59 protein-coding genes (2 of these 59 running past the window's edge) are annotated in these 56198 nt (G+C 72.8%); 34 read left to right on the forward strand and 25 right to left on the reverse strand.

Annotation, left to right across the window (positions count from 1 at the left end; genetic code table 11):
- Together PIJ49_RS04035 and PIJ49_RS04040 are read left to right on the forward strand one after the other, a co-directional pair.
- On the forward strand, window positions 1–96 hold the end of the coding sequence (locus tag PIJ49_RS04035; RefSeq protein WP_209684726.1) for a phenolic acid decarboxylase. Its footprint begins 432 nt before the window's first position; 96 of the gene's 528 nt are visible here — the last part of the coding sequence; its start codon lies off the left edge, out of view; it ends in the stop codon at window positions 94–96.
- Window positions 96–887 carry an alpha/beta hydrolase gene (locus PIJ49_RS04040; RefSeq protein WP_271825913.1) on the forward strand — a complete coding sequence of 264 codons (792 nt, stop codon included), beginning with the start codon at window positions 96–98 and terminating at the stop codon, window positions 885–887. The genes PIJ49_RS04035 and PIJ49_RS04040 overlap by 1 nt, the downstream gene beginning before the upstream one ends.
- A gap of 135 nt (window positions 888–1022) precedes the next feature.
- Here the strand turns inward: PIJ49_RS04040 and mgrA are convergent, their stop codons facing one another.
- Entirely contained in the window at window positions 1023–2066 is a 1044-nt protein-coding gene (mgrA, locus tag PIJ49_RS04045; protein ID WP_066651210.1) for an L-glyceraldehyde 3-phosphate reductase, read from the reverse strand.
- Between the two features lie 141 nt (window positions 2067–2207).
- Here mgrA and PIJ49_RS04050 point away from each other — a divergent pair, with 141 nt between their 5' ends.
- Genes PIJ49_RS04050 through PIJ49_RS04060 form a run of 3 tightly spaced genes read left to right on the forward strand, consistent with a single transcriptional unit; the run spans window position 2208 to window position 3661 of the window.
- The gene (locus PIJ49_RS04050) at window positions 2208–2390 is read left to right on the forward strand and encodes a hypothetical protein (RefSeq protein ID WP_271825914.1); all 183 of its coding nucleotides are present in this window, start codon (window positions 2208–2210) and stop codon (window positions 2388–2390) included.
- 47 nt (window positions 2391–2437) lie between these two features.
- Window positions 2438–2995, forward strand: coding sequence for a MarR family winged helix-turn-helix transcriptional regulator (locus tag PIJ49_RS04055; RefSeq protein WP_271825915.1), 558 nt, complete (start codon window positions 2438–2440; stop codon window positions 2993–2995).
- 48 nt (window positions 2996–3043) lie between these two features.
- On the forward strand, window positions 3044–3661 hold the full coding sequence (locus tag PIJ49_RS04060; RefSeq protein ID WP_066651220.1) for a TetR/AcrR family transcriptional regulator: 618 nt from the start codon (window positions 3044–3046) through the stop codon (window positions 3659–3661).
- Between the two features lie 102 nt (window positions 3662–3763).
- Here PIJ49_RS04060 and PIJ49_RS04065 read toward each other — a convergent pair whose 3' ends face one another.
- The 3 genes from PIJ49_RS04065 to PIJ49_RS04075 form a co-directional block, all read right to left on the reverse strand.
- A complete protein-coding gene (locus PIJ49_RS04065) occupies window positions 3764–5467 on the reverse strand; it encodes a beta-N-acetylhexosaminidase (protein ID WP_271825916.1) in 1704 nt (567 codons plus the stop codon).
- A gap of 43 nt (window positions 5468–5510) precedes the next feature.
- Entirely contained in the window at window positions 5511–6833 is a 1323-nt protein-coding gene (locus tag PIJ49_RS04070; protein WP_271825917.1) for an AGE family epimerase/isomerase, read from the reverse strand.
- A gap of 111 nt (window positions 6834–6944) precedes the next feature.
- Entirely contained in the window at window positions 6945–7850 is a 906-nt protein-coding gene (locus PIJ49_RS04075) for an ROK family protein (protein WP_251161094.1), read from the reverse strand.
- A gap of 216 nt (window positions 7851–8066) precedes the next feature.
- Here PIJ49_RS04075 and PIJ49_RS04080 point away from each other — a divergent pair, with 216 nt between their 5' ends.
- From PIJ49_RS04080 to PIJ49_RS04095, 4 genes are all read left to right on the forward strand, one after another.
- Complete coding sequence (locus PIJ49_RS04080; RefSeq protein WP_251154378.1) at window positions 8067–9215, forward strand: ROK family transcriptional regulator; 1149 nt, start codon at window positions 8067–8069, stop codon at window positions 9213–9215.
- A 34-nt stretch (window positions 9216–9249) separates the two neighbouring features.
- The gene (locus tag PIJ49_RS04085) at window positions 9250–10578 is read left to right on the forward strand and encodes a sugar ABC transporter substrate-binding protein (RefSeq protein ID WP_066651228.1); all 1329 of its coding nucleotides are present in this window, start codon (window positions 9250–9252) and stop codon (window positions 10576–10578) included.
- Window positions 10579–10657: 79 nt separating this feature from the next.
- Window positions 10658–11641 carry a carbohydrate ABC transporter permease gene (locus PIJ49_RS04090; RefSeq protein WP_066651231.1) on the forward strand — a complete coding sequence of 328 codons (984 nt, stop codon included), beginning with the start codon at window positions 10658–10660 and terminating at the stop codon, window positions 11639–11641.
- Window positions 11638–12564 (forward strand): carbohydrate ABC transporter permease, encoded by a 927-nt coding sequence (locus PIJ49_RS04095; RefSeq protein WP_251154376.1) that lies wholly within the window; start codon window positions 11638–11640, stop codon window positions 12562–12564. Before PIJ49_RS04090 ends, PIJ49_RS04095 begins: the two co-directional genes overlap by 4 nt.
- 55 nt (window positions 12565–12619) lie before the next feature.
- On the opposite strand, the gene PIJ49_RS04100 is transcribed toward PIJ49_RS04095, so the two are convergent.
- A complete protein-coding gene (locus tag PIJ49_RS04100) occupies window positions 12620–13612 on the reverse strand; it encodes an alpha/beta hydrolase (protein WP_271825918.1) in 993 nt (330 codons plus the stop codon).
- Window positions 13605–15128, reverse strand: coding sequence for an MFS transporter (locus tag PIJ49_RS04105; RefSeq protein WP_271825919.1), 1524 nt, complete (start codon window positions 15126–15128; stop codon window positions 13605–13607). The genes PIJ49_RS04100 and PIJ49_RS04105 overlap by 8 nt, the downstream gene beginning before the upstream one ends.
- A 263-nt stretch (window positions 15129–15391) precedes the next feature.
- Here PIJ49_RS04105 and PIJ49_RS04110 point away from each other — a divergent pair, with 263 nt between their 5' ends.
- Together PIJ49_RS04110 and PIJ49_RS04115 are read left to right on the forward strand one after the other, a co-directional pair.
- Entirely contained in the window at window positions 15392–16066 is a 675-nt protein-coding gene (locus PIJ49_RS04110; protein ID WP_251161092.1) for a hypothetical protein, read from the forward strand.
- Between the two features lie 45 nt (window positions 16067–16111).
- Window positions 16112–16915 (forward strand): SDR family NAD(P)-dependent oxidoreductase, encoded by an 804-nt coding sequence (locus tag PIJ49_RS04115; protein ID WP_209684709.1) that lies wholly within the window; start codon window positions 16112–16114, stop codon window positions 16913–16915.
- Between the two features lie 34 nt (window positions 16916–16949).
- On the opposite strand, the gene PIJ49_RS04120 is transcribed toward PIJ49_RS04115, so the two are convergent.
- The 3 genes from PIJ49_RS04120 to PIJ49_RS04130 form a co-directional block, all read right to left on the reverse strand.
- Entirely contained in the window at window positions 16950–17504 is a 555-nt protein-coding gene (locus tag PIJ49_RS04120) for a hypothetical protein (protein ID WP_209684707.1), read from the reverse strand.
- Window positions 17505–17753: 249 nt separating this feature from the next.
- The gene (locus PIJ49_RS04125) at window positions 17754–18869 is read right to left on the reverse strand and encodes a Gfo/Idh/MocA family protein (RefSeq protein ID WP_209684705.1); all 1116 of its coding nucleotides are present in this window, start codon (window positions 18867–18869) and stop codon (window positions 17754–17756) included.
- Window positions 18866–19666: a sugar phosphate isomerase/epimerase family protein gene (locus PIJ49_RS04130; protein ID WP_209684703.1), complete on the reverse strand. Its 801-nt coding sequence runs from the start codon at window positions 19664–19666 to the stop codon at window positions 18866–18868. Before PIJ49_RS04130 ends, PIJ49_RS04125 begins: the two co-directional genes overlap by 4 nt.
- Before the next feature lie 239 nt (window positions 19667–19905).
- Between PIJ49_RS04130 and PIJ49_RS04135 the strand changes: the two genes are divergently transcribed.
- From PIJ49_RS04135 to PIJ49_RS04145, 3 genes are all read left to right on the forward strand, one after another.
- Complete coding sequence (locus PIJ49_RS04135) at window positions 19906–21201, forward strand: MFS transporter (RefSeq protein WP_209684702.1); 1296 nt, start codon at window positions 19906–19908, stop codon at window positions 21199–21201.
- Between the two features lie 110 nt (window positions 21202–21311).
- Complete coding sequence (locus PIJ49_RS04140; protein WP_271825920.1) at window positions 21312–22634, forward strand: carboxylesterase family protein; 1323 nt, start codon at window positions 21312–21314, stop codon at window positions 22632–22634.
- A gap of 119 nt (window positions 22635–22753) precedes the next feature.
- The gene (locus PIJ49_RS04145; RefSeq protein WP_251160074.1) at window positions 22754–23338 is read left to right on the forward strand and encodes a TetR/AcrR family transcriptional regulator; all 585 of its coding nucleotides are present in this window, start codon (window positions 22754–22756) and stop codon (window positions 23336–23338) included.
- 97 nt (window positions 23339–23435) lie between these two features.
- Here PIJ49_RS04145 and PIJ49_RS04150 read toward each other — a convergent pair whose 3' ends face one another.
- Both PIJ49_RS04150 and PIJ49_RS04155 read right to left on the reverse strand, forming a co-directional pair.
- On the reverse strand, window positions 23436–24197 hold the full coding sequence (locus tag PIJ49_RS04150; protein ID WP_271825921.1) for a DUF4184 family protein: 762 nt from the start codon (window positions 24195–24197) through the stop codon (window positions 23436–23438).
- Between the two features lie 13 nt (window positions 24198–24210).
- Window positions 24211–25512 carry an alpha/beta hydrolase gene (locus tag PIJ49_RS04155; protein WP_271825922.1) on the reverse strand — a complete coding sequence of 434 codons (1302 nt, stop codon included), beginning with the start codon at window positions 25510–25512 and terminating at the stop codon, window positions 24211–24213.
- A 305-nt stretch (window positions 25513–25817) separates the two neighbouring features.
- On the opposite strand from PIJ49_RS04155, the gene PIJ49_RS04160 reads away from it, so the two are divergent.
- Both PIJ49_RS04160 and PIJ49_RS04165 read left to right on the forward strand, forming a co-directional pair.
- Window positions 25818–26252 carry an NUDIX hydrolase gene (locus PIJ49_RS04160; RefSeq protein ID WP_066651264.1) on the forward strand — a complete coding sequence of 145 codons (435 nt, stop codon included), beginning with the start codon at window positions 25818–25820 and terminating at the stop codon, window positions 26250–26252.
- The gene (locus tag PIJ49_RS04165; protein WP_066651271.1) at window positions 26249–26599 is read left to right on the forward strand and encodes a hypothetical protein; all 351 of its coding nucleotides are present in this window, start codon (window positions 26249–26251) and stop codon (window positions 26597–26599) included. Before PIJ49_RS04160 ends, PIJ49_RS04165 begins: the two co-directional genes overlap by 4 nt.
- Here the strand turns inward: PIJ49_RS04165 and PIJ49_RS04170 are convergent.
- Window positions 26580–26948 carry a VOC family protein gene (locus PIJ49_RS04170; protein ID WP_209684698.1) on the reverse strand — a complete coding sequence of 123 codons (369 nt, stop codon included), beginning with the start codon at window positions 26946–26948 and terminating at the stop codon, window positions 26580–26582. The genes PIJ49_RS04165 and PIJ49_RS04170 overlap by 20 nt on opposite strands.
- A gap of 37 nt (window positions 26949–26985) precedes the next feature.
- Here PIJ49_RS04170 and PIJ49_RS04175 point away from each other — a divergent pair, with 37 nt between their 5' ends.
- Window positions 26986–27627 (forward strand): nucleoside/nucleotide kinase family protein, encoded by a 642-nt coding sequence (locus PIJ49_RS04175; RefSeq protein ID WP_271825923.1) that lies wholly within the window; start codon window positions 26986–26988, stop codon window positions 27625–27627.
- 70 nt (window positions 27628–27697) lie between these two features.
- Window positions 27698–28531, forward strand: coding sequence for an NmrA family NAD(P)-binding protein (locus tag PIJ49_RS04180; protein ID WP_271825924.1), 834 nt, complete (start codon window positions 27698–27700; stop codon window positions 28529–28531).
- Window positions 28532–28723: 192 nt separating this feature from the next.
- Here PIJ49_RS04180 and PIJ49_RS04185 read toward each other — a convergent pair whose 3' ends face one another.
- The 4 genes from PIJ49_RS04185 to PIJ49_RS04200 form a co-directional block, all read right to left on the reverse strand.
- A complete protein-coding gene (locus PIJ49_RS04185) occupies window positions 28724–29971 on the reverse strand; it encodes an MFS transporter (protein ID WP_271825925.1) in 1248 nt (415 codons plus the stop codon).
- A gap of 10 nt (window positions 29972–29981) precedes the next feature.
- On the reverse strand, window positions 29982–30650 hold the full coding sequence (locus PIJ49_RS04190) for an HAD hydrolase-like protein (protein WP_271825926.1): 669 nt from the start codon (window positions 30648–30650) through the stop codon (window positions 29982–29984).
- 166 nt (window positions 30651–30816) lie between these two features.
- Window positions 30817–31512, reverse strand: a complete 696-nt coding sequence (nucS, locus tag PIJ49_RS04195) for an endonuclease NucS (protein ID WP_066651293.1) — start codon at window positions 31510–31512, stop codon at window positions 30817–30819.
- Between the two features lie 9 nt (window positions 31513–31521).
- A complete protein-coding gene (locus PIJ49_RS04200; RefSeq protein WP_271825927.1) occupies window positions 31522–32913 on the reverse strand; it encodes an MFS transporter in 1392 nt (463 codons plus the stop codon).
- A gap of 126 nt (window positions 32914–33039) precedes the next feature.
- Here PIJ49_RS04200 and PIJ49_RS04205 point away from each other — a divergent pair, with 126 nt between their 5' ends.
- Window positions 33040–34194, forward strand: a complete 1155-nt coding sequence (locus tag PIJ49_RS04205; RefSeq protein WP_081984520.1) for a substrate-binding domain-containing protein — start codon at window positions 33040–33042, stop codon at window positions 34192–34194.
- A 46-nt stretch (window positions 34195–34240) separates the two neighbouring features.
- On the opposite strand, the gene PIJ49_RS04210 is transcribed toward PIJ49_RS04205, so the two are convergent.
- Window positions 34241–34609, reverse strand: coding sequence for a DUF4190 domain-containing protein (locus tag PIJ49_RS04210; RefSeq protein WP_251154357.1), 369 nt, complete (start codon window positions 34607–34609; stop codon window positions 34241–34243).
- A 150-nt stretch (window positions 34610–34759) separates the two neighbouring features.
- Between PIJ49_RS04210 and PIJ49_RS04215 the strand changes: the two genes are divergently transcribed.
- A complete protein-coding gene (locus tag PIJ49_RS04215) occupies window positions 34760–35839 on the forward strand; it encodes an alpha/beta hydrolase (RefSeq protein WP_271825928.1) in 1080 nt (359 codons plus the stop codon).
- A gap of 39 nt (window positions 35840–35878) precedes the next feature.
- Here PIJ49_RS04215 and PIJ49_RS04220 read toward each other — a convergent pair whose 3' ends face one another.
- From PIJ49_RS04220 to PIJ49_RS04230, 3 genes are read right to left on the reverse strand one after another with little or no spacing between them, the layout of a single operon-like run.
- Complete coding sequence (locus PIJ49_RS04220; RefSeq protein WP_271825929.1) at window positions 35879–37027, reverse strand: ATP-binding protein; 1149 nt, start codon at window positions 37025–37027, stop codon at window positions 35879–35881.
- Window positions 37028–37070: 43 nt separating this feature from the next.
- Window positions 37071–38315, reverse strand: a complete 1245-nt coding sequence (locus PIJ49_RS04225; protein ID WP_271825930.1) for a lipopolysaccharide biosynthesis protein — start codon at window positions 38313–38315, stop codon at window positions 37071–37073.
- Window positions 38312–39622, reverse strand: a complete 1311-nt coding sequence (locus PIJ49_RS04230) for an MATE family efflux transporter (protein WP_271825937.1) — start codon at window positions 39620–39622, stop codon at window positions 38312–38314. The genes PIJ49_RS04225 and PIJ49_RS04230 overlap by 4 nt, the downstream gene beginning before the upstream one ends.
- A gap of 85 nt (window positions 39623–39707) precedes the next feature.
- On the opposite strand from PIJ49_RS04230, the gene PIJ49_RS04235 reads away from it, so the two are divergent.
- Complete coding sequence (locus tag PIJ49_RS04235) at window positions 39708–40370, forward strand: GAP family protein (protein ID WP_271825931.1); 663 nt, start codon at window positions 39708–39710, stop codon at window positions 40368–40370.
- A 103-nt stretch (window positions 40371–40473) separates the two neighbouring features.
- On the opposite strand, the gene PIJ49_RS04240 is transcribed toward PIJ49_RS04235, so the two are convergent.
- Window positions 40474–41811 (reverse strand): uracil-xanthine permease family protein, encoded by a 1338-nt coding sequence (locus tag PIJ49_RS04240; protein ID WP_066651306.1) that lies wholly within the window; start codon window positions 41809–41811, stop codon window positions 40474–40476.
- A gap of 56 nt (window positions 41812–41867) precedes the next feature.
- Complete coding sequence (locus tag PIJ49_RS04245; protein WP_251160061.1) at window positions 41868–42431, reverse strand: hypothetical protein; 564 nt, start codon at window positions 42429–42431, stop codon at window positions 41868–41870.
- A 110-nt stretch (window positions 42432–42541) separates the two neighbouring features.
- Here PIJ49_RS04245 and PIJ49_RS04250 point away from each other — a divergent pair, with 110 nt between their 5' ends.
- Window positions 42542–44506, forward strand: a complete 1965-nt coding sequence (locus PIJ49_RS04250; RefSeq protein ID WP_066651308.1) for a M13 family metallopeptidase — start codon at window positions 42542–42544, stop codon at window positions 44504–44506.
- Window positions 44506–45525: a serine hydrolase gene (locus PIJ49_RS04255; RefSeq protein WP_081984526.1), complete on the forward strand. Its 1020-nt coding sequence runs from the start codon at window positions 44506–44508 to the stop codon at window positions 45523–45525. The genes PIJ49_RS04250 and PIJ49_RS04255 overlap by 1 nt, the downstream gene beginning before the upstream one ends.
- A gap of 76 nt (window positions 45526–45601) precedes the next feature.
- Here the strand turns inward: PIJ49_RS04255 and PIJ49_RS04260 are convergent, their stop codons facing one another.
- Window positions 45602–46276, reverse strand: a complete 675-nt coding sequence (locus PIJ49_RS04260; RefSeq protein WP_251154347.1) for a DUF4232 domain-containing protein — start codon at window positions 46274–46276, stop codon at window positions 45602–45604.
- 104 nt (window positions 46277–46380) lie between these two features.
- Here PIJ49_RS04260 and PIJ49_RS04265 point away from each other — a divergent pair, with 104 nt between their 5' ends.
- The gene (locus PIJ49_RS04265) at window positions 46381–46659 is read left to right on the forward strand and encodes a hypothetical protein (RefSeq protein ID WP_209684668.1); all 279 of its coding nucleotides are present in this window, start codon (window positions 46381–46383) and stop codon (window positions 46657–46659) included.
- A 51-nt stretch (window positions 46660–46710) separates the two neighbouring features.
- Here the strand turns inward: PIJ49_RS04265 and PIJ49_RS04270 are convergent, their stop codons facing one another.
- Together PIJ49_RS04270 and PIJ49_RS04275 are read right to left on the reverse strand one after the other, a co-directional pair.
- A complete protein-coding gene (locus PIJ49_RS04270; protein WP_251154346.1) occupies window positions 46711–47115 on the reverse strand; it encodes an NUDIX hydrolase in 405 nt (134 codons plus the stop codon).
- A 23-nt stretch (window positions 47116–47138) separates the two neighbouring features.
- Window positions 47139–48461: a glutamyl-tRNA reductase gene (locus tag PIJ49_RS04275; protein WP_066657578.1), complete on the reverse strand. Its 1323-nt coding sequence runs from the start codon at window positions 48459–48461 to the stop codon at window positions 47139–47141.
- Window positions 48462–48583: 122 nt separating this feature from the next.
- Between PIJ49_RS04275 and hemE the strand changes: the two genes are divergently transcribed.
- The 10 genes from hemE to hemB all read left to right on the forward strand — a co-directional run.
- Complete coding sequence (hemE, locus tag PIJ49_RS04280) at window positions 48584–49714, forward strand: uroporphyrinogen decarboxylase (RefSeq protein WP_271825932.1); 1131 nt, start codon at window positions 48584–48586, stop codon at window positions 49712–49714.
- Entirely contained in the window at window positions 49711–51039 is a 1329-nt protein-coding gene (locus PIJ49_RS04285; RefSeq protein ID WP_271825933.1) for a protoporphyrinogen/coproporphyrinogen oxidase, read from the forward strand. The genes hemE and PIJ49_RS04285 overlap by 4 nt, the downstream gene beginning before the upstream one ends.
- 98 nt (window positions 51040–51137) lie before the next feature.
- Window positions 51138–51392 (forward strand): hypothetical protein, encoded by a 255-nt coding sequence (locus PIJ49_RS04290; protein ID WP_066651317.1) that lies wholly within the window; start codon window positions 51138–51140, stop codon window positions 51390–51392.
- Window positions 51389–51823 carry a phage holin family protein gene (locus PIJ49_RS04295; RefSeq protein WP_066651323.1) on the forward strand — a complete coding sequence of 145 codons (435 nt, stop codon included), beginning with the start codon at window positions 51389–51391 and terminating at the stop codon, window positions 51821–51823. Before PIJ49_RS04290 ends, PIJ49_RS04295 begins: the two co-directional genes overlap by 4 nt.
- A gap of 34 nt (window positions 51824–51857) precedes the next feature.
- Window positions 51858–52088: a DUF3618 domain-containing protein gene (locus PIJ49_RS04300; protein WP_066651325.1), complete on the forward strand. Its 231-nt coding sequence runs from the start codon at window positions 51858–51860 to the stop codon at window positions 52086–52088.
- 72 nt (window positions 52089–52160) lie between these two features.
- Window positions 52161–52934, forward strand: a complete 774-nt coding sequence (gene hemQ / locus PIJ49_RS04305) for a hydrogen peroxide-dependent heme synthase (protein ID WP_066651327.1) — start codon at window positions 52161–52163, stop codon at window positions 52932–52934.
- Window positions 52931–54163 carry a ferrochelatase gene (locus tag PIJ49_RS04310; RefSeq protein WP_066651329.1) on the forward strand — a complete coding sequence of 411 codons (1233 nt, stop codon included), beginning with the start codon at window positions 52931–52933 and terminating at the stop codon, window positions 54161–54163. The genes hemQ and PIJ49_RS04310 overlap by 4 nt, the downstream gene beginning before the upstream one ends.
- Entirely contained in the window at window positions 54160–55236 is a 1077-nt protein-coding gene (gene hemC / locus PIJ49_RS04315; RefSeq protein WP_209684660.1) for a hydroxymethylbilane synthase, read from the forward strand. Before PIJ49_RS04310 ends, hemC begins: the two co-directional genes overlap by 4 nt.
- A 120-nt stretch (window positions 55237–55356) precedes the next feature.
- On the forward strand, window positions 55357–56127 hold the full coding sequence (locus PIJ49_RS04320; protein WP_209684658.1) for a uroporphyrinogen-III synthase: 771 nt from the start codon (window positions 55357–55359) through the stop codon (window positions 56125–56127).
- Window positions 56124–56198 carry the start of a porphobilinogen synthase gene (gene hemB, locus PIJ49_RS04325; protein WP_271825934.1) on the forward strand. 981 nt of this gene lie beyond the right edge of the window, so only the first 75 of its 1056 coding nucleotides appear in the window; the start codon lies at window positions 56124–56126; the stop codon falls past the right edge of the window. Before PIJ49_RS04320 ends, hemB begins: the two co-directional genes overlap by 4 nt.

Consider the following 56198-nt stretch of genomic DNA (forward strand, 5'->3'; position numbering starts at 1 on the left):
ATCACGCTGTTCGAGCACGTCGGCGCGGACGACGAGACCGTGATCGACACCGCTCCCGGTGACCTGCCGGCCGGCTGGGCGGACCGGACGAACTGATGTCCGTCGTGCCGCTGCGGGGCGCCGATCCCCGCACCACCCCGACCACGCTCGACCACCACGGTCGGACGGTCCGCGGATGGCAGTGGGAGCCGCAGGACGGTGCGGCCGCGGATGCGCCCGTCGTGCTGCTCGTGCACGGCTTCAGCGACAGTGCGCTCGGCGGGCACCAGCTCTTCGTGCAGACCGCACGACACCTGGTCGCCCGAGGCGCGGTCGTCCGCAGTCACGACCGACTCGGACAGGGCGCCAGTGACGGGGAGTTCGCGGACATCACCATGCGTGACGAGGTGGAGCAGGTCGTCACGATGATCCGCGCCGCCGACCGTGGGCAGGGCGTGCACGTCGTCGCGCACAGCCTGGGGGCGGTGGAGTCGGCGCTCGCCGCGGCGCAGGAGCCCTCGCTCGTCCGGACGCTCACGCTGTGGTCGCCCGCCGGCGTCGTCGTGGACGACATCACGGAGCACGACGTGATCCAGGGGCAGCCGCTCGCCCCGGTGCGCGAGCACGGATGGTTCGACTTCGGCGGGATGCCCCTCGGTGGCGCGTTCATCGCCGACGTGCAGGACGACCTCGACGTGTACGGGCCGGTGTCGGGCTACGGCGGACCGGCCGACGTGGTGCACGGCAGCGAGGACGCGATCGTGCCGGTGTCGTACGGTCGCCGGTACGCCGACCTCCTGCCGGGTGCGCGACTCACGGTCGTCGACGGTGCGGACCACGGCTGGTCCTCGGTGCCCTTCCGCGAGCGGCTCCTGGCGCTGCTGGACGAGCGGCTCGGCCTGCGCTGACGCCACCGTCCCGCACGACGCAACGTCGGCGGCAACTCGCAGCGGTACAGCGCTGCGAGCGACCGCCGACGTTGCGTTTCGCGATCTGCGCCAGGCCGGGCCGGGCCGGGCCGGGCGGACGGAGCCGGTCCGGGGTCAGCTCACCTGACCGGAACGGGCTCCCGACCACAGGTCGACGTCGAGCACGCCGACCGAGTGCTCGTCGATGCGGCGCAGCTCGTCGTCCGTGAAGGACAGGTTGCCGAGCGCCGCGACGTTCTGCTCGAGCTGCTCGACGCGCGACGCCCCGATGACGAGCGAGGTCACCCGCTCGTCGCGCAGTGCCCACGCGAGTGCGAGCTGCGCGAGGCTCTGCCCGCGGTCGGACGCGATGTCGTTCAACGCCCGCAGGTGTCCGACGACCTCGTCCGTCAGGGACCCGGCGTCGAGGGACTTCCCGGCGGCGGCGCGCGAGTCCTCCGGCACGCCGTCGAGGTACCGCCCGGTGAGCAGGCCCTGCGCGAGCGCGGTGAAGCCGATCACACCGAAGCCCAGGTCGCCCGCGGCGTCGAGCAGGCCCTCGTCCTCGATCCAGCGGTTGAGCATCGAGTACGAGGGCTGGTGGATGAGGAGCGGCGTGCCCAGGTCGCGGAGGATCTCGGCGGCCTGTCGGGAGCGCTCGGCGTCGTAGGACGAGATCCCGACGTAGAGCGCCTTGCCCTGCTGGACCGCGGTGTGGAGTGCGCCCATGGTCTCCTCGAGCGGGGTCGAGGCGTCGAGGCGGTGTGAGTAGAAGACGTCGACGTAGTCCAGGCCCATCCGCTCGAGCGACTGGTCGAGCGAGGCGAGCACGTACTTCCGCGAGCCGCCGCCCTGCCCGTACGGCCCGGGCCACATGTCCCAGCCCGCCTTCGTCGAGATCACCATCTCGTCGCGGTAGGGACGGAAGTCCTCGCGCATGAGCCGGCCGAAGTTCACCTCGGCGGCGCCGTAGGGCGGCCCGTAGTTGTTCGCGAGGTCGTGGTGCGTGATGCCGAGGTCGAACGCCCGACGGCTGATCGCCCGCTGCGTCTCGAAGGGCTTGTCGTCGCCGAAGTTGTGCCAGTAGCCCAGCGAGAGCAGTGGCAGGTCGAGGCCGGAGCGGCCGGTCCGGCGGTAGGGCATGGAGTCGTAGCGGTCGTCCGCGGCGATGTAGGACATGGGACCCATCCTGGCCCCGCCCCGTCGAGTGCCGCGCGAACCGTACAGAACGCGAAAGGTTCGTTGCACTGATCGTTCGCGTCGTGAAACAGTTCACTCGTCCGACCAGGACGGCAACGACGCAGGAAGGCGGGATCAGTCATGCACAGCACGTACTCCGGGATGCCGCGCACCACACGGATGTCCGCGACCCACACGCGGGTCGGCCTGACCGACCCCGCCGTGATCGACGCCTGGGTGTCCCGGCGCATCCAGGACCCGTCGCTCCTGTCGAGGCGCAGCGAACCGTCGTACGCTGACTTCTTCACGGCGCCCACCGCGTAGCCACCCGCTCCGACCGGATCCGCCCGACAGAGAGACCCCACCAGCCGATGCCCCTGACCGTCGTCCGCCGTGAGCACGTCCACCTCTACGCCAGGGAGCCGCGGTCGAAGGCCGCGAAGGTCGCCGTCGACGCACTCCTGCGCCTGCAGCACGTCGAGGAGCAGCAGCTCGAGCAGGCCCGCACCGAGAGCGGCCTGACGAAGAACGAGTTCCTCACCGTGCGGTACATGCTGCAGGCGCACCGGGACGGTCGGGCGATGGGGCCGAAGGACCTCGCCGTCATGCTCAACGTCTCGAACGCGTCGGTCACGAAGATCGTCGACGGGCTCGCGGCGAAGGGCGACATCGTCCGCGCACCGCACCCCACCGACCGTCGGGCACAGGTGCTCGAGCCCACGGTGCAGGCCGCCGAGAAGATCGACTCGTCGTACGCCCGGTTCCACGAGGCCGTGGTCGGCGTGATGGACCACCTGTCGAGCGAGGACAACGAGGTGCTCGCGCGCTGCCTGTCGCAGATCACCGACGCCCTCGCCGTCGGGACCCCGACACCCGTCGACGAGTACACGGTCGACCCCGACGGCGCTGCGGAGCCGAACGACTCCTAGCGGCGACCGCAGGGTGGCGCGAAAACCTTCCAGCGGTAAGTTGGGGGGATGACGCACGAGGTCGACGACGACGGCGCGACCCCGCCCCGACGCGGCGGGTACCGCAAGGGCGCCGAACGCCGTGCGCAGATCCTCGACGAGATGATCCGCATGGTCGCGGCGCAGGGCGTCGACGCGTCGTCGCTCCGCTCGGTCGCCGACGCGCTCGGGATCACCCACGCGGCGCTCCGGCACTACTTCCCGAGCCGTGACGAACTGCTGCTCGCCGTCTACCGCGAGCACGAGGTGCGTGAGCAGGACGCCCCGGACCGCCTGCGGTCCGCGATCGGCGACATGCGGGAGAGCGCGTCGCGGAACCGCGCGGTCCCCGGGCTCGTGCAGCTCTACACGACGCTCGCGGCCGACGCCGTGCAGGAGGGGCACCCCGCCACGCGCGACTTCATGCGCGAGCGCTTCACGCGGCTCCGCGCCGACCTCGCCGAGCTGATCGCCGCGGACCAGGCCGCCGGACGGATCCGGGCCGACCTGGACCCGGTCGACCTGGCCAGCCTCGGCATCGCCGCGTCCGACGGCCTGCAGGTGCAGTGGCTGCTCGACCCGGAGGCGGTCGACGGCGAGCGGGTGCTCCGCCTGCTCGAGTCGATCATCCCCGCCGCGGACGACTGAGGCGGCTCCGCGCGGCCGGACCCGTCGCCGGTGCGCCACCAGCGACGGACGGGAGGCGCGTGGCGGGGCCGCCACGCGCCTCCCGTCCGTCGGTCGCCCCGTTCAGGACGCCGGCGCACCGTCCGCGATGTTCGCCGTGATCGCGTCGACGTACGCCGCGCGTTCCTCGCGGCTGTGGGGGCGACCCGGCACACCGGGCCGTTCCTCCCACGGGCGCGGGCCGGACTCGTGCCGGTACGCGACGCCGAGCGCGTCGAGCCGGGCGAGGTGGTGCGTCAACCGCTGCCGGAACTCCTCGACGTCGCGAGGGCGGGCGACGTCCGCCGACCAGAGCGCCTCGGACAGGGCGACCACGCGCGGGAACAGCTGGTAGTCGAGTCGGCCGACGGTGTCGACGTGCTCGGTCCACATGTTCGCCTGCCCACCGATGACGTGTGCCCGCTCCGCCTCGGTGAGCTCCGCGGGCACCGGGTCGAAGGCGTACACGTCGTCGATGGTGAGCACGATCGACACCGGGATCGGCTCGTTCGGCAGGTCGCTCTGCCGGTAGTCGAGGTAGACCTGGTCGTCCGGTGTCGAGATGACGTCGTGCCCACGCCGTGCGGCGGTGATCGCTCCCTGCAACCCGCGCCACGAGACGACGGTCGCCGACGGGGACAGCGTGCCGCCCTCGAGGATCTCGTCCCACCCGAACGCACGGCGTCCGTGCGACTCGAGGTGCGCCGCGAGCTGTCCGACGATCCAGGCCTGCAGCTGCTCCTCGTCCGCGAGGCCGAGCTCCCGGATGCGCTCCTGGGTGCGGGGATCGTCCTCCCACTGGTCCTTCGGGCACTCGTCGCCGCCGAGGCCGATGTACTCGGAGGGGAAGAGCGCGACGACCTCGTCGAGCACGTCCGTGAAGAACCGCACCGTGCTGTCCTCGGCGTTCATCACGTCGTGCGCGATGCCCCACTCGGTCCACACGTCGAGCTGCCGCTCCGGGTGCACGCCGAGCTCCGGGTACGCGGCCAGCGCGGCGCGGACGTGTCCGGGGGTCTCGATCTCCGGCACGACCGTGACGAACCGGTCGGCCGCGTAGGCCACGATCTCGCGGATGTCGTCCTGGGTGTAGGAGCCGCCGTGCGGGCGTCCGTCCTTCCCCGCGACCCGGAGCGTGCCGTCCGCGTCCGGCACGTGTGCGCCGACCTGCGACTCGGTGCGCCACGACCCGACCTCGGTGAGCCGCGGGTACTTCGTGATCTCGATGCGCCAGCCCTGGTCCTCGGTCAGGTGGAAGTGCAGGCGGTTGAGCCGGTGCACGGCGAGCTGGTCGACGAGGCGCAGGACCTCGGCCTTCGTGCGGAAGTGCCGGGCGACGTCGAGCATCACGCCGCGCCAGGCGAAGGCCGGGGCGTCCTCGACGACCGTCACCGGGAGCGTCCACCCCTCGGTGCGCACCTGGCCGCGGCGGTACACGTCGGCGGGGAGCAGCTGGAGCAGTGCCTGGACGCCGTAGAAGACGCCGGCAGGGCCACCGCCGGTGACGACGACGCCCTCGGCGGTGACCTCCAGCCGGAAGGCCTCCGAGCGGTCACCGCCGGGGCCCTCCGGCAGGTCGCTCGGGTCGGCGGCGACCCGGAGGGCGACCAGGGGGACGTCGGTCGCGCCGGCGGCGCCGAACAGGGGGAGACGGGTGGAGGCGCGCAGGACCTGCTGCAGGTACTGCGCGACCGGCTCGGCCGCGGGGTCGGCGGTGACGCGGGTCCGCTCGTCGAGGGTGAACGAGCCGGCGCCGTCGACGCGGGAGCGGGGGCGGGGGATGAGCATGCGGTGCTGTCCTTCCGGGGTGGTCGGGGACGGATCGGGTTGGTCAGAGGCGGAACGGGTTCGTGCGGGTGACGGCGAGCAGGTACCAGGCCGTCGCACCGGTGTGCAGGCTCGAGTGGTAGAGGTCGCCGAACCCGGTGTCGAGTCCGTCGGACGACGCCGAGACGATGCCCTTCCCGTCGCCGTTCGCCTGCGTGCGCTGCGCGAGCTGGACGCTGTCGAGGACCGAGGCGGACCGGGTGCGGTCCGTTCGCGTGCCCCGCGCCTCCAGGGCGAGCGCCAGCTGACCGGACCCCTCGAACCAGACCTTGCTGACGTCCGTGTCCGAGAAGGACGGGCCGGTGTACGGACCGTCGTGGGCGATGAGGTGGTCGAGCACCCAGGTGACCGATGCGGAGTACCGGCGATCGAGCGTGGCGAGGTACGCCCAGACCTGCACGTCCTCGGGGATCGGCGTGCGGTTGATCGTCGTGCCGTCCGGGTCGGTGCCGGTCCAGAGGTGCCCGTCGGTCCGGTCCTGCATCGCGCGGACGAAGGTCTCCGCCAGGGTCGCTCGTCGGGACCAGGTGCGGTCGCCGGTGAGCCGGGCGAGCTGGGTGAAGAACGCCGTCACGTCGATGTTGTGCTCGGTCGACTTGTAGGTGATCGGCTGGTCGTCGGCGTTCCGTCCGCCCGTGTACCCGGCGGGCTGCCGTACGTCGTCGCGGGCGTTCGTCTCGATCCAGGCGCCGAGCCGGAGCGCGCCGTCGAGGAACCGACGTTCCCGGGTGACCACGAACAGGCGGCAGAACGCCATGCCGACCCACGACTGGTTCCCCGTGTAGGCGGCGGGGGAACCGATGTCGATCGGACGCGGGGGCGTCGCGACGGGGAAGGTGTCGGGTTGGTACGAGGCCCGGGTCCGACCGTCGCCGGTCGGGTCCGCAGCCTGCAGCGCCAGCAGGGTGTCCCCGAGCACCGTGGCCCGCTGGACGTCGCGGTGCCGGCCCCGGCCGAGCCAGGCCAGCACCATGAGGGCATCGTCGTAGGCGAACGACGACACGAACTCGGTGGGCAGCGACGCGAAGTACCCGCCGAAGTAGCTGCGGGGGAGGCGGAGCTCCGTACCGGAGCCGTACTCGTCCATGCGGAGGTCGAGGTACTCGTAGGCGAGGTCGCGGGAACGGGCGCGCGACACCGGACCGGTCGGGGGTCGAGCACCCCCGCGCGGTACGGCCGGCGGCGTCGCGGCGGCGATGCCCGGGGCGCCGAGCGTGACCGCGGCGGACGCGACGGTCGCCGCGGCGCCGAGCACGATCCCTCGGCGCGTCAGCGTGCCGCTCGCTCGGGGGCTGTCGTGGTCGGAGGGACGGGATGTTCCGGTCATGGCGTGCTCACTTCCGCTGCGTCGGGACGCGATCGGTGGGTTCGAGGCTTCGGTGGTGCGGGCGGCCGGTCGACCGCGGTCAGGCGGTCGAGACGGCTGGCTCGACCGCGGTCAGGCGGTCGAGACGGCCGGCGCGGGCGCGAGGAACGCGGCCCCGAGTGCGGCGAGCGGACGGTCGACGGGGGCGATGTGGACCCTGGACGACAGGTCGAGCGAGGCGGCGAAGGGGGACGTGCGCGCGGCGCCGTCGAAGCCGGCGCGCACGCGGGCGAGCAGGCGTTCGCCGAGGGTGGCGAGCCCACCGCCGACGACGACCGACTCGACGTCGGCCGTGACGACGAGGATGCGCACCGCCGATGCGAGGCCCGAGACGAAGCGGTCGCGGACGGCGACGGCAGCGGGATCACCCGCGTCGGCCGAGTCGAACAGGGCCGTCGCTGCGGAGCTGCCGTGGCCCGGCCACGCGACTGCCAGGGCGGACCCCGATGCGAGGGTCTCGAGGCAGCCGCGCTGACCGCACACGCAGGGCTGCCCGTCCGGCACGACCGGGATGTGCCCGACCTCGCCGGCGTTGCCCCGTGCTCCGCGCCACAGGCGCCGGTCGACGACGAGTCCGGCGGCGAGTCCCGTCCCGATGTTCAGGTACGCGTGCGGCCCGTCGAGCTGCATCGCCTGCGCGGCACCGAGCGCGGCGACGTTCACGTCGTTCTCGACCTGGACCGCCGCGCCCGTCGCAGCGGCCACCAGCGGACCGAGTGCGACCTCCGAGAGCCCGAGGTTGACAGCGTGTCGCACCCAGCCGGTCTCGTGGTCGACCAGACCGGGGACACCGATGCCGATCGTGTCCGCGGTCGAGCGCGTCCGGACCTCGAGCGATCGGACGACGGCGAGCGTCTCGGCCACCACCGCGTCGGGCCCGAAGCCGGTCGGGACCCGGACCCGATCGACCACGTCGCCCGCCGGTGAGACGGCGACGGCGTCGATCTTCGTCCCGCCGATGTCGAGGCCGATCCTCATGGTGCTCCCGTCCTGGGGGTGCGCGGCCTCGTCAGCGAGGACGCGGCGTCAAGGCTGCGCATGCGGGTTAGTAAACACGCCTAACTCGACGCTGGCAAGAGCGTGTCGAGCAGTGTTTCCGCGAGATCACGGGGCTGTTACGGCTTCAGATCGGTGCTTGACATCGGATTAGGAACGGTCCTTTACTAAGGCAACCACTCGGAGGGAGGAACCCCATTGGCGAACGACACGGATGCTCCGGCACCCTTCGCGGCGCAGGTACGGCGTCAACGGAGCAAGGCCCTGCCGCAGCACAGCCGGGCGCTCAACCGCTCCCTGATCCTGCAGACGCTCTTCACCGACGGCGCGATGAGCCGAGCGGACCTCTCCCGGCACTCGGGGCTCACCCGGCCGACCGTCTCCGGTCTGGTCGCCGAACTCGAGGCCGATGCCCTCGTCACCGAACTCGGGCCCCGCGAGGACCTGCGCGTCGGGAAGCCCGCGACCCTGATCAACCTGAACGTCGACGCCTTCCACATCGTCGTCGTGGACCTCTCCGTCCCCGACCACTTCGTCGGGGCGGTCACGAACCTGCGTGGCGACGTCGTCGACAGCGCGAAGATCGAGGTCGACGGTGCCGTCGGGGACCAGGCCCTCAACCGCATCATCCGACTCGTCGAGCGCCTGGCGGCGACGACGTCGCGTCGCCTGCTCGGGATCGCCGTCGGGTGCCCCGGCGTCATCGACGAGACGGGCACGGTCCTCGACTCGGTCGCACTCGGGGGCGGCTTGCCCCTGCAGCGGCAGCTCGCCGAGCACTTCCGGCTCCCGGTGCACGTCCTCAACGACGCGAACGTCGCGGCGCTCGGCGTCCACGCCTTCGAGGTCGACCCGACCCGGGACGTGCTCGTCGTCGCGCTCGAGCACGGCGTGGGGACGGGGATGGTGCTCGGCGGACGACTCGTGCTCGGTGAGCGCTACGCGGCAGGTGAGATCGGCCACCTGACGATCGACGAGGACGGCGAGCCGTGCCCCTGCGGGCGCCGTGGGTGCCTCGAGGTGATCATCGGGGCCGACCACCTGGCTCGGCGGCTCGACGCTGCCCCCGTCGCCGACCGTGCCGGCCTCCTCCGGTCTGCGGGGGACACCCTCGGCCGGGTGCTCGCTCCGATCGTCAGTGCTGTGAACATCACCGAGATCGTCGTCACCGGGCCCGCCGACCTCGTCGAGGGTCCCCTCGTGCAAGCCGTGCACGACACCGTCTCGGCCCGCACGCTCGCGAGCGTGGGTGACGACCTCGCCGTGACGGCCACGTCCACCAACAGCGACCTGATCCTCCGGGGCGGGGCAGCGTTCCTGCTCGCCGCGGAGCTCGGGGTCAGCTGATCCGACACAGCAGAACGACCACCAAGGAGAAGCAATGCGTACGAAGAAGTTCGCGGCAGCAGCTGCCGTGGCCCTGACCGTCGCCCTCGGGGTGACCGCGTGCTCCAGCGCCGGCAACACCGGTGCTGGTGGCAGCGGTGGCACCAAGGAGATCGGGGACGTCAAGGGGGACGGCAAGACGCTGACCGTGTGGGCGATGACCGGGGACTACTCCGACAAGACCATCGCCGCGATCAACGACCAGTTCGAGAAGGAGACCGGCGCGAAGGTCAAGGTGCAGATCCAGCAGTGGGACGGCATCACGACCAAGGTCTCGACCGCGCTGGCCACGAACACGCCGCCGGACGTCCTCGACCTCGGCAACACGCAGGTCGCGAGCTACGCAGCGAACGGCGCGTTGCTGGACCTCACCCCGTACGAGTCGGACCTGGCACAGGGGCAGACCTGGCTCGACGGCCTGTCCGACCCGGCCACGGTGGAGGGCTCGCTCTACGGCGTCCCCGGTTTCGCCGGCGCCCGATCGGTCATCTACAACAAGCAGATGTGGAAGGACGCCGGCATCACGGAGGTCCCGACCACCTACGAGGAACTGACGGCCGACCTCGACAAGGTCAAGGCAGCGAACACCGCGAAGGACTTCTCCGCCTTCTACATGCCCGGTCAGTACTGGTACGCCGGGATGCAGTTCGTCTGGGACGCGGGCGGTGACATCGCGACCGAGGACGGCGGGACGTGGAAGGCCGGGTTCGGCGACGCGAAGGCGCAGCAGGGCCTCGAGGACTTCCGGGCGTTCGCGAACGCGTACTCGACGAAGGCCTCGGCCACCCTCAACACCGACAGCCCGGACATGAACCAGGTCTTCGCTGACGGCAAGACATCGGCCATCCTCAGCACCAGCGGCACGCTCGGCCTCATCGAGCAGGCGAACCCGGAGATGACGGCGGACACGATGGGCACCTTCCCGTTCCCGGGGAAGTCCGGGAAGACACAGCCGGTCATGCTCGGTGGATCGGACTGGGGCATCGCAGCGAAGTCCGGCAACACCGACCTGGCGCTCAAGTGGGTCGAGATCGCGTCGAGCCCGGACGTCCAGAGCAAGTACGTCTACGGCGACAACGGCTGGATCCCGAACAGCACCGAGGGCATCAAGGCCGCCGACTCCAGCCTGAGCGAGATCAACAAGGCCTTCTTCACCGCGGCGTTGAACTCGAAGGCGACCCCGGCCAACGCCCGGTGGGCCGACCTCGAGGGTGACCAGAGCATCAACACCCTCTTCTCGAGCATCGTCTCCGGTTCGAAGACGCCGGAGGAAGCCGCGGCGACCTTCGACAAGGCCGCCGACGACGTCCTGAACAAGCAGTAGGACGACCAACCAGGACGGTGCGGGTGCCGTCGTCACGCGACGGCTCCCGCACCGCCCGCCCCGACCGGAAAGGCCAGACGTGACCGTCTCAGCCACCCGCCCGAGCACGGAGCGCCGCAGCCGCCCCGACCGCTCGCCCGGGGATCGTCCCGGCGGCGCTCCGCAGCGCCGGGCAACCCGCTCGTTCGCCCCCCTCTGGCTCCTGACCCCAGCAGGGCTCGTGCTCGTCTTCGTGACGGTCGCCCCCATCGTCTTCCTGGTCTTCACGTCGTTCACCGACTACGACCAGCGATCGCTCTTCACCGGTGCGTACGACGCCGTCGGGCTGGCGCAGTACGGGCAGATCCTCTCCGACCCGGCCTTCTGGGCATCGCTCGTCCGCACCGTGCTGTTCACGGCGGCGATGGTCCTCGGGAGCATCCTGATCGGCGCGGGCGTCTCGCACCTGATGACCCGGCTGGGCGTGGTGCTCCGCTACGCCGTCACGATCGTCCTGATCTGTGCGTGGGGCATGCCGAACGTGGCGTCCTCGCTCGTGTGGAACTGGCTCTTCCAGCCGGGCTACGGGGTCGTGAACTGGGCGCTCACGCAGCTCCGGGTCTTCGGCGACATGACCGACACCGACTGGGGCAACAGCGCCGGCCTGGCGTACACGTCCATCTGGATGCTCGTCGTCTGGCAGGCGGTGCCCTTCATCGCGCTCACCCTGTACGCCGCCGAGACGCAGATCCCGATCGAGGTGAAGGAGGCCGTCCGGCTCGACGGCGGCTCCGAGTGGACGGTGTACCGCGTCGTCACGATCGAGTACCTCCGACCGACCCTGCTCCTCGTCACGATGCTCTCGATCATCTGGGACTTCAACGTCTTCAACCAGATCTGGCTCGTCTCGCAGGGCGGTCCGGACGGTGCGACGTCCACCCTCGGTGTCTTCACCTACGTCACCGCATTCGTCGGGCACGACATCGGGACCGGCTCGGCGGTCGCCGTGATCGCGGCGCTGATCCTCATGGCGCTCAGTGCCCTCTACATCCGGAACCTCGTCCGATCGGGAGAAGAGCTGTGACCACCGCGATGCCGACGGGCGTCCCCGTCCGAGCCGACGTCCCCGCAGCCGTCCCCACCCCCGAGGGCGTCGCGGCGACGAGACGCATCCGCCGTCGCCGGCGCCCCGTGCGCTGGATCAGCAGCTCCATCGCGATCGTGTTCTGCGTCGTCTGGATCTTCCCGGTCTACTGGATGATCAACACGGCCTTCAAGCCCCGCTCCGAGGCCCTGACCAGCACCCCGCTCTTCGCTCCGGCTCACCCCACGCTCGACAACTTCGTGACGGCCTTCACCCGAGCGGACTTCCTGGTCTACCTGGGCAACTCGACCATCGTCGTGGCAGGGGCCGTCGTGCTCTCGCTGGCCCTGGGCATCCTGGCGTCGGCGGCACTCTCGCGGTTCCGGTTCCGTGGCCGTCGCACGATCCTCGTCACGATCCTGCTCGTCCAGATGCTGCCGGGGACCGCACTGCTCATCCCACAGTTCCTCATCTTCAACCAGGTCGGCCTCACCGGTACCTACGCGGGGCTGATCCTGGCCTACGTGGCTGCGGTGCTGCCGTTCTCGATCTGGGTCATGCGCGGCTTCTTCCTCGCGATCCCGATGGAGGTCGAGGAGGCAGCGCGCATCGACGGTGCCAGTACGTGGCAGGTCCTGACGAAGGTGCTCTTCCCCCTGGTGATGCCGGGCATGATCGCGACGAGCGTCTTCGCGTTCATCGCCGCGTGGAACGACTACATCGTCGCGTACACGTTCATGCAGGACCAGGCGCACTACACGCTGCCCGTGTGGCTCGCGTCGTTCACCACCCAGACGACCGGCACCGACTTCACCGGTCAGATGGCCGCGTCCGTGCTGTTCTCGCTGCCGGTCGTGGTGTTCTTCATGATCATCCAGCGCAACCTGGTCTCGGGGATGTCGGCGGGAGCGGTGAAGGGCTGACTCGACGGACGGGAGGCACGGTGCGGGTCCGCACCGTGCCTCCCGTCCGTGCGCGTCAGGTGCGCGGCGCCGGGTCGGGTTCCCCGAGCAGCCGGGTCGTCCAGTCGGCGAGGGCCGCGACCGCCGACCGCGAGACCGCCGCTCCCGGCACCATGCTCGTGAAGCCGTGGAACGCGCCCGGCCACACGTGCAGCTCGGCGTCGACCCCGGCGGCCCACAGCGCGCTCGCGAACGCCACGGTCTCGTCACGGAAGACCTCGGCGCTGCCGCAGTCGACGTAGGTGCGGGGGAGTCCGGACAGGTCCTCGGCGCGCGCCGGTGCCGCGTACGGGGAGACGTCGTCGGTGCCCCGGCGCTCGCCGAGGTACGCGCCCCAGCTGAAGTGCATCGCCTGGCGGTCGGCCACGCCGACGCCGTCGATCTGCCGGGTCGACACGGAGGCGTCGCGGTCGTCGAGCATCGGGGAGACCAGGACCTGCGCGAGGACCTCGGGGCCGCTGCGGTCCCGGGCCAGCAGGACGGTCCCCGCGGCGAGGCCCCCGCCGGCGCTCTGGCCGGCGACGACGATGCGCGCCGGGTCGATGCCGAGCTCGTCGGCGTGCTCCGCGACCCAGACGAGTCCGGCGTAGCAGTCCTCGACCGGGGTCGGGTCGGGGTGCTCCGGGGCGAGACGGTAGTCCACGCTGACCAGCACGACGTCGTGGTCGAGCAGCCAGTCGTCGTACGATTCGAGGTTGCCGAGGTGGTGGCCCATCACCATGCCCCCGCCGTGGATCGTGTAGACGCCCGTGGTCGGACCGGTCCGGCCGGCGCGCTGGATGACCGCGAGGTCGATCGGGTCACCGCCGTGTCCGGGGACGGTGATGCGCCGCCGCTCGAGCCCGCGGGCGCGCAGGCGGTCGTCGAGCTCCTGCTCGGTGATCTCGAGCGCACGCATCCGGGGCAGGGCCGCGGCGTCGATGGTGAACGGTCCACGGGCCTCGAGTGCGGTGAGGAAGACGCCGAGTTCGGGGTCGAAGGGCGGGCGGGGCGAGGTGGTGTCAGGCACGGGAGGGCTCCTGGTGGTGGTCGGCGGAAGTGGACGAGGAAGAGGAAGAGGAAGAGGACGTGGACGGCACCGGCGGGGTCGGGGTCGGCGTCGGTTCCGGCGTGCCGACGGCGCGTCGCGCGCGGAGCACCCCGACGGCGACGAACAGCGCCGCGACCACGGTGATCACGGCCCCGGCGACCTGCAGCGCACCGACGACGGCGGCAGCGTGCGCTGCCGTGGTCCGGGCGACGGTCACGCTGCCGGGGACGAGCGCGGCGAGCACCGTCCCGGTCGCAGCGATCCCCACCGCCGTGGCGAGTTCGCTCGCGGTGTCGACGAGTGCCGCCCCGATCGACGTGCGGTCCGTCGGGAGCCCGGACAGGACACTCGCGCCGGCGACCGCTCCGACGACACGCATCCCGGCCGCGACGAGCACGAGGGCGACCGCGACCGCCGGGTACCCGGTACGCCCGGACAGGGTGAACACGGCGAGCCCGACGACGACGGCCGTGGCGCTCGTCCACGCGGCCCGATCGAGCCCGACCCGCCGGACGACGGGCCCGACGAAGCGGCCGCTCGCGAGGAGCACCACGACCTGGGGCAGGGTGCCGAGCGCGGCGAGGGCCGGCGGCCACCCCCACGCAGCCTGCAGCTGCAGGGTCACCGCGTAGGACAGCCCGGCGGTGGCGAGCCCGGCGGCGGCCTTGTACGCCAGACCGCTCGCGACGAGGGGCCGTGCCACCAGGGTGAGGTCGAGCAGCGGGTGCGGGGCCGTCCGCTCCCGCACGACGAAGCCCGCGACGGCGGCAACGGTGGCGGTCGCCGCGGCCCAGGTCGGCCAGCCGGTGGTGGACACGGCGAGCGTCGGGGTCACCAGGACGCCGACGACGGCGGCCGTGCCGAGCACGGCGCCGACGAGGTCGAGCGGGTGCCGGTGCAGGTCCGCCGGCCGATCGGCCACGATCCCGGAGCGGATGCCGACGAGCGCGACGAGGGCGATCGGCACGTTCGCCACCAGGAGCACCTGCCACGGCGCCACCGTGAGCACGAAGCCGCCGACCGTCGGGCCGACCGCCAGCCCGACGAGCCCGGCGGTCGACACCACGGTCAGCGCCCGGACGCGCAGGTGGTCGGCGGAGAAGAGCCGGAAGGTCAGGGCCATCGAGCCGGGCGTGGTCATCGCGGCGGCGAGGCCTGTGAGGACCCGGACGACGATGAGCTGCTCCACGCTGGTCACCAGGACGGTCGCGGCGCTCGCCGCGGCGAGCAGCACCAGCCCGACGAGCATCGTGCGGCGGCGGCCGAACCGGTCGGCGACCGCCCCGAACAGGAGCATGAGCCCGCCGAACGCGACCGAGTACGCGCTCGAGACCCACTGGAGCGAGGCAGTGGACGCGGCGAGGTCCCGACCGATCGTCGGCAGGGCGACGGTGAGGACCGAGTTGTCGAGCATCTCGAACAGGAACACGGCGGACAGCCCGGACAGGGCGATCCACGTGTCACGGAGACGGGCGGGTGGGGTGTGTGCAGACACGGGTGCACTCCTTCGATGAAGAAGTGGCGACTCCCGTGAGACGCGTGCACGCTCCCGGCCGGTGAGCGGCGCGGGATTTTTCCCTCTGCGAGGAACAGTAGCCGATCAGCGGCACGTGCAGAAGAGCGGCTGGGGACCTGCCGGGCGTGATGACTTCCGCGCCCTGCTACAAAAGCAGAACCCCGGCCGTCTGATCTGGCCGATGAGGGCCTACAGGGACGGTTCCGGGGTGTTGACATCGATCTTACGTCAGTGGGGGGATCTTGAGCAACGAGACGTGGGACTCCGTCGAGCACCACATCGGTCGCGAGCGGTTGCAGCACTACCTCGCCGCCGCGTCCGGCGACACGTCCGTCGCGAGAGCGTTGTACGACTGGAACGTCGAGGCATCGGCTGCGTTCTGGGGCTCCTTGGGGCACCTCGAAGTCGCCCTGCGCAACACTGTCGATGCGCGGATGACCGCTCGGCACGAGCGACTCGGGCGCGAAGGCCACTGGATCTTCGACGACCAGTACGAGTTCGGCCGGCGCGAGCCGCCGGCTGCGCACCAGTACCCCTACGTGGACGTCGTCAGGGCGAAGCGCCGCGTCATGAAGAACGGGAAGCCGGTGACGCCAGGGCAGTTGATCTCAGAGGTCTCGTTCGGGTTCTGGCACCAGATGGTCTCCCGGGCGCAGATGCGGTTCTGGCCCGACGTCGCAACGGGGTTCCCCGGCGCTCCCGATCGAGCGCAGACGACCGTTCGTGCACCGGTCAGCCGCCTCCGCGACCTCCGGAACCGCATCGGCCACCACCACCGCATCTGGAACCAGGACCTCCGAGGACGGTACGACGACGTCCTGTTGGTCACCGGGTACATCGATCCGGTGCTCAGTGCCTGGGTCGATGCTCGGTCAGCAGTCCCCGCGGTCCTGCGTCGTCGTCCCCAGCTCTCCTGATGCCGTCCGGGTCGACCGCGCCACCACCGGGTGTACGCAGGACCCATGAGCCGTCCCCGCAGCCCCTTCCGTGGCCTCCGCGCCCTCGTCACCGGCGCCAGTGGGGGGATCGGCGAGGCGGTCGCCCTCGGGCTCGCCGCAGCCGGCGCCGACGTCGTGCTGGTCGCCCGGTCCGAGGGCCGGCTCGACGCGCTCGCCGAGCGCATCCGCCGCGACCACGGCGTGACGGCGACGGTGCTCCCCGCGGACCTCGCCACGGCGGACGGCGTCGACGGGGTCGTCGCACGTCTCGGGGGCACCCGGGTGGACATCCTCGTCGCGAACGCCGGCGTCGGCGACCACGGGCCGTTCGCCGCCTCGACGGACGAGCGGCTCCGGACCCAGGTCGACCTCAACTGCACCGCGGTCGTCCGCCTCGTCCACGCGTTCCTGCCCGGCATGCTGGAGCGTCGGATCGGCGGGGTGATGACCGTCGCGTCGACGGCCGCGTTCCAGCCGACGCCGCAGATGGCCGTCTACGGCGCGACGAAGGCGTTCGTGCTGTCGTTCACCGAGGCGGTCTGGCAGGAGAACCGGGGGAGCGGGGTGCGGTTCCTCGCCCTCTGCCCCGGCCCCACCGCGACGGGCTTCTTCGACGAGGCCGCCCGGGGATCGGGGTCGGCGGGCGTCATGGAACGCGGTCGGCAGTCGGCGGAGCAGGTCGCGGCCGTGGGGCTCCGGGCGTTCGCGCGGCAGGGCGGTCCGACGGTGGTGTCCGGCCTCGGCAACGCCGTGACGGCGAACGCCCACCGGTTCGTCCCGCGCGGACTGATGGCACGGATGTCGGCGCTCGTCACGGGCGGTGAGTGACCGTCCGGGCCGGCTGGTCACCGGGAGGGGCTGCTCACCCGTAGCCCTCGCTGTACAGCCGCCACCCGTCGGCGGTGTGGCGGAAGCAGAACTGCCACCCCTCGAGCGTCCCGGGGTCGTCGCCGTTCATGTTCGTCTGCTTGACGTCCACCGGGATGCACTGCACCGCGACCCCGCCGTTCTCGTCCGCGGGCCGTCGCTCGACGGTGCCGACGTTCCGGTGGGCGAGCAGGTCCGGGTGCTCGTCGAACCAGGACGTCGGCTGCCGCTGCCCGCACCACGCCTGGTCGGGTGACGACGGCGCGTGCGCAGCCGTGAGGGCTTCGGTCACCGCGCAGTCGTGGGCCTCGGCGGCGCGGAGGTAGACGCGGAGGACCTGCTCCGACGAGGCGCTCGCCGGAGGGAGGCGTCGCGCGGTCTCGGCAGCGTGCTCGAGGTGCACGCCGATGCCGACCCCCGTGGCGACGACGGCCAGCGCGGCAGCGGACACGAGGACCGGCAGGACCCGTCGTCGTGGCGCTCGGTCGTGCGTCGTGTCCGTGGCGCCTCCTTCGACAGCGGTCGGATCCCCCTTGCTCGACCCTGACACGACAGCGCTCCCATCGGCATCCCCCTGCGGGACGAAGCCGACCGGCCGGTCGGCCGATCGGCTCGTCGTGTCACCCACGAGCGGGCAGGACACGCCGCTCGTCCTCCGCCCGGAGGGCGGAGGACGTCGGTGTGCGGCTCCGGACGTGACGGATCTGGCCCGCTCGGTGGGCCGGACGCACCCACGACGCGGACGGACGGGAGGCGCGGTGCCAGCTGGCACCGCGCCTCCCGTCCGTCACGTGGCTGGCTAGGCGTTCGCGCCCTCCGCCAGCACCGCAGCAGCCGGGTCGAAGTCCTCCGGCAGCGGCTCCGGCTTCGTGATGCGCGAGGTGATGTCGACGGGCTGGCCGGACTCGGCGGCGTCCCGGATGCCGAGCATGACGTCGAGCGCGTGGGACGCGACGGCACCGGAGGCGCGCTCCGGGCGGCCCTCGGCGATCGCACGTGCCATCTCGACGACGCCCGTGCCGCGACCCCAGGTCGAGCCCTTGTGCTCGAGGGTCGTCGGTTCGTCCTTGCCGAGCGTCCACAGCGTGCTGTCACCGTCGAAGACGTTCGGGTCCGGCAGCACGATCGTGCCCTCGGAGCCGTTGATCTCGACGAAGCCGTTGCGGGGCAGGGCGTGCTGGAACGACAGCGTCGTCTGCGCGGACTGCCCGTCGGCGAACGAGATGAGCGCGGCGTGGTGCGTGGGCACCTCGACCGCGAACTCGGTGCCGGCGCGGGGGCCCGAGCCGATCACGCGGGTCTCACGGGACTTCGACGACACGGCCTGCACGCGCGAGGCCGAGCCGAACGCGTGGAGCAGGGTCGTCACGTAGTACGGGCCGATGTCGAACAGCGGACCGGCGCCCTCGGCGTAGAGGAACTCGGGGTCCGGGTGCCACTGGTCCGGGCCGGGCACGTGGAACATCGTCGTCGCGGTGAGCGGCGTGCCGATGTCACCGCGGGCGATGGCACGGATCGCGGTCTGGATGCCGGCACCGAGCACGGTGTCGGGGGCGGTCGCGTACCGCACGCCGGCGGCCGATGCGGCGGCCAGGAGGGCCTGAGCGTCCTCGGCGGTGGTGGCGACCGGCTTCTCGCTCCAGGTGTGCTTGCCGGCGGCGATGATCTGCTGGCCGACCTTCGCGTGCTCGGCCGGGATCGTGATGTTGACGACGATCGAGATGTCGTCGCGGGCGAGGAGCTCCTCGACCGTGCCCGACGACGGCACGCCGTACTTCTCGGCCTGCGATGCCGCGCGCTCGAGGATGAGGTCGGCGACCATCAGGACCTCGACGTCGGCGAACTGCGTCAGGTTGGTCAGGTACTGGTCCGAGATGTTGCCGGCACCGATGATGCCGACTCCGACGCGGCTCACTTGTCGTTGCCCTTCAGCCACTCGAGCGACTCGGCGATGCCCTGGAAGACGTCGCCCGAGTACGCGTCGAACTCGACGACGCGGATGGCCTGCGGTGCGGCGGCGAGGATGCCCCGCACGTCGACGTCGCCCTGGCCGGCCGGGGTCTGGTTCTCGAAGGCGCGCTGCAGTGCCTCCGGCACGACGAGGGCGCTCTCGGACGAGGGCAGCGCGGTGAGGATGTCACCGTCGACCTTGCCGTCCTTGACGTGGATGGCGACGACGCGGTCGCCGAGCGACTGCAGGACGGCCGGGGCGTCGGCGCCACCGACGGTGGCCCAGAAGGTGTCGACCTCGAGGACGGTCTCCGGCGAGAGCTGCGACACGAAGAGCTCGTAGACGGTCTTGCCGTCGACCTTGTTCGTGAACTCCCACTGGTGGTTGTGGTACCCGAACTTCAGGCCGCGCGCGGTGGCCTCGGCGGTGAGCTCGTTGACGCGCTCGGCGATCTTCGCGACGTCGTCGGCGGTCTGCCAGCGGTCGGTCGGGATGAACGGGTCGATGACGGTCTGGATGCCGAGGCGCTCCGCGGCGTCCCAGATCGGCGCGGTGTCCTCGGCGTCGATCACGGCGACGTGGCCGGACGGAGCCTTCAGGCCCGTGGCGGCGAAGGCCTTCTCGAGGTCGGCGGCGCGCTCGACGAACGCGTACGGCTCGACGTTCTCGTAGCCGATCTCGCGCACCCGGGCGATGGCCTTGTCGAGGTCTTCGGCGATGGCGTCGCGCAGCGAGTACAGCTGCACAGAGGTGGTGGGCATGGCAGAGGGCTCCTTCGGTCCTGTCAGGTTGTCGGGGCCCGTCGAGGATCGATGCTCCCCGGCGAGATCGAGACCGACGCTACCCCAAAAACCACCCGCTGTGTAGTTTTTGTCGCGCGTCGTCGGTGGCGCACTCGCGCGCCGCCTGGACGACACGTGTCGATCACCCCTCGGGAGATGTATGCTCGCCGACGGAAAACCTTGCAGTACAAGGTTTCCGATCGACTCAAGGAGGCGTCATGAGCACACCCGAACCCGGCAGCCCCGCACTGCTGGACCCGGAAGCGGGCATCACCCAGCCCGTCAGCACCGTCAAGGTGGGGATCGGCTACCAGGTCGCCCTGTTCCTCGGACAGTTCGGCCTGTTCGTGGCGCTCATGGCCCCGGTCTACGTCAGCATGCAGATCAAGGCACAGGCCCTGGTCGGCGACGACGCGGCGAACGTCATCGGCTCCGTGCTGCCGATCGGCGCGTTCGGTGCGCTCATCATGAACCCGCTGGCCGGCGCGCTGTCCGACCGGACCCGCACGCGCTGGGGCCGCCGACGCCCGTGGCTGCTCGGCGGTGTCGTCGTCTTCGCGATCGCGCTCGCCTGGATCGCCTACGCGCCCGACGTCCTCAACCTGACGCTCGGCTGGCTGCTCGCGCAGCTCGCCGCGAACGCCACGCTCGCCACCCTGCTCGCGAGCTTCGCCGACAACGTGCCGCAGCTCCAACGCGGCCGGGCGTCGAGCATCATCGCCCTGGCGCAGAACACCGCAGTGCTCGCCGGCACCTACCTGTCGGTGTTCTTCGTCGCGAACCTGCCGGTGCTGTTCATCGCTCCCGGCATCCTGGCGATCGTCCTGGTCGTCGTGTACGCCCTGGTCGCCCGTGACGACCTGCCCACCTACAAGCTCAAGCCGTTCACCTGGATCAACCTCATCTCGTCGTTCTGGACGAACCCGATCAAGAACCCCGACTTCGCGTTCGCGTGGTGGTCGCGCTTCCTGATCATCCTGGCGACGTTCATGTTCACGACGTACCGCCTGCTCTACATGCAGGAGCACCTCGGGATCGCGGACCTGAAGGAGGCCACCGAGGCGGTCGCGTTCGGCGTGCTCCTCTACACGCTCGCGCTGCTCGTCAGCGCGGCACTCTCCGGCTGGGCGTCGGACCGGATCGGCCGCCGCAAGGTCTTCGTCGGCGGATCGACGGCGCTGTTCGCGGTCGGCCTGGTGATCCTCGCCCACGCCGACACCGTGACGGGCTTCTACGTCGCCGAGGTCGTCATGGGCTTCGCCTACGGCATCTACTCGGCCATCGACACGGCCCTGGTCGTGGACGTCCTGCCGAACGCCGACCGCCCGGGCAAGGACCTCGGTGTGATCAACATCGCGAACGCGCTGCCGCAGTCGCTCGCACCCGCGATCTCGCTCTTCTTCCTGAAGATCGGCAGCAGCCACCCGGACAACTACGAGCTCATGTGCTGGGCCGCCGGCATCGTCGCCCTGCTCGGTGCGCTGGTGGTCATCCCGATCAAGCGGGTCCGCTGACGCCCGTCGCACTGACGGACTGAAGGCGCGGTGCCAGCTGGCACCGCGCCTCCGGTCCGTTCGTCTGGCGTCCGCCGTCCGTCCGCAGGTCGCGTCGTTACCGTGGGTCGGTGCGCTCCACCGACACCCGTTCCTTCGACTCCCCGGCCGGCACGATCGAGGCGGTCGTCGACGGCGACGTGACCCGCGCCCTCGGGATCCCCTACGCGCGGGCCGAGCGCTTCGCGCCGCCGTCGCCGCAACCGCCGTTCAGCGGGCCGTTCCGCGCGGACACCCCGGCGCCCGTCCCACCGCAGCCGAGCGCACAGTTCGTCGACCAGCTCCTGCCGTCGATGGACCACCTGCAGGTCGACGAGCACTGCCAGCGACTCAGCATCACGGTGCCCTCGGACGTCCGACCCGACGAGCGCCTGCCCGTGGTGGTCTGGGTGCACGGCGGGTCCTACGTGCTCGGCGGCGGTGACCTGCCGATCCACGACGCCCACGACCTGGTGACCGAGCAGCGCGTGGTCGTCGTCACGGTGACCTACCGGCTCGGGGTGCTCGGGTTCCTCGGTGACGGCGAGACGGTGCCGGCCAACCTCGGACTGCTCGACCTGGTCGAGGCGTTCCGGTGGGTGCAGCGGAACATCGCGGCGTTCGGCGGGGACCCCGACTCCGTCACCGCGTCCGGGCAGTCCGCCGGAGCCGACGCGATCGCGCACCTCATGATCAGCGAGGGCGCCCGCGGCCTGTTCCGCCGCGCGATCGTGCAGAGCGCGCCGCTCGGGCTCTCGCGCGGGCGGGCGCGGATGAACCGGGCGATGGTCCGGGCCGTCGGGTCGGTCGCGGCGGACACGTCGCTCGACGAGGTCCTCGAGCGGCAGGCCCTCGCGACGAAGGCCGGTGGTCGGTACGGCCTGGCCGGCGGCATGCCGTTCGGCACGCAGTACGGGTTCGCACCGTTGCCCGCCGAGCGCGACATCGACCGGGCCTGGCGGTCGGTCGCACCGGAGGTCGACGTGCTCATCGGGTCCGGCTCGGACGAGGCGGGCATGTACGTGCCGCTCGTCCCGGGGCTCCGGACGGCCGCGCGGTCCCGCCTGGTCCGACCCCTGCTGCGCTGGCTGCTCGTGCGGCCCCTGTCCGAGGTGATCTACGGCCGCGATGCGCGGCGCTTCGCCGATCGTCACCGGGCCGCCGGTGGACGGGCGACGGTCTACCGGTTGCTGCGGCACCCGTCCGTGGCGCCGGTCGGTGCGGTGCACATGAGCGACCTGCCGTTGCTGCTCGGCGGTCGCTCGGCGTGGGTGGGCAGTCGCTTCGTGCCGGAGCGGGACTGGCCGGAGGTCGAACGGCGCGGGCGGGCGTTCCGGGCGGTCTGGGCGGAGTTCGCGCGGACCGGACGGGTGACGGCGGCGGACGACGAGACGCTGGTGTTCGACCGGGGGTGACCGCCACGGGAGCACGCAGGCGGTGTCGCGGGGGTGGCCGTCCAGCCGCGCACTCCCCGGGCGCTCGCCCCCGGACGGGGAGGTCGCGCCGGGAGCGCGCGGTGGGCAGGATCGACCACATGCCCGACGCCGACCTCCGCGCCCGCATCGTCTCCGGTGCTGCCGATGCCTTCCGTGACGGCGACTTCCACACGGTCGGCCCGGACGACGTCGCCCGGGCCGCCGACGTCACGGTGGCCGAGGTGCACCGCGTGTTCCCGTCGTGGGAGCTGCTCGTCGTGGCCGTCGTCGACCGGTGGACCAAGGACGGCCGCGATGCGCTCCGCGGGGTCGCCGAGCAGGAGGGGGCCGTCGCGTACCTCCGAGCCCGGCTCGACCGCGGGCACCGGCACCCTGCGGTCGTGCGGGTCCGCGTCGCGCTGCTCAGCGCGACCTCGACACCGGGCCACCCGGCGTCGGGGTGGTTCCGGCAGCAGTACACGATGCTCTTCGAGGACGTGACCCTCGCCCTCGTGCGGGACGTCGTCGCCGGTCGTGAGTCCCGCGGGGCTGCTCCGCGGCACGCCGCCGAGCAGCTCGTCGCGCTCTTCGAGGGGCTGCAGCTGCAGGCGATGCTCCGCGACGACGCCGACCTGCTCGCCGGGTGGGACCGGGCGGTCGCACGCATGCGGGCCGGCTGGGCCGCCGCCGCCGTCGCGGCCTGAGGGGAGCCGGCAGCGCGGGCACCGGACGTTCGCGCAGCGCCCTGCCGGTACCCGCGGGCACCCGGACGTTCTCGCGACGCCCTGCCGGTGCCGGGTCCTAGGACCCGCGTGTCCCGTGCCCGCGGAGTCCACGGCCGACGAGCAGCACGACGGCACCCACGACCAGGGCGACCGCGACGAGTGCCGGCACCCGGAACGCCAGCGCGGTGACCACGCCACCGATCCCGCCGCCGGCGAGGAACGACCGCACCCCGACGGCCAGCGCCAGGACGACGACCACGGCCAGGGCTGCGACCGGGACGAACCGCTCGACGGGGCGCAGGGGCCCGACCGGCCGGACGTCGGCGCGTCGCCACCACACCGCGGCGACGACGAGCAGGGCGAGCAGCCCGAGCACGCTCGACAGGTCCTGCAGCAGGAAGGGCAGCGGGTACCCGCCGACGGCGCCGTCCCGCAGTGCGGGCCAGGCCCGGACCACGAAGCCGTGCTCGTGGGTGAAGCCGTCCCACACGACGTGCGTGACGCTGCCGAGCAGGCAGCCCACGACCACCGGCAGCACGTCGCGTGCACCGAGTGCCGGCCGGCGACCCCAGCCCCGCGGCAGACGCCGACGCAGCCCCGGGACGACCGGTGACCATGCCGGCCGCACGAGGAACCACCACGTGGCGAGCACCACGAGGGAGACGGCGAGGTCGATGGTCGGGACGCCCCACCACGAGTGCGCGTCCTCGTAGGGCGGCAGGAACGGCGCGAACAGCACCGTGTCCGGCGCCATCGAACCGATCGCGACGGCGGCGACCGGCACGGGCAGGCGACGTGCTGCCAGGGCGACGACCGCGTGGCTGACGGTGAAGGGCACGGTCACGTCCTCGTCATCGGGCCAGGTGCGTGCGGTGCACGAACCACTCGACGCCCTCGGCCAGGGCGACACCGGCGGTGTGCCAGTCGTGGCCACCGTCCTCGATGATGCGCTCCGTCACCGTGACGCCGGCTGCACGTGCGGCCGCCACGACCCGCGGGACGACCGGTCCGTACCGGCTGTCGTCCGCACCGGCCGCGACGAACGCGGCGGAGTCGCGGTACGGCGCCCGTTCGGCGAGCACTCGGAGCGGCTGCGCGGCCTCGTACGCCGCCCGGTCACCGCGGAAACCCCTCGAGACGGTGTCGTCGCGACCCTGCAGGACCGGCCCGATCTGTCCCGAGACGTCGATCCACGAACCGAACCGGTCGGGCCGGCCGGCCCCGAGCTGCAGGGCGCAGGTGCCTCCCTGCGAGAAGCCCGCGATGGCCCAGTCCGCCCCGCCGGCGGCGGCGTGCAGGTGCTCGTGGACCCAGGTCGGGACGTCGCGCGTCAGGTAGGTGGCGCTGTTCCCGAGCGGACCGTCGACGCACATCGGGTTGTTCGATGCCCGGGCGAGCTGGTCGGGCATCACGACGATCGGCGCGAGTCCGCGGTGCCGGTGGGCGATCGCGTCGAGCCGGGTCGCCATGCGGCCGGCCTCGACGATGTTCGCCGGAGCGGCGCCGGGTCCCTGCCCGGAGAGCATCACGACGACGGGCAGCTCCGGGGCGTGCTCGACGAGGGCGGCCGGGGGGAGCCAGACGATCGCGGGTCGGGCGTGGAAGTGCGACGCGGTGCCCGGGATCCGCACCGAACCGTAGCGGCCGTGGGCCGGCATGTCGCGCGGCGGTCGCCAGCTCGCGGCGTCGACCGGGGCCGATCCCGGGGCCGGGTCGTCCGGCAGGCGGAGGGGCGGCACGTGCGACTGCCCCAGGGCGTCGGCGATCGTGGGGAAGAGCCCGGCGTCCCGGTTCACCGCCAGTCCGCCGGACACCAGGGCGAGGGGGACCAGCAGCGCGGCGACCACCCGGGTCAGCACCCGGCCCCGCCGTGCCCGGCCACCGCGGACGAGCCCGACGACCGCGACCCCGAGCAGTGCGCACACCACACCCGTCCAGACCCGGTCGACCCAGGTCGGCGGGACGCCGAGCACGTCGAGGACGTCGCCGAGGAACCAGGAGAGCATGGTCCCGACCAGCGCTCCCGCGACGATCGCGACGGCTGCCCAGCGCCAGGAGCGGCGGACGGTGGTGAGGACGAGGACGGCGGCGACGAGGGTCAGGGCGTAGTGGGGCAGCAGCACGTGGGCGGACAGGAGCGGCAGGGTGGTCACGGGCGGGTCCGACGGTCGGGACGCTCTCGGACACCCGGCGGGTGACGGGACAGGAGCGGCGTGGTCCAGCGACGGTAGCGAGCCGAGGTGTCCGGACCGGCAGCGGGGAGCCCGTCCCCGGCGGTCTCCCGGCTGATCCTGAGCGATCCTGCACGGGGGGTGGCCGGCCGACGGTCCGGAGCTGTCCGAGCGGCCAGGTCCGGGTGGTCCGTCGACCGTGCGGAGGACCGCACCGTCCCCGCACCGGACGGTGGCGGGCGGCGCGTCTGGGTGTGCCCTCCAGGGGATCCTGGCAAGGTCGGCGGATGGAGTACACGGACTACGACACCCGGCTCGCCGCCTACGGCGTGATCACCGAGGGCGACCGTGTGCTCCTGGCCCGACTGCGGGTCCCCGAGGCCGGCACGTGGACGCTGCCGGGCGGCGGGGTCGAGTTCGACGAGACCGTCGAGCAGGCCGTCGTGCGCGAGGTCCTCGAGGAGACCGGGTACGAGGCGACGTGCGGTCCGCTCCTCGGCGTCCGGCACCACATCGTGCCGAAGGAGCGCCGGATGCACGACAACGGGCGGCCGATGAAGGCGGTGCAGGTCGTGTTCCGCGTGACCGTCACCGGCGGCGAGCTGCGCAGCGAGACGGACGGCTCGACCGACGAGGCCGCGTGGGTCCCGGTCGCCGAGCTGCCCCACCGACGGCACGGGCTGCTCGTGCCGATCGCCCTCGGCTGGGCTCGACGACCGTGAGCGGCGAGGCCACCGACCTGTCCGCCCGGCTCTGGGACGAGCGGGCGCTGCTCGGCGACCTGGTCACCGCTGCGGCCGACCCCGACCGCGTCCGCCGGCTCCTCGACCGGTTGCGCGAGCTGCGCCTGGAGCAGGACGTCCTCGTGCACGCCCTCGCCGAGCAGTGGGGCACCGGTCCCGACACCGCCACGCTCCGGTCGCTCGAGCGTGTCGCACCCCCGCCGTGGGACCTGCTCCTGCCCGAGCACCTGACAGCCCTGGCGAGCCTGACCGCCGAGGTCGCCGCGGTGCTGCCACCCGGCCCCGTGCGCGACGCGTGGGACCGGATCAGCCCTCGAGCACGCTGAGCACGTTGCCCGACGGGTCGGTGAACCACGCGATGAGCGGACCGCCGTGCCGGTTCACCCCGCGCTCGTCGGTCACGCCCTCGTAGCGCAGGAACGTGACGCCCTTCGCCGACAGCTCGTCCACGGCTGCGTCGACGTCCGGCACCGGGAAGTTCAGCACCGTGAACGACGCCGGCTCGTGCGCGGGCCCCTTCGGGTAGACGAGCACCCCGGTGCCGGAGCCGACGTGCAGCACGAGCATGCCGTGGTCCTCGCTCACCGGCAGCCCGAGGACGCCCTCGTAGAACGCCCGCGCCCCGGGGAGGTCACGCACCGAGAACCCGCTGAACGCCGTCGTCGCATCGACCATGCGGCCAGTGAACCACCGCTCCTGTCAGGATGGGACGGTGACCCCGACCGAGCTGTCCGTCGACGCCGCCGTCGAGCGGGCGGTGGCGCTCGCCGCGGGTCCCGGCCGCGCGGTGCTCGGCATCGCGGGGGCGCCCGGGGCGGGCAAGTCGACGCTGGCACGCCGGATCGTCGTCGCCGTCGACGCCGCGCACGGGCCCGGTACCGCGGTGCAGGTCCCGATGGACGGCTTCCACCTGGCGAACGCGGCACTCGACGCCCTCGGCCGGCACGACCGCAAGGGCTCGATCGACACCTTCGACGCGGCCGGCTACGTCGCCCTCGTCCGTCGTCTGGTCGTCGCGGACGACGACGTCGTCTGGGCGCCGGACTTCGACCGCCGCGTCGACGAGCCCGTCGCCGGCAGCATCGCCGTGCCGCGGAGCACCCGGCTCGTCGTCTCCGAGGGCAACTACCTGCTCGACACCGACGCGCCGTGGTCCGCGCTGCCCGGCCTCTTCACCGAGACGTGGGCGTGCGTCGTGGACGATCGTGTCCGCGTCGACCGTCTGGTGGGCCGGCACGTGCGGCACGGACGCGACCACGAGGCGGCCCGGACCTGGGCGCTCGAGGTCGACGGCGTGAACGCGGCGAGGGTCGCTGCCACGGTGACCCGTGCCTCCCGGACGGTCCGGACCTGACCGGAGCCGGACGACCAGGGCGGCCCGACCCGAGCCACCCGACCAGCAGCACCGAAGGACAGGAGCGACCATGACCATCGCCATCACCGGAGCCACCGGCAACATCGGCGGGTCCGTCGCCCGCGCGCTCGCCCGGGCCGGCACGCCGATCCGCATGCTCGTCCGCGACGCGGCCCGGGCACCCGAGCTGCCGGGAGCGGAGGTCGCGGTCGCCTCGTACGCCGACGCGACCGCGTCCCGCGCCGCGCTCGAGGGCGTCGACCTGCTGCTCATGGTCTCCGGCGCCGAGGCGCAGGACCGCCTCGACCAGCACCGCGCCTTCGTGGCCGCGGCCGCGGACGCGGGCGTCGCCCACGTGGTCTACACGTCGTTCGTGGGTGCGGCACCGGACGCCACCTTCACCCTCGGCCGCGACCACTGGGCGACCGAGCAGGCGATCGAGGAGACCTCGATGCGGCACACGTTCCTGCGGGACTCGTTCTACCTGGACTTCGTCGAGGACCTGGTCGGCGAGGACGGCGTGATCCGCGGACCGGCCGGTGTCGGCGCGATGGCCGCGGTCGCGCGGGCGGACGTCGCGCGCGTCGCGACCGAGGTGCTGCTGCACCCGTCGGACCACGCCGACCGGACGTACGAGCTCACCGGACCGGAGGCGATCACCCTCGCCCAGGCTGCCGCCACCGTGTCCGAGGTGCGCGGCCGCGCCGTGACGTACCAGCCGGAGACGGTGACGGAGGCGTACGCCTCGCGTGCGCGTTGGAACCCGGAACCGTGGCAGGCCGACGCGTGGGTGAGCACCTACACGGCGATCGCCGAGGGTGCGCTGGCGCACGTCTCGACGGACGTCGAGCGGGTGACCGGCCGTCGGCCGCTGTCGCTGCGCGAGGTGCTGCAGGCGGACTGACCCGGCCGGGAGGCGCGGGGCGCGTCCGCCGTGTCGGCCGCGGGTACTGCTGCACGACGGGAGGCACGTCGCACCACGTCCTTCCGTGGTGCGACGTGCCGTCGGTTGTTCGCGAGCGCGTCGAACCACGTCCTCGAGTACGGGCCGATCGCCGCGCTTCGCCGCCGCGGCGCGCCGCGCCGCTGCGCCGCGTCAGCGCACGCGTCGGGCCGCGAGCGTCCCCGCGACGCCGAGCGTCAGCACCGCCACGAGCACGACGAGCAGCGGGGCCGTCCAGCTCCCGGTCGCGCCGTGCAGGGCCCCGGCGACGAGGGGTCCCGCCGAGCCGATCAGGTACCCGCCGCCCTGCACGAACGCGGACATCCGCCGTGCGTCGTCGTCGCTCGTGACGATCCGCACGACGATGATGAAGACGACCGTGATCCCTCCGCCCTGCGCCGCTCCGCCGAGCACCGACCAGAGCAGCCAGAGCTGCGGCGCGAACAGCAGCCCGAGGGGCATCGCGAGCCAGAGGAAGGCGACGAGGGCGATGATCGCGCGGGGTTTCCAACGGGTCGCGAGCACCGGGACGCCGAGCGCGCCGACGACCGCCAGGATCTGGAACACCGACGAACTCGCGCCCGAGGACTCCGCCGAGAAGCCGATCTCGTCGTGCAGCAGCGTCGGGATCCACGCGGTCAGGGCGTAGTACGAGAACGCCTGCCCGCCGAAGGCCAGCGTCAGCCCCCACGTGATGAGCCGGCGCGCGGGTCGGACGGGCTCCGACGCTGCCGACACCGTGCGGATCGACCCGGTCTCGGTCAGGAGCTCGACCGGACCCGTCGCGACCACGGGCTCGACCCGGGCCGGCCGGAGCCACGCCGCGCGCGCCCCGACCGCGTACGTCCACGCGGCCCCGGCGACGACGGCGAACACCGCCCACACGGCGATGGCGACCGGCCACCCCCACGCGGCAGCGATCGGGGCGGTGCCGAGCGAGGTGATCATCGACCCGACGTTGAGCGCCGACGTGTACACGCCGGTCACCAGCCCGACGCGCTCGGGCGAGGTGTCCCGTCGGATGACCACCGGGATCACGACGTTGCCGATCGTGATGCCGATGCCGATGATCGCGGTGCCGACCAGGAGCGCCGCCGCCGACGGGGTCGACCGGACGACCGTGCCCGCGAGCACGATCACGAGCGCCAGCGACACCGCACGCTCCGGGTCGGCCTTCGCGATCACCCAGCTGGCGAACGGTGTCGCCAGCGAGAAGCACAGGACCGGGATCGTCGTCAGGAGCCCGGCGATCGTCGCGGTCAGCCCGAGGTCCACGCGCAGGTCGCCGATGACCGGCGCCGGGGCCACGATCGGCCCGCGCAGGTTGAGGGCGATGAGGACGATCGCCGCCGGCAGCAGCCAGGCCGCACCGCGGAGTCCGCGACGGGCGACGGTGTTCACCGGTCCCTGCTCACGCCGCCGCGTCCGGCAGCAGGATCGGCAGCAGGTCGAGCGGGGTGGCGGCACGGGCGACGGTGCCCTCGGCCTCGGCGGGGGAGCCGTAGCCCCACTCGGCGAAGACGACCGGCACGCCGTGCACGTGGGCGCCCTCGACGTCGTGCAGCCGGTCGCCGACGAGCACCGGGCGGCTGACGTCGTGGCCGGCCGCCTCGAGTCGTCGCAGGGCCTCGGCGACGACGTCGGCCTTGGCGCTCCGGACCTCGTCGTCGCTCGCGCCGGTGACGAAGTCGAAGTACCCGGTCAGGCCGTAGTGGTCGAGGATCACCGTGGCCGGTGTCTCGGGCTTGCTCGTCGCGGTGGACAGCGGCAGTCCGGCCTCGTGCAGGGTGCGGAGCACGACGTCCATGCCCGTGAACATCGCCGAGTCGAGGGCCCCGTGCGACAGGTAGTGCTCGCGGTACACGGCGAGCGTCTGCTCCGCACCGGCGTCGTCCATGCCCATCGCCGTCCGGAAGGTGTCCATGATCGGCGGGCCGACGAACGACATCAGCGTCGCGTGGTCCGGCACGGGCACGCCGACCGTGCGGAAGGTGTGCGTCATGCTCTCGAGGATCCCCGGGGCGGAGTCGCTGATGGTCCCGTCGAGGTCGAACAGGATGGCGGAGTAGGGGCGCGTCATGTCCTGACCAGCCTAGTCGCGGCGGTGGGGCCGGCCACGGGGCGGGCCGGTGGGCGCGCAGGGCGGTGGGGCGAGCCTCCCGGCTCGGTGCCGGTCCTGCGACATCGCACGCGTCGATCGACGGGTGCGGTGTCGCAGAACGCGTGCCGAGCGCGCCACGCGACCGTCAGAACAGGCGGGTGTGCCCGCCCTCGATGCCGCGCATCGCGTCGTAGTCGAGCACGAGGACGCGGATGCCGCGGTCCTCGGCGAGCGTGCGTGCCTGCGGTGCGACCGTCTGCGCGGCCAGGACGCCCTGCACCGGCCGCAGGTGCGGGTCGCGGTTCATGAGCTCGAGGTACCGCGTGAGCTGCTCGACGGCGTCGATGTTGGCGTTGCGCTTCATCTCGACCGCGACGCTCGCCCCCGCGTCGTCGCGCGCCAGGATGTCGACCGGACCGATCGCCGTCATGTACTCACGTCGGACGAGCGTGTGCCCGTCGCCGAGGAGCTCGATCTGCTCGGCGAGGAGCTGCTGCAGGTGCGCCTCGACGCCGTCCTTCACCAGACCGGGGTCGACGCCGAGGTCGTGGCTCTCGTCCGCGACGACCTCGTACAGGCTGACGATGAGCTTGTCCTGCGTCTTCTTCTGCGTGACGGTCCAGACCTGGGTGATGCCGGCGCTCGCCTGCTCCTCGTCGGGCTCGGTCATCTCGATCGAGCACGGCGGGCTCATCCAGTTCAGCGGCTTGTAGCTGCCGCCGTCCGAGTGGACGAGCAGCGAGCCGTCCGCCTTGAGCATGAGCAGACGGGTCGCGAGCGGCAGGTGGGCCGACAGGCGTCCGGCGTAGTCGACGGAGCAGCGGGCGATGACGAGACGCACCCGGCGATCCTAACGGTCGGCGCGCGTCCCACCGGACGCGGCGGGGTCCGCCACCGTGTCGTCCGTCCCGTGGTGCGGGCGGTCGGTCTGGAGGCGCGGCTCGCCCCCGCCGGGCTGCGCGGCGTCCGGCTGCTGGTCGCGAGCCGCCCCGTGGTCACCGTCGTCGCGTCCGCGCCGCTTCCGCAGCGTCTCGGCCGCCGCGCCGGTCTCGCGCGCCGCACCCGATGCCAGGCCGGCGGCGATGATGAACACGAACACCACGAGCAGCGCGCCGAGCAGGCCGATGTGCTCGCCGAGGAACCCGATCAGCGGCGGACCGGCGAGGAACGCCACGTAGCCGATCGTCGCCACGGCGCTGACCTTGAGCGCTGCCGAGCGGGGGTCGTCGGCGGCAGCGGACATGCCCATCGGGAAGCCGAGGCTCGCACCGAGGCCCCAGAGGACGACACCGACGATCGCGATCGGGATCACGTCCACGAAGATGAGCAGCCCGAGGCCGACCACGGCGACGGCGGCGCTCACGCGGAGCACGGGCACCCGGCCGAACCGGTCGATGAGCGGGCTGCCCGCGATGCGTCCGGCGGTCATCGCGGCGAGGAACACCGTGAGCACGGCGGAGCCGGCGGCGTTGTCGAGTCCGTGCCCGTCGATCATGGCGAGGGGCAGCCAGTCGTTGGCGGAGCCCTCGGCCAGCGCCATGCCGAGCACGATCACACCGATGAGCAGCGTCGACGGTTGTGCCCAGACCTGCCAGCGTGTGAGCTGCACCGGGGTCGGGCTGGTCGCGGTGGACTCGTGCTCCTCGTACCGGTGCTCGTCCCCGAAGCGCGACGCCGCCGCGAGCATGACCAGGCAGACCACGACGCCGAGCACCGCGAAGTGCAGCACGACGGGGACGTCGAGCGCCTCGGTCAGGGCGCCGAGCCCGGCACCGGCGAGCGTGCCGACGCTGAACGCAGCGTGGAAGAGCGGCATGATCGTGCGACCACCGGCCTTCTCGGCGGCGGCGCCGGAGACGTTCATCGACACGTCGACCAGGCCGTTGCCGAAGCCGAACGCGATGAGACCGATCCAGATCGCGGCGAAGCCCCAGCCGGCGGTGACGGCGACGCCCGCGAAGACGAGGCCGACCGCCAGGCAGACCGACGCCACCTGCACGCCCCGGCGGGCGCCGACCTTCGCGACGATGTGGCCGGCGAAGGTCAGGCCGCCGATCGAGCCGACCGCCATGCCGAGCACCAGCAGACCCATCTCGAAGGTGGTGGCACCGAGGGAGTCGCGCACGCTGGGGATGCGTCCGAGCCAGGTGGCGATGGCCAGACCGGACAGCGTGAAGGCCACGAAGACCGCGATGATCCAGGTGCGGGTCGTCGGGGCGGTTCGGGTGGACGTCGTCGTCATGCGGAGCTTCCGGTCTCGTGCTGGTCGTGTCATGGGCCGCCGGCGAGGCCGTCCCTGATCGGGTTCCTGCCTGCGGCTGTCCGGTCGAATCGATTCGACCGGTTCGTGTGACTACGCTAACGGGCGATGGACCACCCGGCAACAGCACCCGGCGCGTCCGGGGCGACGAACCCCCGCGACCACGCCGACGGTCCCGTGCGCCGTGGGCCCAGACCGACGCTCGCCGCGGTCGCCCGTGCAGCGGGGGTCGCACCGTCGACCGCCTCCCTCGCCTTCAGCGGTGCCGGCCCGGTGTCCGAGGACGCGAGGGCCCGGGTGCTCGCCGCCGCTGCCGAGCTCGGCTACGGGGGCCCGGACCCGCGGGCACGCTCGCTCCGCCGGGGTCGGTCCGGGGTGATCGGCGTCGTGATGGACGAGCGGCTGAGCGATGCGTTCCGCGACCCGGTCAACGTCCTGACGCTCGACGGCATCGCCGAGGTCGCGGGCGAGGCGGGCGCCTCCCTGCTCCTCGTGCGCAGCCCCCTCGACGACGAGCACGGCGCCGGGCCGATCGTCGACGCCCCGATGGACGCCGTCGTCCTGGTCGGGTGCAACGTGCGGATCGACCCCGCGGTCGCCGTGCTCCGCCGACGACAGATCCCCGTCGTCGCGATCGAGGCCGACGACATCGAGGGCGCGGTCCCCGTCCAGCTCGACAACCGCGAGGCCTCCGGTCGTGCCGCCGACTACCTGCGCGAGCTCGGCCACACCGCGGTCACCGTCGTCACCCTCCCGCTCGACGCCGAGCGCCGCCGCGGCCCCGTCGACGCAGCGCGCGAGGCGGAGGGGGTCGCCCACACCACCCTGGAGCGTCTCCGTGGTGTGCGCGGCGTCTACCCCGACGCCGTCGCGGTCGAGGCCGCCGCCAGCTCCGTCGAGGAGGGCCGGATCGCCGGACAGTCACTGTTCACCGGCGACGGACCGGTCCCGAGCGCGGTGATCGCGCAGAGCGACCTGCTCGCCGTCGGGGTCGTCTCGGCAGCGCTCGACGCGGGACTCCGGGTGCCCGAGGACGTCAGCGTCGTCGGCTTCGACGGCATCACGGTCGACGACAGCCTGCTCCACCGCTCGCCGATCCGGCAGCTCACGACGCTGGTGCAGCCGTTCGAGCAGAAGGGTCGGGCCGCCGCACGCGCCGCGCTCGCGATGCTCGAGGGCGACGAGCCGCAGCCGGCGGCCTTCCGGTCGGAGCTGCGCGTGGGCGACACGACGGGGCCGGTGCGCCGGGCGGTCGGCGACTGAGCGCCCGGGTCCGCGACCCGCGCGCCTCCTGTCGGAGCGCTGGGGGCTAGGCGCCCGAGGTGCCGCTGGTGGCGATGCCCGCTGCGCCGATGCCGATCACGAAGATGACGAGCAGCGCCCACCCCACGACGAAGAGCCCGTTCAGGATCAGACCGGTGACCGCCATCCCGCGACCGGCGGGTTCCTTCCGGAGGCCGACGATGCCGAGGACGAACCCGACCAGCGGCACGAGGAAGGTGAACCCCAGGACGATCGACACCAGGCCGAGCACCATGCTCGCGATGCTCAGACCACGCGGCGGAGCGGGCTGGTAGCCGACCGTCACGTGCGTCGGCTGCCCGTACTGCGGCGCCGGCGCGTACTGCGGCTGGTGCTGGCCCTGGTTCCCCTGCCCCGGGTACTGGTCGTCACTCATCGGTTCCCCCTCGTCGAGTCCGCTGTCGCGTGCCCCAACGGTAGCGGATGGCAGGGCGCGGCCCCGGCTGGGTGTCGGTTGGGGGTTTCCTCAGCGCCGCAGGCCTCCGCCACCGACTGCTCACGAGGAGCGCTCCCTACGCTCCGTCACGTGCAGCCGATCGATCGTTCCCGGGACCTGGTGTGGCTCGTCGTGGTCCTGGTGGTCGCGTTCGTCTCGGTCGCGCTCACCGTCGTCGTCGTGCGATCGGTGGGGTCGTCCGACCAGGCGACTGCTGCTCCGGCACCGAGCGCGACGCTGATCGCGCCGCAGCGCACCCCTAGTGTGCCGACGAGTTCCCGCGGCATCCCCGCCACCGAGCGCCCGACGTCGCGCGAACCGTCGAGCGTCGACCTCGCGACGACGTGGACCCCGCCCGCCGACCTCCCGCAGCAGGGGCGCCTGCTGCACGTCGCCATCCCGGGCACCCGGTCGCACTTCGTCGCGCGGGACGCCCTGCTCTGGCTCCCACCGGCGGCACTGGTCGCCGATCCGCCACCACTCCCCGTCACCGTCCTCATGTCGGGGCAGTCACGGGGCGCGGGCCCCGACGACGTCGAGACCGGCGGGCACATCGCACACACCATGGATGCGATCGCCGGCCTGCACCGCGGCCTCGCGCCGATCGTCGTCGTGCCCGATCAGCTCGGCCCACGATCGGGCAACCCGATGTGCGTCGACGGGCCGCTCGGCAACAGCCGGACGTACCTCGAGCAGGACGTCCCCGCGTGGATCACGAGTCACCTGCGCGTGCAGACCGGTGCCACGGCGTGGACCGTCGGCGGGTTCTCGCAGGGCGGCACCTGCGCGATCCAGCTCGGGGCGGGCGATCCACAGCGCTTCGGCAACGTGATCGACGTCTCCGGTGAGCTCGGCCCGACCGAGCCGACCCGCGCCGAGACCCTGCACGGGTTCGGCGGCAGCGTCGCGGCCTGGCGTGCGGCGCAACCGATCGCGGTGATGGCCCAGCACGGCCCCTACACGGGTACGTCCGCGTTCTTCACCGCTGCGCAGCTGGACCGGCACTACGGTCCGGCGATGCCCGTGGTCGCCGCGCACGCTGCTGCGGCGGGCATGCACGTCACGCGGTGGGTCGTGCCGGGAGGCGGGCACGACTGGGCGATGGCACGCGCGGCCATCGCTGCCGGGATGGCGTGGCTGGAGCCGCGCGTGGGACTCGCGGCGTCCTGACGGCTCGCTCGCCACTCGAGGGCTCCGGCCGCCGGTCCCTCAGGAGTACTCGGAACGGATGAAGGCGGCGAACCCGGGGATCGTGAACTGGAGCATCCCCCGGTCGGCTGGTTGCACGAGTCCCTTGTCGATGAGCCGCGCCCGCGGCGTGGAGAGCTGGTTCGTCCCGGTCCCCAGCGCCTCCGCGATCGACGCCCGCGAAGTCGGACCGTCGCCGAGCCGTGCCATCGCCGTCAGCAGACGCCGTTCCGAGGTCGAGCACGCCGACCACCTCGCCCGGAAGAGCGCCTCCAGGTCGGCCTGCATGGAACGGTGTCCGGTCTCGACCGAACCGACGTCGATCACCGCTCCCGGATCGGGCCGCCCTGCAGCCGCCCACGCGGAGTCGGCGATGAGCTGGACGGAGTACGGGTAGCCCTGCGCGATCGACAACGCGCGGTCGACGGCTTCCGGCGTCCACTGCACTCCGAGGAGGCGAGCCGGTCCGACCAGCGCGATCTCCTCGGCATCACGATGCAGGGGGCCGAGCGGTCGGTACGCGAGGCGTTCGCTGAAGGTGACGATCTCGGCGATGGTCTCCGGCGCGTTCGGCAGTCCAGCGGCGAAGACCGCGGCGGGGACGTCCGTGCCCTCCGCCTGGAGGTGTTGCCAGGCGTAGACCAGCGTGCGGAGGCCTGCCGCGTCCGCTGACTGGATCTCGTCGACGAAGATGACGAGCGGCCGCTCCGTCGTGGCGGCGCGGATGACGTCCTCGAGGCCGCGGGCGCCCGCACGAGCGCGCTCGTCGTCCGGAGCCGTCGAGCGGAAGGTGCCCGTCGCGGTGGCGACGCCCGGCACCCCGAGCGAGAGCCGGAGTGACTCGACCTTCTCGCGGAGAGCCCTGCCGTGCGGGGCGCCGGCAGCTCCGACGGTCCGCCGCAACTCGTCGAGGATCTGCTCGACGAGCCCTTGCGGTTCACCTGCCGTCACCCACACGGTGGTCGCGCCGCGCGCAGAAGCCCGGCGTTGGTACTCGCGGAGCAGTGACGTCTTCCCGAAGCCTCGCGCGGCGTGGTCCACCCGGATCCGACCCACCAGACGGTGGAGGTCGACCAGGACTGACAGGCGCTCGTCCAGATCGGCGAGTTGAAGGGCGCGCCCGGGAACGGCGCGGGCGATCTCACCCGGTGTGTAGGGGCTCGGCTGCATGGGCCTCCGATGATCTGTTATGAAAGACGTCTTTCATAACAATCTATCGCACTCCTCCCGCCCGCGGTCCGCGCAGCCCGAGCACCACCACGGCGACGAGGTTCACCGCGCTCCCGACCAGGAACCCCGTGCTGCCCCCGGCCACGCCCCACGTCGGAGCGAGCACCGCCATGAGCACCACCCCGACGACGAACCCGGCGACCGACGCCAGCGCCACCTGCCGCGACCGCCCGGACGCGAGCAGCAGCGCCGCGGGCACGAGCCCGACCGTGAACACCCACACGCCGACCATCAGGTACCGCAGGTCCGACACGGCCTCGGCCCCCTCGGCGGGGTAGACGAGCGGCAGGAACCACCCGGCGAGCCACGCCACGAGCCCGAACACCACGGCGGTCCCGCCGGTGAAGCCGCCGACGAGCAGGAGCACCCCGCGTGCGCGCAGCGACCCGCCGTCCGAGCGGTGGGCGAACGCCGGCACGAGGACCTGGCCCAGCGCCTGGCCGACCATCGACGCCGGGGTCGCCAGCGTGAACGCCGCCGCGTAGACACCGGCCTCGTGCGCCGAGACGGAGACCTGCGCCGAGATCATCGTCAGCTGCAGCAGCCCGTTCGAGGTCACGACCGCGAGCACGTTCCAGGCCGCGAAGGCGAGCACCCCTGCGGTCGGTTCCGGTGCGCCGAGAGCACGGTTCCCTCGCGGCCAGCAGGCGACGGCGAACACGGTGTACCCGACCGCCAGCGGCAGCAGTACGAGGGGCTCGAGCCGGGCGACGCACGCTGCGACGAGCAATCCGAGGGCGAGCAGGCTCGTGACCGTGTCCCACAGTGCGACGCGTGGCGCCCGGTCGTACCCGAGTTGCGCTCCGCGGGCGTAGCAGTACAGGCCGTACCCGACCACGACCCCGACCCCGCCGACGACCATGCCCGGGCTCGCTCCCCAGGCGAGCGCGACCGGCACGGTCACGGCGGCGAGCACGGCGCTCGACACCGCCATCGAGGCCCCGAGCAGCCGGTTCACCGCGGCGTCCGAGCGACGGCCGCGCAGTGCGATCGCCAGCACCCTCGACGCGGTGTTCCCCGCGGCGTTCGGCCAGAGCAGCGCGGTGAAGACCGACAGGGAGAGCAGGGCGGTGGTCTGCCCGAGGGTCTCGGTGCCGAACACCCGGCCGACGACGACGGTGACGAGCAGCTTCGCGAGCCCCTGCACGCCGATGCCGACGGTGGCGAGCAGCGCCGACGACGCGACGCGCCCGTGCCCGTCCGCGCGCCCGCCCGTGTGCCCGCTCACCGCGCCAGCGCCTGTTCGACCCAGCCCCGACGGTGCGCCCGCACCCCGAGGGTCACCGCCCGGACGCCGATGTAACCGAGCGCGAAGGCCGCCCAGAGCCCGGCGAGCGTCCCGCCGACCCACCAGAGCAGCGGCAGGTACACGACCAGGTTCACGAGCCCGGCGACGGGGAGGTAGCGCGCGTCCCCGGCACCGATGAGCACGCCGTCGAGCACGAACACGTAGCCGGCGACGGGCATCCCGACGGCGATGAGGACGAGCACGAGCGGCAGGGCCGAGCGCACCGAGGCGGAGTCGGAGAAGACCGGTCCGAGCAGTCCGCTCACCGCGAGGGTCAGCACCCCGAGCAGTGCCCCGCCGACGATGCCGAGCAGCACGAGCCGGCTCGTGACCAGCCGCACCCGGTCGGGATCGCGCGCGCCGAGCCCGTGGCCGACGAGCGCCTGCCCGGCGATCGCCAGGGCATCGAGTGCGAAGGCCAGGGTCGAGAACACCGTGAGACCGACCTGGGTGGTCGCCAGGCCGGTCGTGCCCAGGCCCGAGGCGGTCGCCACGGTCGCGAGCATCGCCACGCGCAACGACGCGGTGCGCAGGAACAGCCACGCCCCGGACCGGAGCGCCCGCACGACGCCGGACGCGCCCGGTCGCAGCGGTGCACCCGATGCCCGGGCCGCACGCACGGCGATCACGACGTACACGGCGGCCATCGCCCACTGCACGATCACGGTGCCGGCGGCGGACCCCTCGACGCCCCAGCCGGCGCCGTAGATGAGCACGGCGTTGAGCAGCCCGTTCGCCACGAAGCCGATCGTCGCCACGACGAGGGGTGTCCGCGTGTCCTGCAGGCCCCGCAACAGTCCGGTCGAGGCCGTCACGACCAGGATCCCGGGGAGCCCGATCAGCGACACCGTCAGGTACGCGGTCGCCGCGGTCGAGACCTCCGCCGCGGCGCCGAACAGCTCGACGAGCGGTCCGGCGAGCGGCCAGCCGACGAGTGCGAGCACGACACCGAGCCCGAGCGCGAGCCACATCCCGTCGATGCCGGCGTGCACCGCTCCGCGACGGTCGCCGCCGCCCAGCGCCCGGGCCACCGCGGGGGTCGTCGAGTACGCCAGGAAGACGAGCAGTCCGGTCACCGTCTGCAGCACGACGCTCGCCAGGCCCACGGCAGCCAGCGCCGTCGCCCCGAGGTGTCCGACGAGCGCCGTGTCGGTCAGCAGGAAGAGCGGCTCGACGACGAGCGCGCCGAGGGCCGGCAGCGCGAGCCGGACGATGTCCCGGTCGACCGACCGACGCTCGGTCGTCACGGCGGGCGAGGTCGGTCGTGGCACCGGACCATCCTGCCGGAGTCGGAGCAGCACCGGTCCGTCCCGCCGTCGGTACGCTGCGCGCGTGGACCTCCTCGCGCTCGCGCCCGGCGCCGTCGGCATCGCCCTGAGCCCGCTGCCCGTCGCGTCCGTGGTCGTCCTGCTCGGGCACCGTCGCGGCTCCGCCCCCGCCGTCGCCTGCACCGCCGGGTGGACCATGGCCGTCGCCGCGGCGCTCGTCCTGGCGGTCGCGGTGGGGGAGCGGCTCCCCGTGCAGACGGCCGGTGGCTCGTCCGTCCAGGCGATCGTCGCCGTGGTCGCCGGGGTGGTGCTCGCCGCGCTCGCGGTCTGGCAGTGGACGGTCCGCCGGCTGCCGGACGGCTCCCCGTCGAGCACCCGCTGGGCGGACGTGGTCGAGCGGGTCGGTCCGGTGCACGGCTTCGGGCTCGGGATGCTGCTGTTCTGCAACCCGAAGGCGGTCGTGCTCGCCCTGACCGCGGGGCTCGCGTTCGGGGACGCCGAGCCCGACCCCGGCGAGGCACTGCTCGCCGGCGCGGCCTTCGTCGTGGTCGCCGCGTCGACGACGGTGCTGCCCGTGGTCCTCGTGCTCGCGGCCGGTCGTCGCGCTCGCCGTCCCCTCGCTGCGATGCGCGCGGGCATCGCCCGGTGGGGCTCCGTCGGACTGGTCGCGGTGCTCGCCGTCCTGGCGGTGGTCCAGCTCACCGTCGGCGTGGTCGGTCTCCGCTGACGCTGGCCGACAGGGCGGGTGCGCGCACGACCGGACCGCGGACGGAACGGACGGGAGGCCCGTGGCGGGGTCGCCACGGGCCTCCCGTCCGGTGGTCCCGGCGTCAGTCGGCGCGCGGCTCTGCCGGGATCGCCCCGGTGGCGGCGCGCGCCTCGTCCGACGCGCGGGGCGTCGCCGGGTCCGTCCCGCGGGCCCGTCCGACCAGGTCCATCAGGTGGTAGACGACGATCGCGGCGACCGTGCCGACGATGATGCCGCCGAAGGTCGCGCCGCCGAACGAGAACGTGAAGTCGGCGATGCCCATGATCAGCGCGATGCCGGCGGTCAGCTGGTTCTTCGGCTTGGCGAAGTCGACGCGGTTCTCGACCCAGATGCGGATGCCGATGACGCCGATCAGTCCGTACAGGGCGGTGGTCGCACCGCCGAGCACCCCGGCCGGCACCGAGGAGATGACCATGCCGACCTTCGGCGACAGCCCCAGCAGGATCGCGACGATCGCGGCGACCCAGTACGCGGCCGTCGAGAAGACGCGGGTCGCGGCCATCACGCCGATGTTCTCGCCGTAGGTCGTGGTGGCGGAACCGCCGCCGGCACCGGCGAGCACGGTCGAGACGCCGTCGGCGAAGAGCGCGCGACCCGTCAGCGGGGTGAGGTCACGGCCGGTCAGCTGTCCGACGCCCTTGACGTGACCGACGTTCTCGGCGACCAGGGCGAGCACGACCGGCACGAAGCCGAGGTAGATCGCGAGCTGGCCCGGGTCGAAGGCCGGGGCGGTGAAGGTCGGCAGGCCGATCCACGGGGCCGCGCTGACCGTCGACAGGTCGACCTGGCCGGAGAGCAGGGCGGCGACGTAGCCGACGAGGACGCCGATGACGATGGACAGGCGACCGAGCAGTCCCTTGAACAGCACCGTGACCAGGATGATCGCCGCGAGGGTGATCAGCGCGACGACCGGGGCCTTCGCGAAGTTGTCGCGGGCGGCCGGCGCGAGGTTGAAGCCGATCAGGGCGACGATCGCTCCCGACACCACCGGGGGCATGAGGCGGTCGATCCACCCGGCCCCGGCGAGGTGCACGATCGCGCCGACCAGTGCGAGCAGCACGCCGACCACGATGATCCCGGACAGCGCGAGCGGGATGCCGCCGATCTTCGTCGCGGCGCCGATCGGGGCGAGGAAGGCGAACGACGAGCCGAGGTAGCTCGGCAGCCGGTTGCCGGTGATCAGCAGGAAGAGGATCGTGCCGACGCCGCTGAAGAGCAGGGTCGTCGAGGGCGGGAAGCCCGTGATGAGCGGCACGAGGAAGGTGGCACCGAACATCGCGACGACGTGCTGGACGCCGAGCCCGATGGTGCGACCCCAGGAGAGGCGCTCGTCCGGCGCCACGATGGTCGAGGAGGAGACGGTCGCGCCGTCACCGTGCAGCTTCCAGCCGAGTCCCATGGCAGCACCGTAGCGGCTGCGCGGCTCACGGTGCGGGCTCGCGGGTCCCGCTGGTGCTAGTGCCCGCCGGTGTCCCCGCCCCGCGACCCCTCGCGACGCCGGACGACGAGGGTCCCGATGCCCTGCACCACGAAGAACACAGCGGAGGCGGCGAGGAGGACCGCCACGGCGACCGCGCCGGCGGACAGCCCCCTCGCGACGAGCTGCACGACCGCGACCGTGAGGAAGACGCCACCCATCACGATGACGACGACGGGGTTCTGCGCGACGAGGAAGCGTCGTCCGCCGTTCGCGTCGGCGACCGCCCGGGAGCGGGCCTGCGCCACCGCGTCGGGAGACCGGCCGTCGCGACGATCAGCGGCTCGGCGACGTGCACGCACACCGAACCAGACGACGGCACCGATCACGACCGCAGCTCCGTACGCGATCGGGCTCGGAGCCTGGAGCAACCCCGACACGAACAGCACCACGATGCCCGTGACGATGCCGGCGACCGACGCGGTCGTCCAGGTGTCGGTGCGGCCGTCGACCCCGGTGACGTAGCCCGGGCGCTTCGCGTACGGGTCGTGCGGCTGCTGCTCGTCGTCGCGCGACGGTGCGTTCGGTGTCGGGGATCCCACCGAGCAGAACGTACGCGTGGGTCCTGGGGCTCGCAGGAGCCGGCACGCGCGTCCTGACGTGACACTGCTGGCTCCGTCCCGACGCGGACCCGGTGGCTATCGTGGAGCGCATGACCGACGTCGCACGCACCTCAGGGATCCACACCGACGAGCTCGACCCGGCCGTCCGCCCGCAGGACGACCTCTACCGGCACGTGAACGGGACGTGGATCGCGCAGACGCCGATCCCCGACGACAAGGCGCGGTACGGCTCGTTCACCGTGCTCGCCGAGGACGCCGAGGTCGCCGTGCGCGAGATCGTCGAGCGCTCCCAGCAGGCCGCACCCGGCACCGAGGAGCGCAAGGTCGGTGACCTGTACACGTCCTTCACCGACGAGGAGCGGCTCGAGGCCCTCGGCACCGGACCGATCGACCCGCTGCTCGGCGAGATCGACGCCGTCGAGACCACCGACGACGTCATCGCGATGGTCGGACGCTTCGAGCGCCTGGGCCTGCCCGGCTTCGTCCAGCTCTTCGTCGACAACGACCCGGGTGACCCGGAGTCGTACGTCGTCTTCCTCGAGCAGTCCGGCCTGGGCCTGCCCGACGAGTCGTACTACCGCGAGGAGCGCTTCGCCGACATCCGGTCGAAGTACCGCGAGTTCGTCGCGTCGATGTTCCCGCTCGCGGGCTTCGCCGACGCCGGACGGAGCACCGAGGCCGTCATCGCGCTGGAGACGGCGCTCGCCGCGGCGCACTGGGACAACGTGACGACCCGCGACAGCCAGAAGACCTACAACAAGATGACCTGGGACGAGGTCGCCGCGCTCGCGAACGGCGCCGACCTGCACCTGTGGTGGCAGGCGATCGGCGCCCCGGCCGGCGCCTTCGACACCGTGGTCGTACGCGAGCCGTCGTTCATCACCGGCCTGGCCGAGCTCCTCCGCTCCCAGCCGCTCGACGCGTGGAAGGACTGGCTGCGCTGGCAGGTCATCCGCGGCTCCGCGGCGTACCTGACGAGCGCGATGTCCGCCACGAACTTCTCGTTCTACGGCACGGCGCTCACCGGTGCGCCGAAGCAGCGCGAGCGCTGGAAGCGCGGCGTCTCGCTGGTCGAGGGCGCGATGGGCGAGGCCGTCGGTCGCATCTACGTGCAGGAGCACTTCGACGAGACGTCCAAGGCCGAGATGGACGACCTCGTCGCCAACCTGGTCGAGGCGTACCGGCAGAGCATCACCGCGCTCGACTGGATGACCGACGAGACCCGCGCCCGTGCCCTCGACAAGCTCGACAAGTTCACGCCGAAGATCGGCTACCCGGTGACGTGGCGCGACTACTCGGCCCTGTCGGTCAGCCCCGACGACCTGATCGGCAACGTCCGGGCCGTCGCGAGCTTCGCGGTCGACCGCGAGCTGGGCAAGATCGGGAAGCCGATCGACCGCGACGAGTGGTTCATGACCCCGCAGACGATCAACGCGTACTACAACCCGGGGTTCAACGAGATCGTCTTCCCGGCGGCGATCCTGCAGTTCCCGTTCTTCGAGGCGTCGCGCGACGCCGCCGCGAACTACGGCGCGATCGGTGCCGTCATCGGGCACGAGATCGGACACGGCTTCGACGACCAGGGCTCGCAGTACGACGGGGACGGCCGACTGCAGAACTGGTGGACCGAGGCCGACCGCACGGCGTTCGAGGAGCGCACGAAGGCCCTCATCGCCCAGTACGACGCGCTCGTACCGACCGAGGTGCCGGACGGCCACGTCAACGGCGCGCTGACCATCGGCGAGAACATCGGTGACCTCGGCGGGCTGTCGATCGCGTGGAAGGCGTACCTGCTGTCCCTCGACGGCCAGGAGCCCCCGGTCGTGGACGGACTGTCCGGCGCCGAGCGCTTCTTCCTCAGCTGGGCACAGGCCTGGCGGATGGCGATCCGTCCGGAGGAGGCAGCGCGTCTGCTGAGCATCGACCCGCACTCGCCGAACGAGTTCCGCTGCAACCAGATCGTGCGGAACATCGACGGCTTCTACGAGGCCTTCGGCGTCACCGAGTCGGACACGATGTACCTCGACCCGGCCGAGCGCGTCGCGATCTGGTGATGACCGAGCCGGACGCGGCTCCGTCGTCCGAGCCGAGCGCTGACCACAGCGGGACACCCAGCGCTGCGCCGGGCGAGACGCCGGGCGCCGACACCGGTGCCTCCCGCCGTCCCCGCCGCCGACACCAGGTCGGCGGCGGGAACGGCGCTCGTGCGCGCGGACGGCACCGTGGCGGGGCCGACGAGCGGTTCGGCGCGACGGTCGACGCCCTCGGTTCGATCGCCCGTGACGGTGCCGCCGTCAGCGCGTCGATCATCGACACGTCGACCGGCAAGGCCCTGCTCGCCGTCGACGACACCCTGGTGCAGCCAGTCGCGAGCCTCGGTCGCGTGCTCCTGCTCATCGAGGTCGCCGCGCAGCTCGAGGACGGCCGGCTGCACGGCGACCGGCTCCAGCGGATGGCACGGGACACCGCCACCGGTGCCGGGCTGTGGCAGTTCCTGCAGGAACCGACGATGCAGGTGCCGGACCTGGCGACCCTGGTCGGGGCGACGGCGGACGCGTGGGCGATGAACGCACTGCTGTCGACCGTCGGCATCGACGCGGTGCGGCAGCGGGCCGAGGCGCTCGGCATCGACCGCACGGCACTCATCGACCGCGTGCGGGACCGGCGCGGTCCCGACGACGCCCCCGACGCCTCCGTGGCGCCGGCAGGCGAGCTCGCCTGGCTGATGCGCGGCCTGGCCCTCGGCGAGGTCGTCGACGAGGCGGTGTCGAACCGGGTGCTCGGCTGGCTGAGCCTGGCGAGCGACACCACGCTCGTGGCGGGCTCGTTCGGCCTCGACCCCCTGGCGCACCGTGCGCTGGACCACGGGTTGCAGGCCGTGGTCGTGACCGGCTCGTCGACCGGCGTCCGCGCCGAGGCCGGCATCCTCCGGGGACCCGGCTCGTCGGTGAGCTACGCGGTCACGGTGACCTTCGACGACGCGACACTGCAGCGGCGGCTCGCGGTCGTCGAGGCCCTGCGCACGATGGGCACCGAGGTGCTCGAGGCCGTGCACACCCCCGCCCGCCGCTGACCAGCACGGACGAGCACGGACGGGCGGGCGCAGACGGGCGCCGGCGGGCGCGACGGGCGCCGGCGGGCGCGACGGCTCAGTCGGCCGCCTGCCCCTCCGGCACCAGGCCCTGCACGCTGAGCAGCCCCGCGTCGGTCGACCGGCACGCCGTGATGCCGGAGTCCCGCACGAACAGTGACTCGGTCGACCCGGGCGGGTACACGCGGAACCCGTCCGCGGACACCGGGTCGCACGTCGCCGTCGGGTAGTTCTCCGCCTGGGTGATCCTCAGCGGTGCGACGGCCACCGCGCCGGGCGCCAGCGTCACGGTCGGGTGCGCCGATGCCTCGTCACGGGTGGCCGGGGCGCCGATCTGCTCACCCGAGCCGCCGCCGACGAAGGAGACCCCGGGCCACCCCTGCAGCGTGCAGGTCGTGGAGCCGGTGTTGCGGAGCGCGAGGTGCACGTACGTGCTGCCGGCGGCCCCACCGCTGCCGGACTCGACGCTGCCCGACAGCGATCCGGTGGTGCACCGGCCACCGTCGCCGCCGGACCCGCCACCCGCCGAGCCGCCCGACGACGACGACGCCGCCGACGACGAGGACGGAGCCGACGTCGCGGTGGAGGGTGACGAGCCCCCGGCCGACGCGGTCACGGTCTCGGTGGCCGTCGGCGCCGTGTCCGTACCGCCCGACGAACAGCCGGTGAGCGCGAGGGCGAGTACCACCCCGGTGCTCGCGAGGACGATGGGTGTGCGGGTGCTGCGGTGCATGCCTCGACGCAACACCGGCCCCCACCCACGGGACTCGGTGAGCGTCCAGTCGTCACGGGCACACTCGCGTCACAGCCAGGAACACGAGCGACGGAGGTCGGAACATGGCAGGCAAGCACGAGCAGGCACGCGGCGAGGACGGTCGGGCGGACGGCGTCGACACCCGCGCCGGCGCCTTCACCGACAGCGAGATCCCGGGCGAGCAGCACGTCGAGTCGCACGAGCCCGCGGGAGAGTTCGTCTCCAGCGACATCCCCGGCGAGACGCGGCCCCAGGGCGCGGGCGGCGCGGACGAGGGTGAGTACGTCGAGTCGGACATCCCCGGCGAGGCCGAGCCCACGCCGGACGGCGAGGCCGGGCACTACGTCGACAAGGACGAGTGAGGCGCCGAGGGGCACCGGTCGGAGCTGACCGGATCCTCAGGCGTCAGGACCTCAGTCGACCAGATCGGCGGCGACCAGCCGGCGGAGCGTCTCGACGCCCGCCGGCGGGCACCGGTCCGCGTCCGACGAGGTGACCCACTCCACCTCGTCCACCTCTGCGGAGGCGACGGGCGAGGCGCCATCGGCGGTGCCTCCCGGCCGGACCCGGAACAGGGCCATGGCGACCATCGTCCCTTCGCCCTGGCCGTGCGCGGCCTCGGTCACCGTGCCGAACGGCTCGAGGTCCGCCTCGGTCAGGTGCAGCCCGGTCTCCTCGCGCGCCTCGCGGATCGCGGCTTCGACGTCGGTCTCGTGCGGCTCCGCCTTGCCGCCGGGCAGGTAGAGCACGTCGCGTCCGCGGGCGCGCACCATCAGGACCTGCCGGTCACGGACCAGCAGCAGCGCGCTGACGCGCAACGTGCGGGGGACTGCCGGGAGGCTCAGCTCGCGTCCGCCTCGCCGGTGCGGTCCGTCGAGACGGGGCACTCGGGCGCGGTGCGCTCCGCGAGCGGCACGATCGGCGACGGCAGCTCCGCCTCGGGCTCCGGGTGCACGCCGAACAGGGCGTCGAGCGCCCCGACGAACTCCTCGCCGCGACCGGCGCGACCGAGCTCGCGCGCGCGCACCGAGGGGCGGTGCAGCAGGACCCCGACCAGGTGCCGGAGGGCCCGTTCGGTCTGCTCGACGGACTCCGGGTCGCCGTCGCGACGCTTCGCGCGGTCGATCTCGTCGTCGAGGATGTCGAAGACGTGCTTGCGGAAGGCCACGAGCGCCGGCGTGGTCGACTGCTCGAGCGCCTGCGCACGGAAGCGCGACACGGCGTCGTCGACCATCTGACGCGCCTCGGACTCGGCGTTCAGCTCGGCGATCGGCGCGTGGATGCTGATCGTCTCGAGGTCGAGCAGCTCGACGCCCTCGACGTGGGCCGCGTCGGGGTCGACGTTGCGGGGCAGCCCGAGGTCGATGACGATGCGGCGCTGGCCGTCGGCGAGGTCGGCCGGTTCGACGACCGGGACCTCGCTCGAGGTGCAGGTGATGACGACGTCGCTCGTGCCGATCGCCTGGCGCAGGTCGGTCGCGGCGACCAGGTCGTGCTTCGCGGCGAACCAGGGCGCGCGGCCGGACGGCGAGAAGACCTGGATGTTCGCGGCACCGCGGTCGCGCAGCGCGGCGATGGTGGTGGCCGCGTAGCTGCCGGTGCCGACGAGCAGCACGCGGGTCCGGGCCCAGTCGGTGATCCGCGACGAGGCGAGCTCGAGCCCGAGACGGACGAGCGACCGGCCGGCGGCACCGATGCGGGTGCGGGTCTTGACGCCGCGGGAGGTGTGCGCTGCCTCCTGGAACAGGCGCTCGAGGTCGGACGTCGTGGTGCCGTTGGCGCGGGCGTCCTCGAGTGCCCGGCGGACCTGGCCGGAGATCTCGGTCTCGCCGACGACGACGGACTCGAGTCCGCTGGACACGGCGAACAGGTGCTGCACGACGTCCCCGCCGCCGAGCACGCTGACGGAGTCGAGGACCTCGGCGGGAACGAGGTCGCTGGCGGTGGCGACGGCGTCGACGGTGGCCGACACGGCGGAGTCACGATCGTCGCCCGCGATGTCGAGGTAGGCCTCGAAGCGGTTGCAGGTGGCGAGGACGACGGCTCCGTCGAGCACGTCGGAGTCCGTCACCAGACGGCTCGCGGCGGTCGGTGCGCCGATGCTCAGTCGCTCCAGGAGGTCGAAGCTGGCGTTGCGGTGCGACGCCGTGAGACAGATGAGCACGTCTTCCATCGTAACTCGCGCTCGGGCCACCGGCTGTTCGCCCTCCGCGTGCACAGCAGACTGTGCGGTGGCGCCCGTGTCCGGGGCGGGTCGTGCCCGGCCGCGGATGGGACAATCGGTGGGTGACCTCCGCCGCACCCGCCGCCCTGCCCGACAGCCACCCGCTCGTGACCGGCAGGACCTCGGGGTCGCCGCTCGTCCGGGCGCTCCGCGGGGACCGTCCGGAGACGCTGCCCGTGTGGTTCATGCGGCAGGCCGGCCGGTCGCTGCCGGAGTACCGGGAGCTGCGGGTCGGCACCGCGATGCTCGACGCCTGCCTCGACCCGGCGCTGGCGTCCGAGATCACCCTGCAGCCGGTCCGTCGGCACGGGGTCGACGCCGGCATCTTCTTCAGCGACATCGTCGTGCCGATCAAGCTCGCGGGCGTGGACGTCGAGATCGTCCCCGGTCGTGGCCCGGTGCTCGGGTCCCCGATCCGCACGGCGGCCGACGTGGACGCGCTCGCCCCGCTCGACCCGGCAGCCCTCGCGCCGATCACCGAGGCCGTGCAGCGCACCGTCGCCGAGCTCGGGGACACCCCGCTCATCGGCTTCGCGGGCGCGCCGTTCACGCTCGCCGCCTACCTGGTCGAGGGCGGCCCCTCGAAGGACCACATCCGCGCGCGCACGCTCATGCACAGCGACCCGGAGACCTGGGCACGGCTGCTCGACTGGGCCGCCGGCGTCTCGGGCGCCTTCCTCCGTGCGCAGGTGACGGCCGGTGCCTCGGCCGCGCAGCTCTTCGACTCGTGGGTCGGCTCGCTCTCCCGCCGGGACTACGTCGCCTCGGTGGCCCCGCACTCGGCGACGGCGCTGTCGCACGTGGCGGACCTCGGTGTCCCGCGCATCCACTTCGGCGTCGGCAGCGGCGAGGTCCTGCACGAGATGACGACGCTCGGCGACCCGTCGGACGCCGTCGCGGTCGACGCCGTGGGCGTCGACTGGCGTGTCCCGCTGGACGATGCCGTCCGTCGCGTCGGCACCGGCGTCACCGTGCAGGGCAACATCGACCCCGCGATGCTCGCCGCCCCGTGGGAGGTGCTCGAGGCCCACGTGCGCGACGTCGTCCGCCGTGGCGGCGCTGCCCGTGCGCACGTGGTCAACCTGGGCCACGGTGTCCCGCCGGAGACCGACCCGACCGTGCTCACCCGCGTGGTCGAACTGGTCCACGGGCTGGGCGACGGCCGGGGCGACGGGACCGGAGCCGCGGCGTGACCGACGTCGTCGTGGTCGGCGGTGGGGTCGCCGGCCTGGTCGCCGCCCGTGACCTGGCCGAGGGCGGCGCGCACGTCGTGCTCGTCGAGGCCGGGGAGCGCCTGGGCGGGATGATCCGCCGGCACACCGTCGCCGGGCTCGACCTCGACATGGGCGCGGAGTCCTTCGCGACCCGCACCGACGCCGTCGAGCGGCTCGCGATCGAGCTCGGCCTCGGGAACGACGTCGTGTCGCCCGACCCCCGCGGTGCGTGGCTGATGACCCGCGACGGCCGGACGGCCCCGATCCCGCAGACCGGCTTCCTCGGGATCCCGGGCAGCCCGATGGCCGCCGACGTCCTCGCGGTGGTCGGCCAGGGCGGTGGCCTCCGCGCACAGATGGACTCGCTGCTGCCCTCGCCCGTCGGTGCCCGGGCACAGTCGCTCGGTGCCCTCGTGCGGAAGCGCATGGGGGAGCGCGTGCTCGACGACCTGGTCGTCCCGGTCGCGGGCGGCGTGTACTCCACGCACCCCGACCAGCTCGACCCCGACCGCGTGGCCCCGGGGCTCCGTGCGGCCCTGCAGCGTGAGGGCTCCCTCGCCCGCGCCGTGCTCGCCCTGCGCTCCCGGTCCGCCGCGGGCTCGGCGGTGCAGGGCATCCGCGGTGGCATCGCCCGGCTCGTGGACGAGCTCGTGGCCGACCTCGAGACCCACCGCGTCGACGTCCGGACGGGCACCCGCGCCACCGCGGTCGAGCGCTTCGCCGTCGAGACCGTGGCAGCGGACGGCACCCGCGAGCGCCTGCCCGCACAGCACGTCCTCGCGTCGACGGCCGACCCGGGCCGGACCGCGGCGGCCGACCGCACCGGCATCGAGCTCGTCACCCTGGTCGTCGACCAGCCCGAGCTCGACGCCGGGCCGCGCGGGACCGGGATGCTCGTGCACCCGGAGGCCGCCGGGGTCAGGGCGAAGGCCCTGACGCACGCGACGGTGAAGTGGCCCTGGCTGGCCGAGGCGGCCGCGGGCCGCCACGTCCTGCGGCTCAGCTACGCGACCGCACCCGACGATCCGGTGACCGGTGACGACGGGGTGGGGACGAGCCTCCCGGTCGATCCGGAGGACACCGTCGGCGCCCGCGCCGTCCGGGACGCGACCGCGCTCCTGGGCCTCCCCGTGACCGCGGACCGTGTGCAGGGCGCCGCCCGCGTCCGCTGGTACGGGCCGGACCTGACCGCAGCCGGCTTGGCCGAGGGGGTGGTCGGCATCGGCGAGACCTCCTCCGGCCGCGGTCTGGCGGGCATCGTCGCCGCGGCCCGGGCGTCCGCTGCACGCATCCTGGGATCCTGAGCGGACCGAGGAGCGCCCGAGGGCTACTGTGGACCAACGCCGGACGTATTCCGTTCGGCGCATGACCACCGCACACCCTCAACAACGGAGGATCGCACATGCGAGGCAAGCTCCTGTTCGTCGCCGGCGCCGCACTCGGGTACGTCCTGGGATCGCGAGCCGGACGGGCGCGGTACGAGCAGATCAAGACCGTCAGCGGCAAGATCTGGAACAACGGCAACGTCCAGAAGGGCGTGCACCAGGCCGAGGAGTTCATCCAGGACAAGGGCCCGGACGTCGCCGAGTTCGTCGGTGAGCAGACCAAGAAGGTCGTCCGCAAGGTCAGCCAGAAGAAGGACTCGACCACCTCATGACCGACACCCGCGACCGCAAGTCGCGATCGTTGTTCGGTCTGGTCGGGGACATCCCGAAGCTGGTCAAGAACCTCGTCAAGGGCGAGATCGACCTGCTGAAGGCCGAGATGATCGCCAAGGCGAAGGTGTTCGGCCTCGCCGCCGGGCTCCTCATCGGCGCGCTCGTCATCGTGCTGTACGCGATCGGCGTGCTGCTGACCGCTGCCGTGATGGGCCTCGCGACCGTGATGCCGGCGTGGCTCGCAGCCCTGCTGCTCGCCGTCGTCATGCTCATCGTGGCCGGCATCCTCGGCTTCGTCGGCTGGAAGCGCTTCAAGAAGGGCCTGCCCCTCACCCCGAAGCGCACGATCGACAGCGTCAAGGACGACATCAACGCCGTGAAGGGCATGGGCAACAAGCCCGGCCAGCACGACCGGATCACCCGCTCCTGAGCGGGACGACCGACACCCCCACCGGAGGACCCCTGTGACCGATCAGCACGACGACCTGGCGAACCGCGTCGCGGCGACCCGCACGCAGCTGTTCGAGACCCTCGACGCCATCGAGGACAAGCTCAACGTCCCGAAGCAGCTCGGCATCGCGGCGTCCAGGGTCAAGCAGGGGATCGACGAGAAGCCGGTGCCGTACCTGGCCGGCCTCGCAGCCGGTGTGGCGGTGGTCGGGAGTATCGTCGTAGCGGTGCTCCGACGGCGGTAGACCGCCTCTGATCGGTGGTCTCCCGGACGCGGCGCGCAGCCACGACCCAGGCAACCGACAAGACGAGGAACCATGAGCTCCGACGTGCACGCAGCCACGCACGAGAACGTCCCCGACAACGCCGCCGCGCACGGCGGCAGCCCGGCGCACGAGACCGACCCGGCGAGCGGGATCGACCCGAACCTCCTCACGGCGTACGCGCTGTGGGCCGTGTTCCGGCGTCCGCTCGGGCCGATCCACCGCGTCGGTGACGACGCCGTCGCCGAGCTCGACGCCGCGGTCGCCCGCGCCGCCGACCAGGGCGTGACGATCCGCGGTTTCTACGACGTCTCCGGCTTCCGGGCCGACGCCGACGTCATGATCTGGCTGCACGGCGACGACGCACAGGCGATCCAGGCCGCGCTCCGCGACCTCCGTCGCACGGCGTTGTTCCAGGACGCCGAGCCGGTCTGGCACGCGATGGCCATGCACCGCGAGGCCGAGTTCAACAAGCGCCACACCCCGGCGTTCCTGCGCGGCAAGGACCCCGAGGCCTGGATCACGGTGTACCCGTTCGTCCGGTCCTTCGAGTGGTACCTGCTGCCGGAGGAGGAGCGCTCGAAGATGCTCCGCGACCACGGCATCGCCGGCGCGAAGTACCGCCGCGTGCTCACCAACACGATCGCGACCTTCGCCCTCAGCGACTACGAGTGGATCCTGCCGCTCGAGAGCCCCGAGCTGGTCGACCTCGTCGACCTCATGCGCGACCTGCGCTACACCGAGGCGCGCCTGCACGTGCGCGAGGAGGTCCCCTTCTTCACCGGTCGTCGGGTGACGACCGCCGAACTGCCGGAGGTGCTGTCGTGACCGACACCAGCCAGATCACCAACGGGAAGGTCCTCGCCGCGACCCCCGCCGCGGCGGACGGCCCCGAGCACGTCGAGGTCCCGACCGCGTACGACGCGATCCTGCTCGCCGGCTTCGGCGGCCCCGAGGGCCAGGACGACGTCATCCCCTTCCTCCGCAACGTCACCCGCGGCCGCGGGATCCCGGACGAGCGTCTGGAGGAGGTGGCGCACCACTACCGCCACTTCGGCGGCGTGAGTCCGATCAACGCGCAGAACCGCGCGCTCAAGGCGGCGCTCGAGGGCGAACTCGCGAAGCGCGGCATCGACATGCCCGTGCTCTGGGGCAACCGGAACTGGGCGCCCTACCTCGAGGAGGCCTTCACCGAGGCCGCCGACAAGGGCTACACCAAGCTCATCGCCATCGCGACGAGCGCCTACTCGTCGTTCTCGAGCTGCCGCCAGTACCGCGAGGACTACGCCCGCGTGCTCACCGAGACCGGCCTGATCGACACGATCCAGGTCGACAAGGTCCGCCAGTTCTTCGACCACCCGGGCTTCGTGCGCCCGTTCGTCGACGGCGTGCGCGACGGCATGGCCCGCGCGATCCGCGAGAACGAGGGCCTCGACGTCGCGACCGAGCTGCACATCCTCTTCTCGACGCACTCGATCCCGTCCACCGACGCGGCGAAGTCGGGCCCCGACTACCGGGGCTTCGACGAGCACGGCGCGTACGAGGCCCAGCACCTCGCCGTCGGCGAGGTCGTCCTCGAGCAGGCCTGGAACGAGCTGCTCGAGCAGCCGGAGTTCGCGCACCTGCAGGGCACGTCGAAGCCCGCGTGGAAGCTCGTCTACCAGTCGCGGTCGGGCCCCCCGACGCAGCCGTGGCTCGAGCCCGACATCAACGACTACATGAACGAGGAGCTGAAGGGCGGCCAGACCCGCGCGGTGCTCATCGTCCCGCTCGGCTTCGTGAGCGACCACATGGAGGTCATGTGGGACCTCGACGAAGAGGCCACCGAGACCGCGGGTGAGCTCGGCTTCTGGTCGCTCCGCACGCAGACGCCCGGCGTGGACCCGGCGTACGTCGCCGGCCTCGTCGACCTGGTGCTCGAGCGCGTCAACGGCACGCCGACGACCGAGCGTCCGCACCTGACCGACATCGGCCCCTGGTACGACGTGTGCCGTCCGGGCTGCTGCGAGAACGTGCGCGCCGGGTTCAAGCCGGCCGCGGCCGGGGTCGCCCCGTGACGGACGCCGACAGCGCGACGCCTTCCGACGGCCCGGCCCCGATCCGGCTCGGCACCCGTGCCAGCCGACTCGCGGTCGCGCAGTCGCAGGACGTCGCCGACCGTCTGGCCAGGGCGGCGGGGCGTCCGGTCGAGCTCGTCACGGTGACGAGCGAGGGCGACACGAACCGCGCCTCGCTGGCGAGCCTCGGCGGCACGGGCGTCTTCGCCAGCGCCCTGCGCGAGGCCCTGGTCGCGGGCGAGGTCGACGTGCTCGTCCACTCGCTGAAGGACCTGCCGACCGCTCCGTACGAGGGGCTCACGATCGCGTCGGTCCCGAAGCGCGCGGACGCCCGTGACGTCCTGGTCGCCCGGAACGGCGCAACGGTGGAGACCCTGCCCGAGGGCGCGAAGGTCGGCACGGGCTCACCCCGCCGCGTCGCGCAGCTCAGGGCGAAGCGTCCCGACCTCGACGTCATCGACATCCGCGGGAACATCGACACCCGGCTCGGCCGCGTTGACGACGACCTCGACGCCGTGGTGCTGGCCGCCGCCGGCCTCGGCCGGATCGACCGGCTGGACGCGGCGACCGAGCTCCTCGACCTCGGCTTCTGGCCGAGCGCTCCCGGCCAGGGAGCACTCGCGGTCGAGATCCGGGCGGACGAGACCGACAAGGGCCTGCTCGCTGCGCTCCGCAAGCTCGACCACGCCCCGACGCGCCTCACGGTGACGGCCGAGCGCGAGGTCCTCGCGAAGCTCGAGGCCGGCTGCTCCGCCCCGATCGGTGCCACGGCGGTCGTCGATGCCGAGCTGCTGCTCGTGTCCGCGACGGTCTACCGCCCGGACGGTTCCGAGTACCGCACGGCGTCGCACGCGGCACACCTCGACGGGTCCGCGCAGGACCGTCTCGACGAGGCGCTCGAGGTCGCCGGTCGCGTGGCCGCCGAGCTCCTCGAGAACGGTGCCGCCGAGCTGGCGGACCTGGCGTCGACGGTGACCGGTGCCCCTGCCGAGGGCGACCACTCCGCCGGGCCCGGTCTCGCCACCCCCGCCGCCGAGCAGCCGGCGGACGACAGCTCCACGACGACGGCCTAGGCGGTCACCACGGACGACACCGCTCGCGTCGCGGACGAGGCACGGCCCCCGGTCGTCCTCGTCCCGCGCGGCGGTGCGTGGGGGGACGCGGTCGCCGCCGCGGCACGGGAGCGCGGGCTCGTGCCCGTCGTCGTCCCGCTCATCACGGACGCTCCGCCCGCCGACCCGGCGGACCTCGACGCGGCGCTCGTCCGGTTCGCAGATGCCGCGCTCGCCCCGTCCGTCGACCGCGCGTCGGGACCGTCCGTCGTCGACGCCCCGGCCGGGAGGCACGACACACCACCCGCGGTCGGCACGCGTCCCGGGGGAGTCGGCTCCGGAGCCCCCTGGCTCGTCGTGACCAGTGCGACGGCCGTGCGCGTGGTCGCCGGGCGCGTGCCGCGCCTCCCGGCCGGCGTCCGCGTGGCCTGCGTCGGCGACGCGACCGCGCGTGCTGCCCGGCAGGCCGGGTGGCCGGTCGACCTGGTGCCGGACGAGGAGTCCGCCGCCGGGCTCGCCGCGGCCCTGCCGACGGACGCCGGACCCGTGCTGTTCCCCCGATCCGAGATCGCCGCGACCACCCTGGTCGACGCACTGCGCGCCCGCGGCATCGCCGTGTCGGAGGTGGTGGCGTACCGTACCGTGGGGACGGGCCTCGATCCGATCGTCCTCGACCCCCCACCGGACGCCGTGCTCGTGACGAGCGGGAGCGTCGCCCGACAGGTCGCAGCGCGGATGACCCCGCTCGACCCGAGCACGCACGTCGCGTGCATCGGACCGTCCACCGCCGACGCCGCCCGTGCCGCGGGACTCCCCGTGCACGTGGTCGCCGCCGCTCGGTCCGCCGAAGCCCTGCTCGACGCCGTCGTCGAGACCCTCCACCCGAACCCCAGAACAGGAAGGTCATCGTGACCGGACGCTTCCCCCAGGTCCGCCCCCGTCGACTGCGGGCCACCCCCGCCATGCGACGACTCGTCGCCGAG

Origin of the sequence: Curtobacterium uvaldense (assembly GCF_028307415.1) — a bacterium.
GTDB lineage: Bacteria > Actinomycetota > Actinomycetes > Actinomycetales > Microbacteriaceae > Curtobacterium.

Coding starts and splice junctions, on each gene's coding strand:
- PIJ49_RS04040 (WP_271825913.1), top strand. CDS start 96: ATGTCCGTCGTGCCGCTGCGGGGCGCCGATCCCCGCACCACCCCGACC.
- mgrA (WP_066651210.1), bottom strand. CDS start 2,066: ATGTCCTACATCGCCGCGGACGACCGCTACGACTCCATGCCCTACCGC.
- PIJ49_RS04050 (WP_271825914.1), top strand. CDS start 2,208: ATGCACAGCACGTACTCCGGGATGCCGCGCACCACACGGATGTCCGCG.
- PIJ49_RS04055 (WP_271825915.1), top strand. CDS start 2,438: ATGCCCCTGACCGTCGTCCGCCGTGAGCACGTCCACCTCTACGCCAGG.
- PIJ49_RS04060 (WP_066651220.1), top strand. CDS start 3,044: ATGACGCACGAGGTCGACGACGACGGCGCGACCCCGCCCCGACGCGGC.
- PIJ49_RS04065 (WP_271825916.1), bottom strand. CDS start 5,467: ATGCTCATCCCCCGCCCCCGCTCCCGCGTCGACGGCGCCGGCTCGTTC.
- PIJ49_RS04070 (WP_271825917.1), bottom strand. CDS start 6,833: ATGACCGGAACATCCCGTCCCTCCGACCACGACAGCCCCCGAGCGAGC.
- PIJ49_RS04075 (WP_251161094.1), bottom strand. CDS start 7,850: ATGAGGATCGGCCTCGACATCGGCGGGACGAAGATCGACGCCGTCGCC.
- PIJ49_RS04085 (WP_066651228.1), top strand. CDS start 9,250: ATGCGTACGAAGAAGTTCGCGGCAGCAGCTGCCGTGGCCCTGACCGTC.
- PIJ49_RS04115 (WP_209684709.1), top strand. CDS start 16,112: ATGAGCCGTCCCCGCAGCCCCTTCCGTGGCCTCCGCGCCCTCGTCACC.
- PIJ49_RS04130 (WP_209684703.1), bottom strand. CDS start 19,666: ATGCCCACCACCTCTGTGCAGCTGTACTCGCTGCGCGACGCCATCGCC.
- PIJ49_RS04135 (WP_209684702.1), top strand. CDS start 19,906: ATGAGCACACCCGAACCCGGCAGCCCCGCACTGCTGGACCCGGAAGCG.
- PIJ49_RS04145 (WP_251160074.1), top strand. CDS start 22,754: ATGCCCGACGCCGACCTCCGCGCCCGCATCGTCTCCGGTGCTGCCGAT.
- PIJ49_RS04160 (WP_066651264.1), top strand. CDS start 25,818: ATGGAGTACACGGACTACGACACCCGGCTCGCCGCCTACGGCGTGATC.
- PIJ49_RS04170 (WP_209684698.1), bottom strand. CDS start 26,948: ATGGTCGATGCGACGACGGCGTTCAGCGGGTTCTCGGTGCGTGACCTC.
- PIJ49_RS04180 (WP_271825924.1), top strand. CDS start 27,698: ATGACCATCGCCATCACCGGAGCCACCGGCAACATCGGCGGGTCCGTC.
- PIJ49_RS04190 (WP_271825926.1), bottom strand. CDS start 30,650: ATGACGCGCCCCTACTCCGCCATCCTGTTCGACCTCGACGGGACCATC.
- PIJ49_RS04200 (WP_271825927.1), bottom strand. CDS start 32,913: ATGACGACGACGTCCACCCGAACCGCCCCGACGACCCGCACCTGGATC.
- PIJ49_RS04205 (WP_081984520.1), top strand. CDS start 33,040: ATGGACCACCCGGCAACAGCACCCGGCGCGTCCGGGGCGACGAACCCC.
- PIJ49_RS04210 (WP_251154357.1), bottom strand. CDS start 34,609: ATGAGTGACGACCAGTACCCGGGGCAGGGGAACCAGGGCCAGCACCAG.
- PIJ49_RS04220 (WP_271825929.1), bottom strand. CDS start 37,027: ATGCAGCCGAGCCCCTACACACCGGGTGAGATCGCCCGCGCCGTTCCC.
- PIJ49_RS04240 (WP_066651306.1), bottom strand. CDS start 41,811: ATGGGACTCGGCTGGAAGCTGCACGGTGACGGCGCGACCGTCTCCTCC.
- PIJ49_RS04250 (WP_066651308.1), top strand. CDS start 42,542: ATGACCGACGTCGCACGCACCTCAGGGATCCACACCGACGAGCTCGAC.
- PIJ49_RS04255 (WP_081984526.1), top strand. CDS start 44,506: ATGACCGAGCCGGACGCGGCTCCGTCGTCCGAGCCGAGCGCTGACCAC.
- PIJ49_RS04260 (WP_251154347.1), bottom strand. CDS start 46,276: ATGCACCGCAGCACCCGCACACCCATCGTCCTCGCGAGCACCGGGGTG.
- PIJ49_RS04265 (WP_209684668.1), top strand. CDS start 46,381: ATGGCAGGCAAGCACGAGCAGGCACGCGGCGAGGACGGTCGGGCGGAC.
- PIJ49_RS04290 (WP_066651317.1), top strand. CDS start 51,138: ATGCGAGGCAAGCTCCTGTTCGTCGCCGGCGCCGCACTCGGGTACGTC.
- PIJ49_RS04295 (WP_066651323.1), top strand. CDS start 51,389: ATGACCGACACCCGCGACCGCAAGTCGCGATCGTTGTTCGGTCTGGTC.
- hemQ (WP_066651327.1), top strand. CDS start 52,161: ATGAGCTCCGACGTGCACGCAGCCACGCACGAGAACGTCCCCGACAAC.